The sequence below is a fragment of the Paraburkholderia sp. RL17-347-BIC-D genome (assembly GCF_046027915.1).
GTDB lineage: Bacteria > Pseudomonadota > Gammaproteobacteria > Burkholderiales > Burkholderiaceae > Paraburkholderia.
On sequence record NZ_JARESS010000032.1, the window covers coordinates 1 to 57,671 of the forward strand.

The 57,671-nt window shown below is 58.9% G+C and carries 45 protein-coding genes and 3 pseudogenes (1 of these 48 running past the window's edge); 22 read left to right on the forward strand and 26 right to left on the reverse strand.

The window, feature by feature from the left end; genetic code table 11:
* Together P0D96_RS32195 and P0D96_RS32200 are read right to left on the reverse strand one after the other, a co-directional pair.
* Window positions 1–865 (reverse strand): LssY C-terminal domain-containing protein (locus P0D96_RS32195; protein WP_408317534.1); only part of this gene is annotated, 865 nt, incomplete at its 3' end.
* A gap of 632 nt (window positions 866–1,497) precedes the next feature.
* Window positions 1,498–1,746 (reverse strand): hypothetical protein, encoded by a 249-nt coding sequence (locus tag P0D96_RS32200; protein ID WP_408178719.1) that lies wholly within the window; start codon window positions 1,744–1,746, stop codon window positions 1,498–1,500.
* Here P0D96_RS32200 and P0D96_RS48825 point away from each other — a divergent pair.
* Window positions 1,660–2,232, forward strand: a complete 573-nt coding sequence (locus tag P0D96_RS48825) for a winged helix-turn-helix domain-containing protein (protein ID WP_494478616.1) — start codon at window positions 1,660–1,662, stop codon at window positions 2,230–2,232. The genes P0D96_RS32200 and P0D96_RS48825 overlap by 87 nt on opposite strands.
* A gap of 201 nt (window positions 2,233–2,433) precedes the next feature.
* Here the strand turns inward: P0D96_RS48825 and P0D96_RS32205 are convergent, their stop codons facing one another.
* The 3 genes from P0D96_RS32205 to P0D96_RS32215 all read right to left on the reverse strand — a co-directional run bounded on the left by P0D96_RS32205 (window position 2,434) and on the right by P0D96_RS32215 (window position 6,607).
* Window positions 2,434–3,819, reverse strand: a complete 1,386-nt coding sequence (locus P0D96_RS32205; protein ID WP_408317535.1) for an O-antigen ligase family protein — start codon at window positions 3,817–3,819, stop codon at window positions 2,434–2,436.
* A gap of 665 nt (window positions 3,820–4,484) precedes the next feature.
* Window positions 4,485–4,724: a hypothetical protein gene (locus tag P0D96_RS32210; protein ID WP_408292079.1), complete on the reverse strand. Its 240-nt coding sequence runs from the start codon at window positions 4,722–4,724 to the stop codon at window positions 4,485–4,487.
* 1,415 nt (window positions 4,725–6,139) lie between these two features.
* Window positions 6,140–6,607: a histidine kinase dimerization/phospho-acceptor domain-containing protein gene (locus tag P0D96_RS32215; protein ID WP_408292075.1), complete on the reverse strand. Its 468-nt coding sequence runs from the start codon at window positions 6,605–6,607 to the stop codon at window positions 6,140–6,142.
* Between the two features lie 450 nt (window positions 6,608–7,057).
* On the opposite strand from P0D96_RS32215, the gene P0D96_RS32220 reads away from it, so the two are divergent.
* The gene (locus P0D96_RS32220; RefSeq protein ID WP_408178724.1) at window positions 7,058–7,690 is read left to right on the forward strand and encodes a class I SAM-dependent methyltransferase; all 633 of its coding nucleotides are present in this window, start codon (window positions 7,058–7,060) and stop codon (window positions 7,688–7,690) included.
* Between the two features lie 430 nt (window positions 7,691–8,120).
* Here P0D96_RS32220 and P0D96_RS32225 read toward each other — a convergent pair whose 3' ends face one another.
* From P0D96_RS32225 to P0D96_RS32235, 3 genes are all read right to left on the reverse strand, one after another.
* Window positions 8,121–8,852: a hypothetical protein gene (locus tag P0D96_RS32225; RefSeq protein ID WP_408178725.1), complete on the reverse strand. Its 732-nt coding sequence runs from the start codon at window positions 8,850–8,852 to the stop codon at window positions 8,121–8,123.
* 889 nt (window positions 8,853–9,741) lie between these two features.
* The gene (locus tag P0D96_RS32230) at window positions 9,742–10,152 is read right to left on the reverse strand and encodes a hypothetical protein (RefSeq protein WP_408292071.1); all 411 of its coding nucleotides are present in this window, start codon (window positions 10,150–10,152) and stop codon (window positions 9,742–9,744) included.
* A 904-nt stretch (window positions 10,153–11,056) separates the two neighbouring features.
* The gene (locus P0D96_RS32235) at window positions 11,057–11,980 is read right to left on the reverse strand and encodes a LysR family transcriptional regulator (protein ID WP_408317537.1); all 924 of its coding nucleotides are present in this window, start codon (window positions 11,978–11,980) and stop codon (window positions 11,057–11,059) included.
* A 115-nt stretch (window positions 11,981–12,095) separates the two neighbouring features.
* Here P0D96_RS32235 and P0D96_RS32240 point away from each other — a divergent pair, with 115 nt between their 5' ends.
* On the forward strand, window positions 12,096–13,421 hold the full coding sequence (locus P0D96_RS32240) for an amidase (protein WP_408317539.1): 1,326 nt from the start codon (window positions 12,096–12,098) through the stop codon (window positions 13,419–13,421).
* 122 nt (window positions 13,422–13,543) lie between these two features.
* Window positions 13,544–14,977, forward strand: coding sequence for an MFS transporter (locus tag P0D96_RS32245; RefSeq protein ID WP_408317637.1), 1,434 nt, complete (start codon window positions 13,544–13,546; stop codon window positions 14,975–14,977).
* Window positions 14,978–15,506: 529 nt separating this feature from the next.
* Here the strand turns inward: P0D96_RS32245 and P0D96_RS32250 are convergent.
* From P0D96_RS32250 to P0D96_RS32275, 6 genes and pseudogenes are all read right to left on the reverse strand, one after another.
* Entirely contained in the window at window positions 15,507–15,770 is a 264-nt protein-coding gene (locus P0D96_RS32250; protein WP_408178730.1) for a hypothetical protein, read from the reverse strand.
* Window positions 15,771–15,784: 14 nt separating this feature from the next.
* A pseudogene (locus P0D96_RS32255) lies at window positions 15,785–16,009 on the reverse strand (MgtC/SapB family protein); the annotation flags it as partial.
* A gap of 24 nt (window positions 16,010–16,033) precedes the next feature.
* Entirely contained in the window at window positions 16,034–16,501 is a 468-nt protein-coding gene (locus tag P0D96_RS32260) for an NUDIX hydrolase (protein WP_408317541.1), read from the reverse strand.
* Between the two features lie 463 nt (window positions 16,502–16,964).
* The gene (locus tag P0D96_RS32265; protein WP_408317543.1) at window positions 16,965–17,636 is read right to left on the reverse strand and encodes a CorA family divalent cation transporter; all 672 of its coding nucleotides are present in this window, start codon (window positions 17,634–17,636) and stop codon (window positions 16,965–16,967) included.
* A 100-nt stretch (window positions 17,637–17,736) separates the two neighbouring features.
* Window positions 17,737–18,897 (reverse strand): annotated as a pseudogene (locus P0D96_RS32270) (IS30 family transposase).
* 225 nt (window positions 18,898–19,122) lie between these two features.
* A complete protein-coding gene (locus P0D96_RS32275) occupies window positions 19,123–19,923 on the reverse strand; it encodes a molybdate ABC transporter substrate-binding protein (protein ID WP_408317545.1) in 801 nt (266 codons plus the stop codon).
* Between the two features lie 403 nt (window positions 19,924–20,326).
* Between P0D96_RS32275 and P0D96_RS32280 the strand changes: the two genes are divergently transcribed.
* Window positions 20,327–21,118: an IclR family transcriptional regulator gene (locus P0D96_RS32280; protein ID WP_408292056.1), complete on the forward strand. Its 792-nt coding sequence runs from the start codon at window positions 20,327–20,329 to the stop codon at window positions 21,116–21,118.
* Window positions 21,119–21,136: 18 nt separating this feature from the next.
* Here P0D96_RS32280 and P0D96_RS32285 read toward each other — a convergent pair whose 3' ends face one another.
* Complete coding sequence (locus P0D96_RS32285; RefSeq protein WP_408178738.1) at window positions 21,137–22,471, reverse strand: MFS transporter; 1,335 nt, start codon at window positions 22,469–22,471, stop codon at window positions 21,137–21,139.
* A 249-nt stretch (window positions 22,472–22,720) separates the two neighbouring features.
* On the opposite strand from P0D96_RS32285, the gene P0D96_RS32290 reads away from it, so the two are divergent.
* The 4 genes from P0D96_RS32290 (at window position 22,721) to P0D96_RS32305 (ending at window position 27,382) form a co-directional block, all read left to right on the forward strand.
* A complete protein-coding gene (locus P0D96_RS32290) occupies window positions 22,721–23,503 on the forward strand; it encodes an enoyl-CoA hydratase/isomerase family protein (RefSeq protein ID WP_408292053.1) in 783 nt (260 codons plus the stop codon).
* A 17-nt stretch (window positions 23,504–23,520) separates the two neighbouring features.
* Entirely contained in the window at window positions 23,521–25,632 is a 2,112-nt protein-coding gene (locus P0D96_RS32295) for an acetate--CoA ligase family protein (protein WP_408317547.1), read from the forward strand.
* Complete coding sequence (locus P0D96_RS32300) at window positions 25,625–25,765, forward strand: hypothetical protein (protein ID WP_408178741.1); 141 nt, start codon at window positions 25,625–25,627, stop codon at window positions 25,763–25,765. The genes P0D96_RS32295 and P0D96_RS32300 overlap by 8 nt, the downstream gene beginning before the upstream one ends.
* A 288-nt stretch (window positions 25,766–26,053) precedes the next feature.
* Window positions 26,054–27,382, forward strand: a complete 1,329-nt coding sequence (locus P0D96_RS32305) for an NAD(P)/FAD-dependent oxidoreductase (RefSeq protein ID WP_408317549.1) — start codon at window positions 26,054–26,056, stop codon at window positions 27,380–27,382.
* 144 nt (window positions 27,383–27,526) lie between these two features.
* On the opposite strand, the gene P0D96_RS32310 is transcribed toward P0D96_RS32305, so the two are convergent.
* Entirely contained in the window at window positions 27,527–28,474 is a 948-nt protein-coding gene (locus tag P0D96_RS32310; protein ID WP_408178743.1) for a LysR family transcriptional regulator, read from the reverse strand.
* A 187-nt stretch (window positions 28,475–28,661) separates the two neighbouring features.
* Here P0D96_RS32310 and P0D96_RS32315 point away from each other — a divergent pair, with 187 nt between their 5' ends.
* The 3 genes from P0D96_RS32315 to P0D96_RS32325 all read left to right on the forward strand — a co-directional run bounded on the left by P0D96_RS32315 (window position 28,662) and on the right by P0D96_RS32325 (window position 30,676).
* Window positions 28,662–29,396 carry an SDR family NAD(P)-dependent oxidoreductase gene (locus P0D96_RS32315; protein WP_408178744.1) on the forward strand — a complete coding sequence of 245 codons (735 nt, stop codon included), beginning with the start codon at window positions 28,662–28,664 and terminating at the stop codon, window positions 29,394–29,396.
* A 71-nt stretch (window positions 29,397–29,467) separates the two neighbouring features.
* Window positions 29,468–30,067 (forward strand): NADPH-dependent F420 reductase, encoded by a 600-nt coding sequence (locus P0D96_RS32320; protein ID WP_408317552.1) that lies wholly within the window; start codon window positions 29,468–29,470, stop codon window positions 30,065–30,067.
* Between the two features lie 192 nt (window positions 30,068–30,259).
* Window positions 30,260–30,676, forward strand: a complete 417-nt coding sequence (locus tag P0D96_RS32325) for a nuclear transport factor 2 family protein (protein WP_408178746.1) — start codon at window positions 30,260–30,262, stop codon at window positions 30,674–30,676.
* A gap of 668 nt (window positions 30,677–31,344) precedes the next feature.
* Here the strand turns inward: P0D96_RS32325 and P0D96_RS32330 are convergent.
* Window positions 31,345–32,904: pseudogene (locus tag P0D96_RS32330) on the reverse strand (site-specific integrase); the annotation flags it as partial.
* A 152-nt stretch (window positions 32,905–33,056) separates the two neighbouring features.
* Complete coding sequence (locus P0D96_RS32335; RefSeq protein WP_408317554.1) at window positions 33,057–34,523, reverse strand: ISKra4 family transposase; 1,467 nt, start codon at window positions 34,521–34,523, stop codon at window positions 33,057–33,059.
* 1,036 nt (window positions 34,524–35,559) lie between these two features.
* Here P0D96_RS32335 and P0D96_RS32340 point away from each other — a divergent pair.
* From P0D96_RS32340 to P0D96_RS32375, 8 genes are all read left to right on the forward strand, one after another.
* On the forward strand, window positions 35,560–36,852 hold the full coding sequence (locus P0D96_RS32340; RefSeq protein ID WP_408317556.1) for an MFS transporter: 1,293 nt from the start codon (window positions 35,560–35,562) through the stop codon (window positions 36,850–36,852).
* Between the two features lie 139 nt (window positions 36,853–36,991).
* Window positions 36,992–38,014 (forward strand): zinc-dependent alcohol dehydrogenase family protein, encoded by a 1,023-nt coding sequence (locus tag P0D96_RS32345; protein WP_408317558.1) that lies wholly within the window; start codon window positions 36,992–36,994, stop codon window positions 38,012–38,014.
* Window positions 38,015–38,073: 59 nt separating this feature from the next.
* Entirely contained in the window at window positions 38,074–39,531 is a 1,458-nt protein-coding gene (locus P0D96_RS32350; protein WP_408317560.1) for an NAD-dependent succinate-semialdehyde dehydrogenase, read from the forward strand.
* Window positions 39,532–39,893: 362 nt separating this feature from the next.
* Window positions 39,894–41,276, forward strand: coding sequence for an MmgE/PrpD family protein (locus P0D96_RS32355; RefSeq protein WP_408178996.1), 1,383 nt, complete (start codon window positions 39,894–39,896; stop codon window positions 41,274–41,276).
* A gap of 278 nt (window positions 41,277–41,554) precedes the next feature.
* Window positions 41,555–42,397: a hypothetical protein gene (locus tag P0D96_RS32360; protein WP_408236258.1), complete on the forward strand. Its 843-nt coding sequence runs from the start codon at window positions 41,555–41,557 to the stop codon at window positions 42,395–42,397.
* Window positions 42,398–42,487: 90 nt separating this feature from the next.
* Window positions 42,488–43,147: an aspartate/glutamate racemase family protein gene (locus tag P0D96_RS32365; protein WP_408317562.1), complete on the forward strand. Its 660-nt coding sequence runs from the start codon at window positions 42,488–42,490 to the stop codon at window positions 43,145–43,147.
* A 216-nt stretch (window positions 43,148–43,363) separates the two neighbouring features.
* Complete coding sequence (locus P0D96_RS32370; protein ID WP_408317564.1) at window positions 43,364–44,161, forward strand: HpcH/HpaI aldolase family protein; 798 nt, start codon at window positions 43,364–43,366, stop codon at window positions 44,159–44,161.
* 95 nt (window positions 44,162–44,256) lie between these two features.
* Window positions 44,257–45,222, forward strand: a complete 966-nt coding sequence (locus tag P0D96_RS32375; protein ID WP_408236264.1) for a 2-hydroxyacid dehydrogenase — start codon at window positions 44,257–44,259, stop codon at window positions 45,220–45,222.
* A 115-nt stretch (window positions 45,223–45,337) separates the two neighbouring features.
* Here the strand turns inward: P0D96_RS32375 and P0D96_RS32380 are convergent, their stop codons facing one another.
* On the reverse strand, window positions 45,338–46,276 hold the full coding sequence (locus tag P0D96_RS32380) for a LysR substrate-binding domain-containing protein (protein ID WP_408317566.1): 939 nt from the start codon (window positions 46,274–46,276) through the stop codon (window positions 45,338–45,340).
* A gap of 362 nt (window positions 46,277–46,638) precedes the next feature.
* Between P0D96_RS32380 and P0D96_RS32385 the strand changes: the two genes are divergently transcribed.
* The gene (locus tag P0D96_RS32385; RefSeq protein WP_408317568.1) at window positions 46,639–46,851 is read left to right on the forward strand and encodes a hypothetical protein; all 213 of its coding nucleotides are present in this window, start codon (window positions 46,639–46,641) and stop codon (window positions 46,849–46,851) included.
* A gap of 236 nt (window positions 46,852–47,087) precedes the next feature.
* Window positions 47,088–48,521 (forward strand): aldehyde dehydrogenase family protein, encoded by a 1,434-nt coding sequence (locus P0D96_RS32390; RefSeq protein ID WP_408317570.1) that lies wholly within the window; start codon window positions 47,088–47,090, stop codon window positions 48,519–48,521.
* A 371-nt stretch (window positions 48,522–48,892) separates the two neighbouring features.
* Here P0D96_RS32390 and otnK read toward each other — a convergent pair whose 3' ends face one another.
* From otnK to tnpB, 7 genes are all read right to left on the reverse strand, one after another.
* Complete coding sequence (gene otnK, locus P0D96_RS32395) at window positions 48,893–50,170, reverse strand: 3-oxo-tetronate kinase (protein ID WP_408317572.1); 1,278 nt, start codon at window positions 50,168–50,170, stop codon at window positions 48,893–48,895.
* A gap of 441 nt (window positions 50,171–50,611) precedes the next feature.
* On the reverse strand, window positions 50,612–51,493 hold the full coding sequence (locus tag P0D96_RS32400) for an NAD(P)-dependent oxidoreductase (RefSeq protein ID WP_408317574.1): 882 nt from the start codon (window positions 51,491–51,493) through the stop codon (window positions 50,612–50,614).
* On the reverse strand, window positions 51,490–52,407 hold the full coding sequence (locus P0D96_RS32405; RefSeq protein ID WP_408317576.1) for an NAD(P)-dependent oxidoreductase: 918 nt from the start codon (window positions 52,405–52,407) through the stop codon (window positions 51,490–51,492). Before P0D96_RS32405 ends, P0D96_RS32400 begins: the two co-directional genes overlap by 4 nt.
* 262 nt (window positions 52,408–52,669) lie before the next feature.
* A complete protein-coding gene (locus P0D96_RS32410) occupies window positions 52,670–54,151 on the reverse strand; it encodes an aldehyde dehydrogenase (protein ID WP_408317578.1) in 1,482 nt (493 codons plus the stop codon).
* Between the two features lie 211 nt (window positions 54,152–54,362).
* Entirely contained in the window at window positions 54,363–55,490 is a 1,128-nt protein-coding gene (locus P0D96_RS32415) for a molecular chaperone DnaJ (RefSeq protein ID WP_408317579.1), read from the reverse strand.
* 125 nt (window positions 55,491–55,615) lie between these two features.
* Window positions 55,616–57,280: an IS66 family transposase gene (gene tnpC, locus P0D96_RS32420; protein WP_408317581.1), complete on the reverse strand. Its 1,665-nt coding sequence runs from the start codon at window positions 57,278–57,280 to the stop codon at window positions 55,616–55,618.
* Between the two features lie 104 nt (window positions 57,281–57,384).
* Window positions 57,385–57,671, reverse strand: partial view of an IS66 family insertion sequence element accessory protein TnpB gene (tnpB, locus tag P0D96_RS32425; RefSeq protein ID WP_408317583.1) — the 3' portion only. The gene runs 67 nt beyond the window's last position; only the last 287 of its 354 coding nucleotides appear in the window; the start codon falls outside the window, past its right edge; it ends in the stop codon at window positions 57,385–57,387.

Below are 57,671 nucleotides of genomic sequence, written 5' to 3' on the forward strand. Positions count from 1 at the left end.
GAGCGAGGTCCTGCGCCCGGCCAAACAGATAAAGATCGCTGACAGGTGCGTTGACGTAACGCTCGCCGGAAAGCGCGGAGGTAATCATCTTCATGATTGCGCCGGACCATTTTTGTTCGGTTGGACTCCAGCCTCGTCGGACCAGTGCGGGAAACGCGTCGTCGAGGCCTCCCACTATGACGAGATTGAGTGGATCGCCGTTCTTCGAACCGTCCTCATTGGTCGCGCAACAGGGAAGCGCTTCGAGTGCGACGCGGAAAGCCTCATCGTCCGTGTAGTCGACAATCCTTTCAGGCGGATAGACCTCACGCCGAAAGACTGCGCTGACATGGTAATCGGCGTAGAAGCCGGGCACCACTATGAGGAACGAGAATGTCTTTGCCTGCGCGCTCGCAACGAGGTCCAATTGGACGAGCTTCGCGCCCTCGCTAAGGTTGGTCAGCACATACCCCGATACGGTCTGCCCTGGCAGCACAGGGTTGCGGAAGGCGAGCCCACGGAAGCGACTGTCGATTTCGTCTTTCCCGCCGGGCGGATTGTTGCCGTCAAACGCCTCGGCCGCTTCGGAAGCCGGAAAGAAATTTGGGTCGAGGCCAGGCGACATCAGGAAATAGCTGACCGTTTCGTCGTTCTGAACCTCGATCCATACCGGCTGAATCCCCTTTTTCGCGAGCGGCACGCCGTAAACCGCCGCGCTTTCTTCAGCAGAAAGCACTGAAGCGGAAACCCGGAGCCCTCCTTCGGTGCGAGTCACGGCGCGGCTCTCATAGGTTAGTCCGCCGGCATCCGGTAGCGTAATGACGCAACTGCACAACACGACGGCGATGACAACCGCAGCCAACAGTCGATTCACAATGCGGTCCATTGCGTCACCCCTTTGCCGCGAGCCCGGGCCGCGCTCCTGTTAGTAGGCTAGTCTGAGCTGATCGTTACGGCAATTTCAGGCTGCTTTCCATGTAACTGTCTCCGATATGCGTGTGGAATTATAGTGTGCGGGCTACAGTGCGCCATCGTTAAAAATCGACAAGCGCGGCGCTTCGCGCATGAACGACGTCCTGCCCGGCGTGACACACCGTGAAGTTCTTCCTACCGATGTACCCGTACCACGTGAGCCATGAGATCGAGGGTCTGTGCGTTACGAGTTTCGTAGAAGACATCTGTCTGCTTATCCAGTGGGGGACTGGCGGGAACTGAATTCAAGAACACGCCGCTCAGAATGCTGCTCGTTGTATCAGCTGGTCCTTAGAATGCAGTCGCGCGTGAGACTCTGGACCGGTCACGGACGCACTTCATATAGCGTAGTTGCGTCGTCGCCCTCAGGGCTTGTATCCGAACCATCGAAAGGATGTAGCGGACACTCGTCGGTCTAAGGCAACGCTGAACAAGGCACTGAATTCGCGACGTTCCGACGATTGGTAGTTCGCAAATCGTGCTTGTGCCACTATTTTTTGGCCCTTGCGGGCCTCACGCGCGGGCGCATAGCCCGCTTTTCGCCCGTTATGGGCATACCTCGACCATTAATCGCTTGCGCGACAGGTAAACGTTCGCGAGCGCCGCAAGGGCACGGTTCGCATTCTTGAACGTGCCGCTCTTGAGCTTCCTGCCCCGCTCGCTGGGCGCGTGTGTAAGCGCCTTTACGGCGTTCCGCTCGCCATTGAGGTGGCGGCCGCCCGCGCGGCGATTCTTGGAATAGAAGTCCTCGCCGAAAAAGTCGACGAGTCTATTCGGATATTGGGAGGTGGGCATAGGACGGCCCTGCCACATCATCAAACACTCGAGGCTTCATTTGACTGGAGCTTTAACCTTCTTTCGGAAACCGAACGAAAAGTGCTCAGCCGGCTTGGTGTCCTTCGAGGTGCCTTTACCCTCAAGGATGCTCAAGCTGTCGCTGCATCGGAGGACCTCTCAGTTCACGACGTAACGGAGGCCATCTGCGCGTTGATCGCGAAGTCTCTCGTCGCCGCACATCTCGAACAAGGGCATGTCGAGTACAGTCTGTTGGAGACCACCCGATGCTACGCATTGCAACGCCTCGAGGCCAATGGAGAACGAAACGCGACGGAGTGGAGGCGAGCTCGGTACCTGTTCAAAGTGTTTTGCGCTATTCATGGCAACTGGACTAACGAGGCCCGTTCGCGAGTCCATGGAGAAAATTTGTCTCCTTCTCGACAACGTTTGCTCAGCCCTGGATTGGGCATTCTCCCCCTCAGGCAACACGCAAGCCGGTCGTGAGCTTGCAGCACTTTTTGGCGCGAGCCTCTTTGTAGCTGCCTCACCAATGCCGCTCTCCGTGGCAAAGGCGGAGAAGCCGCAGGCCACCAACCATGACCGAACTGCGGTGGACTTCGAGAGCGGTCGTTGCCATGCCGGCGATTCGAATGACGGCAACGGGTCGAGATGGAAGGACACCGCCCGTTTTTTTCACAAACCGCGTCAGTAGTTTTTCAGTTGGCTGGCACAGTTCGCATTTGTCTGCGCACCCGACAGGCCCATGAGCCAGCCACAACTGCACCAGAACATCAGCATGGTCGATTCCCACATGAAATCATCGGTGAGGTTCTTCGTGATCATGCCGATGATGAGAGCCAAACCTGCACGATAGAGGAGTGGGTGTGTCTTGCGCGCCACGTAAAAACGGTAAGCGAGTGACGCAAAAACAATGATTTCGAGCGCTAGGCCGACAACCCCGACCTGCAGCAGCGTATTCAGAAACAGGTTGTGCGCGTGAGTCCGCACGTTCTCATCCAGTTCGACGAGGGTGGAGGGGATCAGGCTCCCGTAGGCAATTGACGGCAGCGGTTTGCCGAAGCCGATACCTATCCAGGGGTGTTTCAGCACCTGACTGCTATAGAAGCTCCAGATTTGCGGCCGGGTGTCGGCGGTGATGACACGGTCCGCTGCGCGTAGCGCCGGAAACCTGGACATTAGTCCAACGTGATGGTGCGGATCGGCGTCGGCCAGGCGCGCCGCGGGGTCTTCAGTATGCAGCGATGCCAGCGTCATACCGATATAGGGCTTGGCCATCGTCGCGGGCGTAGTCACCGTCTCCGATCGCGTCGCGTTGCTTGCAACCGTGGCGAGACGTAGCTTGTTACTAAAGCCCGCAGCGATCAAGATGGAAACAAAAAGTGCACTGAGTATGCACGCTGCACGCTTGCGGTCATTCGGCGTATGCGGCCATTGCAATATCACCACGACCGCGGCAAGCGCGACCCAGAAGAAGCGGTTCAGTGTGGCACCACCGATGATGACGCAGAAAAGGATGCCAATAAGTCCGCGGATCCGTGTATCGGCATTTGCGGCCATGACGCCGAGTGTGGGTATCGCCATCAGCGCCAGGGTGCTGGTGTGTCCAACGCGGGGATAAAAGTGCAGCAGACCAGATTTCGGCAGGGCCGGATCGAGCAAGTGGAAATACGCGACGCTGATGCCCGCAAGAATCAGGCACGCAAACCATAGGGCCATCTGCAGGCGCCGCACGTGGCGGGGTTGCTGTCCGGTCAGCCAGAACACGTAGAAGCCTGTGAGCGGATAGCCGACTTCGTCGAACCACGCGTGTGCGCTAATGGCGGGGTCGGCTGACCAGCTTGCTGACATTAGTGTCCAGATTGCCCAGAGGCCGAGCGGCAGCAGGAGGGGGCGCGTATGCGAGTCCTTGAGCAACGATCTGCCGGCACACCACGCGCCAAGCACGACCAGCATCCCGAGATCTACATATTTGATGGCCATCACGTGGTCGAACATCGCCACGAAAATCAGTATGGCGCAACCCACGGACAGCGTTTCCCCGATCCGAGACTGAAATCTCAGGTCATTCATCTCATTTTCTATTCAAGATTGGTAAGAAATTAGAGTCGGGCGGATTGTACGCCAAACGTCCTCGGCCGGTCTGCGACCGGAGCACGAGATTGCGCGCTAGTCAAGGGCCAGATGCGAAAGGGCAACGAAGGGAATTAATGCCGGCACTAGCGATGGCGCCGCACTGGTGGCGGGGACGGAGGGCGCCTAACGCCGGGCAGAGATTTCCGCTTCTATTCGACATCAGCGGACTTCGCGGAGAACTTTGTCAAATACGAGATTGGTGGTGGGGCGGCGGCGCCCGTGGACTCACGGATGACCGTTGGTCCTCAGAAGCTACTGTTCCCTTGTGAAGCATTCGATGGCAGAAGTGGGTCGCCTACGGAAGTTCGTCGTGGGACCCGGTCCAGTCACGTTCCGCCACCGGGAAGAACTGGCTTAGCGAATGTTGGCGCGCAGACTACGTTGAGACCGTCGATATGCGCGCCTATCGGCTTTCCGAAAATGCCAGCAACGATCCTTCGGAGGGGCGTCAGTCAGCCCCATTGATAGTGATCGGACTCTCTGGAACACCTTCAATGCCTCGCGCTGGTTCCGACGGGACGCTAACTCGTGGATATAGGCGGTGGCGTTCGCAGTCTTCGCTCAGAAGCGGAAAGGTGGCTCGCCTGGTGAAAGAAATACACCTACGCATGCCCTCTTTCATGCCAATCATCTATCTCGGTTCGAGCCCGATGCTCAAGCGCACTGAGTGCCATCAGTGGGTCGATTTTGGCCCTTGGAATGACCATTTCGATTGCCGGGGGCGTGCCTTTGGCCTTATCCCCGTCGGTACGTTCAATCACGGCATGGCATACCCACTGAACGCCAAGCTCATCCGCCGCAGCATCGGCGGTCACGCGAAAACCACGATGTTCAAAAGCCACAAACCCTCCAGACACAGAACGAAACGCAGGTTCCTCGACAACCTACACGGCGAGGACTGCGGGAAGCCTAGCATGGGGGCTCAACCCTCTGCATTGAAGTGCCGAATTCCATTACACACGGCTGACTCTTGTGCAAAAGTGCGCACCTCGCTGAAAGGGAGCGCAGCAGGCGCAAAGCAGAACCACAACTGATCGAAACCATGGAAAATTAAATGAAGATCCGACTCGACAAATGGCTGAAAGGCGAGTTTGACCCGCCGCCAGCAATTTGCACGACTTGCTGGGTTCAGCGGTAGCGTCCGCCCCGGTAACCGGCCAACCGCTTGTCGAGAACGAACGCTCCTTCCTACGGCGATAGCTGACGTCGGAGCGGGCTCGGTTCTGCGTCAGCTATGTGGCGGATTGCCGCTAACGGCGGTGTCGAGCAGCCGGACGGCAGCTTCCTCGATCAGTGCCCGCACACTCTCGACCCCACTCAGCATCTGTTCATCGATCGTATCGGTCGTTTCAGATATCGAGTCCGCTTATCGCGACACAGCCGTCCAGGTTAACTACCCTGATAGATATCGCACGACAGGCCCACCACGCACGGTTGACCGTCTCGGGTTTTGCCGTAACCATTTCGTCCGCCCGGTTGGGCTCCATCGTTCCACGTACCGTCGCCGTCCATCGGCATCGCCCGCTGTGATGAATTTATTGGCTGCTGACTGGATAAGTGGCTAGCGACGTCTGACGGTTGCATTTCCTGAGAGTCGGCAGCGCCGGCCGCGATGAGCAGGAATAGCACGACGATTACAGCCGAGGGTTGCACTTTCATTTCTTTACCTTTTCGTCATCAACGGGTCGCGTTTAGCGAGACCGAACTTGCGGCCGGGCAAAGAATTCCCACAAACGCGCGGCCGAGACGTCGTTTTATGTGAGCGGTGCCGCGAAGGCTTAACTGACGCGAAGCTGCCGCGGATATTGCATCGGAACGGTAGTTAGTCCGGATGGCAGCTTTTCACTCTGCGTGAGGGCAGCAAGACAGCAAGACAACGAGCATCTGTCTTTATGCCGGCGATGACCAGCGGCATATCGATACGGAGAAAAAGCATCGCGGTCAGTGGCAATGTCTCGCGGTCTTATCCCCTCTCGGGGCCTTGCACAATAGCGATCGACCGCCCGGTGACGTTACTGGCTATCTGGCGGTAGTCGGCCCAACAGGTGACGTTCGCAACGATAGATCGGATGACAGCAATCGATTTTATAAGAGACACTCACCCAACGAGCGGCGTTTGCAAACTCAAAGAGGAGACCGCCTCAGGACGAGCAATGGCGTGGCTATATTCTCCCGATGTACTTGCAGTGTGTCCAGGGTCATCAAGAATCTGCCCAGCAAATTTTCACTGCTTTCTGTTCCAAAGCCGTCACTCTTCTCACGCGCGATGCAGTGAATCTTCCAGGAACTTTATGGTTTCCCGGACGAGCTCGTTGGTGTTGAACGCGGTCGTGTTCAGATCGCCCTTCCTGAGGATTGCCTGAACTCTTTCGATTACCGCTGCCACGCGCTGGCCGGCAGCAACGATCTGGTTAAACGCTGTCTTCGCCTCATCGAGATCGGGCGTCGCGCCATCAAGCCAGCGCAAGCCCGCAGCGGCATTGGCCATCATCGCCGTCAACGGCTGCGTGACTTCGTGAGCAATCGCATTACTAAGCACGGTTTCATCTCCCGGGCAGACCTCGTCACCAAAATACTCGGCGACGGCCTGTGGAATCTCGACCGCCCGAGGGTCAAAGCAGTGGATCACAACTGTCTTCATCGGGATGGACTGGTTCGCGCCCTTGAAGGTATTCATATCGAACCCGGGTTGTTTCCTGTACTCGTAATCGCTGAACTTGCCCATCTTATTGCTCCGTTGGCGTTTAACCACGGTATAGAACATCGCCCTTGCAAGCTACTTTCGAATCCATAACTTGTCGAAAGCATCCGCTAAAAAGACCACTTTCGAAAAGGCTCGAACGGCCGAATTCGCCGAGCACTCTCCGAACTGGCGGGTCAAATGGCCGTTGAACCTCGGAAGCAGCCGTCCGTGGCCGAGGCGACGTTCGTCCGTCAAGGGTCGCGTGCTGCCGCTCGTGGCACGCACGGGTCGATCGCATGACGAGGGGCAAGGTACGGCCCATCTCCAGCCGTTCGCCTGATACCGTGCGCGTTCCTCGGAAACCCAAGAGGAATCAGTTGCGCACACGGAATCGCGTTGTTCATCCTGATCGGCACGCCAACCGACCACGGACCGATGACACCGGAGGTACGACGTAGTCGTGCGGGAAATGCCCCGAGATATACTTCCTGCATGGAACTCGACCCCCGCGACCTCGATAAAATCAGTGCCGTCACGTTGCAGCACTACGATGCGCACGCGGAAGATTTCCGCGACGGCACGTACGACCACGACGTCACGCAGAACATCGCGGCGCTGCTGCACCATATCGAAGTCGAGCCCCCTCTTACGATCCTGGATTTCGGCTGCGGGCCGGGGCGAGATCTCAAGGCCTTCACTACACTCGGCCATTGCGCGATCGGCCTCGATGGCGCCGAGCGCTTCGTTGCAATGGCGCGTGACACGACTGGCTGCGACGTCTGGCAGCAGGATTTCCTGCACCTCGATTTGCCGACTGCGCACTTTGACGGCATTTTCGCCAACGCCGCACTGTTCCATGTCCCGAGTCAGGTGTTGCCGCGCGTGTTGCGGCAATTGCACGCGACACTGAAGCTCGGCGGCGTGCTGTTCAGCTCCAACCCGCGCGGCACGAATCAGGAAGGCTGGAGCAACGGCCGCTACGGCGTCTTCCATGATCTCGACGCATGGCGCCGATATATGGCGGGCGCGGGATTCGTCGAAATTGAGCACTATTACCGGCCCGCCGGCTTGCCGCGTGAGCGGCAGCCGTGGCTAGCCAGCGTGTGGCTCAAGCCGGTCGCCTGAAACGCCAGGTGCTGTCAAGTATGCCCGTGTTGGGCTTGGCAGATGCTTGCGTTCAAGCCGCTTTGATGCAGCGCAAAGCAGCCGATTTGCAGCACTGTCCATCGCACAGAGAAACGGCCAGTCAGGGACATTCAACCTGACCTTCTCGCGGACGTTCGAACATCCGCTGCGCCCCCAAACAACGGTCTTACGCTCGCGATCATGTGATCGACGCTCCGCCAACCTTGGGCAGCCATGATCATGTTGGTGGCGTGGGTGTCCGCCAGCATCAGGGGCGCCGGCGCCCTCCGTATCGCGATAGGTCGGGGAAGTGACCCAATCGTCACGCAGAAGGCGCGGGAATCAAAGGACCGGAAACCTGCGCCCAAGGTCGGGCTCAGCGCCACTCATAGCAAGCGCCTGAGCGAGCGCGAGTCCATCCGGGACTCGACTAACGGAAGCCGTAGACCAGGACCTTTTTCCCTTCAAAACTTTCTTGCACACCTTGCTCGCAATCCGGTGGACACCTTACGTTGCCGTCCCCGCTCACGCCTGACACCGTGACGGCCCTGTAGACAACGGATTCGACGAGCGTCCCGTCGGCAGCGACGACGATGTTCAAATCAGTTTCGACGCCGGCTGGCACGGCTCCGCCGGCGGTATAGACGATTTTCATGGTGCCGGTGCAATCGGAGTTCACCGTGTAGGTGCCCATCTGGTTCGGATTGAAGGTCGTCTGCCCCCCTTTCGGCAACCCGCCAATCATGCCGAAGTCGGTGCGTTGAAAAGTGCCCCTGCCGTCGAACGTCACTAGGGCGACGTCATCGAGGATCGACGGGGCGGCGTACGGATGCAACGTACCATCGGCAGCTTTCAATCCAAGTATCTCTCCGTGACCGATAAACTCAAACGGTCCCTTTAGCGTTGCGTTCGAGCAAAGGCCGCCGTGGTCGCCGTGGTCGCCGCGGTCGCCGGCCTGCGCGGCGGCACTGAGCGAGAGGAGTGCAGCGGCGATTGCGGACAAAATGCTTAAATGCTTGCTTATCATGTTCATCTCCTTGTCATCGACCGCGGCCGCTTCGCTGGCGTGCGCGTGATGTCGAGGCGCGTGCACAGGCACAAAGCGTCGGGCAGAGGCTTTCCAGCGGCGGCGCACCGCGCCGCTCACGTTAACCTGATTCATGGTGGTCAGAAGCGCGAGCCTGTGCCATCGACAGAACATGAAGAAATCGTTAACCGTGCATCGACGGTATGTGGCAAAAGTGACGCGGAACGGGCAGGGCGGCGCACATCGCCCTGGTGGCCTGCGTCAGCCTGCCCGGCCCGCGCGGGAGGCGCGGTGGAAACGATGGAAGGCGCTTCGCCATGTACAACTTCAACTATGTGTTGGCCCTTGACCCGCTGCGCCGCCACGGATAATTCTAGGTGGCCTCTACCCGCCCGTAAGTGCATGGCGCCGCCCCCACCGTCACGGTTATCTGAACGTGGAGAAGCGCAGCCCCCTGTGAAGCGTACCCGGCGCCGGTTGGACCCATCGCCGAGAGCTTGCCGGCGTTTCGCCACACGCGGATGACCGTTTGACCTCGAGACCCGCCCTTCCCGATACGATGCTTCTATGGACCGCCTCGGGTCGAACAGAGCCCTTGCCTGGAATTTTCCGAAGTTCTTTTCGCCTCCGGCGCGAGCATTGGGTGTCGTACTGATTGATCCCTTGCCCAATGTCGATGAGATTTGCGGGCCGCAATGGCGGCGTGGATAGTCGCGAGCGCAGCGTCTTTCGCGGCGCGGTGCGGCTATACATGCCAGGCTTTAAGAACCATGATGATCGTGGTGCCAACCACCTTTGTCTTGCCGAACGGGTGACCTCGGTATCGAACGCAGGTTGACCCTTCGAGGACGTGCTGGCTGCGCGCCTTCGGCGCATTTCGGTGGAGATAAGCGGGGGTGAGCGGGCTGGCCGGACGATGGAGAAACCGATTGTCCGCCAGACACCGATGATGGAGCGGCTACGTGTCAAAGTCGCTCAGATTTTCGCGCGATGCCATTGATCCGGCGTCGCTAGCCCAACGTTATTAGCTGGAACGGCACTCGGGGCTGGAGACCGAGTAACTAGGCATCACCCGCATCAAATCACGCAAATGTTCACCGAGCTCGGTGCGGGAGTACGTCCCGTAGTCGAACTTCGTGCAATAGACAATCTCCCCGTATTTGAGCGGCTTGACCTTTTGAACAATGATCAAGCCGGGTGTGGCAGTGCGGTCGGTTCCGCTGCCGCCAGACACGAAAATGTCGAGCGTATAGTCCTTCCCGAGCGATGCGGTTTCGTTCGAGCCCGAGATACCGTCGGCAATGAGAGCTTTTACTTCGTCGTCGCCGTACCCATTGGCACGGTTGGTCAGATTCCAGGTGAAATGTCCTGCGTTCGCTGTGGCGGCGGCGCTCAAAAGAAGCAGGGCAACAGCAGATTTCGCAGACAGACGCATGATTCTTCCTCTCAGTTCTAGTATTTCGTGACGTGGTTCAAGGCCGGCGCGCGCCACGATGCGCGCGATCCTTCCAGAACGACAGTGAATCGCCGTCCCGATCTTTTTATCGGCGAAAGCAACGAAAGCTTAAGTCCAGTTTTCGAGGCGACTCGAGCCTTTATCACATGCCCGCCGGCGCCGATGAGGAGGCTCTCGTGATGCTCAGCGACATCCTGCCGACGGGCTTTGAATGAACAATGGATGAATACGACCGCCAGTTTGTGGATACAGGCGGCGAAGCAGCATCAGGAAATGGTGTTTGCGGAGACCTTGAAGAAGGGCACCTATGGTGAGAAGGCCGTGGTGCAGGCAGCGAAGACCGCATCTAACAACACGGAGAACGATGGGCTACGCCCTGAGTTGGACGTGCCTAATCATAACTGGCGATACACGGTGAAGCAGGGACTACGGGCCGCGTGCGTGACCAGGGAGACGTCGCTGCTACCCTCATGCTACAGGCGGTAGTTCTCAACAACCAGCAAAGGATCAAGCGCCTTCTATGGGTGGCGATAGCCTTACTCGCATACATTGCCTACAAGCTGAGTTGAGGTGATTACCATTGCTATAGCAGATCTGTAGCGCCCCCGCTTAGACCATCAGCCGACTACTATGCAGTCCTGGTTTGCTTGCGTTCCTCAAACGACAATCGGCCATCAAGGGACGCTCGACAAAGGGGGCGCGAGCGGCCGAAGACCAACTTAGAGCGGTGGTTTTCATCGGGGTAACTAGCTATGGGTGTGTGGAGAGTGGACTCGATGTAGCGCGAGGTGGACCTGAGCCCGTCGACGGAGGCACACGTAAGGCCCAGCTCGGCCGTCCACGATACCGGAGACTCGTTGAGGTCGTCACAACGCCAGATTATTCAACTCGTGTGCTCTTCCTTGGTATCGGTTTGTGGTGTTGGATTTGCAATGGAAAGGATGAATGGTCGTGCGGCGGGATTCGGCTGCGCTTGGCATTCAGTCACCACGATCTTTGCGGTCAATTCTTCGCGCTTGGGCAACTTACGATAGACCAGATTGCCGCCGCGCGCGCTGATAACCGACTCCGGCACGACGCCAAGGCCGACACCTGCTTCGACTAACGTTAGTAACGTCGGCAATACGCTATCCTGGAGAAACGAAGGGACTACGCGGGCAATCGAGAAGGCCGAGTGAATGAGATTCCGGAAGTAGGGCGAGGCATCGGCTCGGTATCCGACGAGTGGATAGCTACCAAGCTCTGCCGGATCGACACTGGATTTTGTCGTCAACGGGTGATCAGATCGCATCGCCACATACATCGGCTCACGATAGATCACTTCGACACGCATGTCTGCGTCCACTGCGGTGGGCCGCATAAGCGCAACGTCGATTGTTCTCAGTCTCAGCGCACTCTGCATCTCGATGGAGTTCAGTTCATGCAGGTCCAGTTCAATTCCTGGGTTCGCCAGCCGGTACTGATGTAGTGCTTCCGCGAGCGGAGAGCACGCTGCCGTAGGTGTCAGCCCGACCGATAGCCTACCCGTTTCTCCGCGCGCAGCTTGCCTGACACGGCGGACCATGCGCTCCATGTCCCTCAGAAGCTCCCGCGCGTGCTCGAGCATCACGACGCCTGCCGGTGTCAGTTGGACCGAACGCGTGGTGCGGGTGAACAACTCCGCATCGACCGTTTCTTCGAGCCGTCTGATCTGGTGGCTCAGCGCCGGCTGGCTCATGAAAAGGCGCTCTGCCGCCCGCGCAAAATGCAATTCCTCGGCCACCACGCAGAATGTCGCGACCAGTTTCGCGTCGACGCTGGCCGCCATTAATTCAGATTTCGATAAATGTCTATTCATTATGAATTGGACTATGAATAATCCGTTATATCCGCTTCGGGACAGCATCACAAGAGGTGGTGCGAGATAACCCAGGAACTGAAAGATGGAAGGTGAAATCCGACAACTAGGCGTGCGCGAGATCGCCGGACAGGTTCGACGAAAAGAGAGACCGAAAGACTACTTTGTTCACCGATCGTTGGCGTCAATCGAAGCGCTGGATTCGCAAATACGTGCGTGGGCTTGCATCGCACCACGTGCGAACACAATTGAAGCAGCAAGTGCAGTAGATACAGCAACACCGCTCGCCGGCGTGCCTATCGGCGTCAAGGACGTGCTACATGTTGCCGGCATGCCAACCGCGTACGGCGCACAGCTTTTCGCGCGTCGCGCCGAGGAGTTTGATGCTGCATGCGTGGGCATGTTGCGTGCCGCAGGAGCAGTGCCGATCGGTAAGACCGTCACGGCCGAATTTGCCTATAAACACCCGGGGCCGACGCGTAATCCCCACGACCTCCGGCGCACGCCGGGTGGCTCGTCTAGCGGCTCGGTTGCAGCGGTTGCTGTCGGCATGGTACCCGTGACTATCGGCACGCAGACAGGCGGTTCCATCATCCGGCCCGCGGCGTTCTGCGGCGTGGCGGGTTTCAAACCTTCGTTCGGTGCTGTACCGCGAGACGGCATGAAGGTGTCGTGCGAATCGCTGGATGTGATCGGATGGTACGGAACGTCGGTCAGCGATATTGGTGCCATTGCTGACGTGCTGCTGTCCGACGAGCGCGTGTTGCAATCGCCGGCGAGACGTCCGCGAGTCGCGGTGATATGCGGCACCTCGCTGCATGCTCTGGATGCAGACGCGAGAGAGATACTCGTGATGGCCGAACGTGCGCTGATAGATCACGGCGCAACCTGTACGCAGATTGCCTGTCCACGGGAATTCACGCTGCCGGTGGAAGCACATCGAACCATCATGCAGTACGAGTTCGCACGCAGCCTGGCGTCAGTCGCGAGGGTAGTACGCAGCGGGCTCAGTGAGGTGTTACTGGCTTGTGTTCGGCAGGGCCGTGCGATCTCACGCAGCCAATATCGTCGGATGAAGGACGTTCAGTCCTCGCTAAGAGATACATGGAACATCCACTTCGGCGACGCCGATCTGATTCTCACTCCTAGCGTGCCGGGTGAAGCGCCGCTGGGACTTGCGGCTACGGGGTCCTCTGCATTCAACGTGGTCTGGTCGGTGCTCGGCTGGCCATGTCTGCATATTCCCTTTGGGCGGTCCCGTCATGGTTTGCCACTCGGTATCCAGTTGGTAGGCAAGTGGAACGGAGATGCTGAACTACTTGGCTGGGGCAGTTGGGTCGAAAGCCTCCGTCGAGATCAAGGCGCAACGATAAGGAGCGAATCGCGCATGGCTTCAAGCGTAATCCGATGAATTTTTAAAGCAAAAGTCGGCTCGACGCGTCGCCGTCTTCGCGAGACTGCAATTACAAAACCAAATCCGGGTGACGATCACCCTATAAGCGGCGCCCTGTCAAAGCGCCAGGAGGAGCATTGATGTATGCAATATCATCTCAGACAGTGACGGAGGCGCAGGTGAGGCCTGGTCACACGTCCGAATCTGCTTCGGGGATCAACCAACGTCTCGATCAGCTTCCCGCCACGCGGCCCGTGTGGATGCTGGTGCTGCTGGTATCGATCGGAGGTTGGTTCGAGTTTTACGACCTTTTCATGACTGCATACGTCGGCCCGGGTCTGGTCAAGAGCGGAATGTATTCGGTGACTACAGCGTCGTTTTTCGGTTTCAGCGGGCTGGGCGCGTTCGTGGCGGCATCATTTGCAGGTTTGTTCATCGGCACATTTCTGTTGACCGGTCTTGCCGATCGGTTCGGGCGCAGGACTGTATTTACAGCTTCGTTGCTATGGTATTCGGTGGCGACGCTTGTCATGGCGTTTCAGGATTCCGCCCAGGCGATCAATCTCTGGCGACTCATCGCGGGAATCGGGGTTGGTGTGGAGCTCGTCGTGATCGATACCTATGTAAGTGAGCTGGTCCCGGCGCACTTTCGTGGAAGGGCATTTGCGTTCGTCCACCTCGTGCAGTACACGGCAGTTCCCTCGGTCGCGTTTTTCGCGTGGTGGTTCGACCAGCATCCTGTCGGCGGCATCGCGAGCTGGCGTTTGACCGCTGCACTCGGTGCGTTGGGCGCGATAGCCGTCTGGGCGATTCGTCGTCGGGTTCCGGAAAGTCCTCGTTGGCTCGCGCAGCACGGGAGGCTTGCGGAGGCCGGACAGATTCTCGACGCGCTCGAAGCGAAAATTGGCGTACCGGTGAAGGACAATGGAAATGAGTCTGGCGCCCACATCGAATCCGTGCAGAAACCGGCGCGTTTCAGCGAGATCTGGCAGCCGCCATACCGTAGGAGAACGCTTGTCCTGCTGACGTTTCACCTGATCCAGTCGATCGGCTTCTATGGCTTCGCTTCGTGGGTGCCGACATTGCTAGTGGCCAAAGGCATCACGGTAACCCATAGTCTCCTGTACTCGTTCATCATTGCATTCGCCAATCCTGTCGGGCCGCTGATTGGACTCGCCATTGCGGACCGGATAGAACGCAAGACCTTGATTGTATTGTCGGCAGCGGGCGTTGCACTGTTCGGCGGGATGTGTGCGGTCGTGCAGTCCGGTGTTTTTCTGATCGCGCTCGGCGTGCTGCTGACGCTCTGCAATACGCTGCTGTCGGCGGGCTATCACGCGTATCAGGCCGAACTCTATCCCACCCGTATCAGAGCTCGTGCAGTAGGCTTCGTCTATTCCCTGTCGAGGTTGTCCGCGATGTTCTCCGGCTTTTTCATCGCTTTCACGCTTCGCAGTTTCGGCACGTCCGGCGTCTTCGCCCTGATCACGGCCGTCATGATTATCGTGATGATTGCCATCGGCGTGTTTGGTCCGAAGACCAATTTACGAAGCCTCGACCTGGTGTCTCGCTGAAGTGACAAGATAGATAGCCCCCGCTTTCAACGAAAGCAGGGGACAACCAACATTCATTCGGGTACTTCACGCTTTTAGCCAGAAATCCACAGATAACGAATTTCGCTCCCATCGCAGTCCCGCGATAGGATCGGGTTCCGCTGAACGATATGTGGCTAGACCCCGGCTAGGGGCCGCCCACCATCGTTGAAAAGTTCCCCGAGTGCAAGGATGGAGCGGTGTCGAATCCGCTAAATCGAGTTGCGTCCGCCCCCGTCCGATTGACTCAGACCGACTGCTTTCCCTCACAGTTGTGACATTCGCGAACACCAGTTGAAGGACCGGAACGGGTCGACCTGAGCCCGACGCCGAGCGACCTCCGGTGGATCGATTATCCATTCAGCATCGCACCGGGTTCGGGCCACGAGGAGACAGTCGTCCGGCGCTACCGAATGGCCGGTCATGGCGGCATGGCAGCCATTTAGAGCCTCGGAGAATCGGATGGATGACTGCCAGGTTTGCTGCGCGGCATGGGCATCAGGGCACAGGGTTACGAATTGAACAAGTCATCGACAATACGTCGTCCCGCACTATAGCCGCCCATCAGCGCATCGGCCTCACTGAGAAATGGCTTGCCTTGGGATTCGCCAAAACGCAGCGGGGAGAAGACAGCGACAGATGCACCGGCCTTGCTGATCCTCACGACCGCCACAAATCCGATGCTGGTTGTCCCCTTGGGTCCCGCCTTCCAACTGAAGTCAGTCTCAACGGCCACTTCAATATCGAATCCGTGATAGTGATAGGTGCGGCTCATGGGCTTACCCCGTCCACCCGGGCTGCGATCCGGGAAGGATCGAGCGTGACGTTCCTCTCACCCAACACATCGCCAAATCCGAACGCTGATACCAGCATGGCCAACGACGAGCCGACGCACACGAGCATGTGAGTGCGCAAACCTGCCGCCCAGTTCAATCTTTCGCGCTCAAAGCCGATGACGCTCCCAAGTAGAGCCGCCAGGACGAGGCGCGACAAAAGCTCGATATTCCCTATCACACGTTGCCTTTCGATAGTTCTGTTTTAGGCCTGCCGGGAAGCCGTGTCGGCGACATCGGCATACAGTTGGGCCGCCCAGTTAACGCGCCCATCCGGTTTTTCGATGACCGCCGGCAGCGCCTCGGCGCGATTTTCGTGCGCGCGAAAAAGATTGACGATTTCCCGGGTCGGTATGCTCGCGACGAGCGTTGAAATTTTGCCCGGATTGAACCACCGGCAACGCGAAATTTCGTTGCGAGCTTCGGGGGACGCGTCGCGAGGAATATCGGCGCGGAAAACGTGATGGCGTTTGCTGAGACCGCCAAACTGGAACAGGGACGTAAGCTCCATTCGAACGAGTGAAGTCTCTTCTTCCAGCTCGCGCTGGGCGGCCTCCAGGGGCGACTCGAGGTGCTTTCTGGTGCCACCAGGTAGCGACCACCGTGATCGTTCTCGCGCGACCAGAAGAATCTTGCCTTCCCGGCAGCAAATGATGGTCGACCTGTCTTTCATGCTCTCTCCTACAGGACACGTGACTGCTTTAAAGGGCAGATTATGGATGATGCGCGGCCGCCCGTTTCGCTGGAGCGTAGAAAACCCGATCGCAAGTTTAGGTATGCCTCCGCATGGTCGTTCGTGTCCGTGGGGCCTCAGGTGGCGCGCGGCGCACGTCAACCGGCCGGCAAAATTGAGATCATGAACTCGGCCCTTTGCTCCTTGCGCATTGGAGTAAGCTGAACGTTAGTAACGGTCGACGGGGAGAACAAACAATGAGAACACGTTCGGCACTTGAGATCTGCCTGCCGCTTGCCCTGTTCGTCGCGGCCTGCGCCTTGTCGCTTCCAACCCTGGTGATTGCCTTTGTCTGGATGACGATTGGCGTTGTCTCGCTTGGGCATCGCACCCTTGACAGCTTCCCGACAGACGGAGTCCCCCGGGAGTGGCATAAGGGGTACCGCGGAGCGTGCCTGTGGTTTTACCACCTCACCTGGTGGCCCTGGTATATGCGATCCCCCCTTCGAGACATCGCTGATCGAATTGGCAGGTCGCTGTCGAGAAGGAGGAATCCGTCGGACAACGTGTTGACCGACGAACATATGGACGGCAGTGTGGGTGAGGCACCTTCGAAAAAGCGCGATTGAACGGGTCGTAATCCTCCCAGTTGTCGAAGTATCTGAGGTTGAGGGTCTTGCCACGATGTCGGCAGGACTTCAGCTAAAACGACAGATCCGGCGTCGACCGTCACGGTCACACTCTTTGAATTCTCTTCAACACGGGAACGAATGGCGGCGTAGCTTGACGACGCACCGTGCCGGACCGTGACAAGAAAGTTCTTTCCGGCGAACATGTGGGTCTCGCCATACTGCACTGTCCCATCCATTAGTTGTGCGGTCTTCACCACGATGAAGAGCGATTCCCCGTACACCTCGATCTTGGGCCGCTGATGCGCCTTTAGCGCGTCCTCTATTGCAAGATCATGCAGACTGAACTCCTCCTGAATTTTTCGCAGAAACGCCTCGTCGGGTTGCCATACCCCCAGCCAGACAAATGTGTCAGGCTCTTTCACGACTTCACTGATGTCGTCGATAGTCACATCGCTCAAGCGCTTACCAGCCTGGTAAGCAACACTGTTGACAACCATGTCCATCCCGTTCTCCTTCTCGAATTTCGAACATTTTTTAAGTAACTGCCTCGGTTCTGACCGGTGCGAGCCGAGTATCAGATCTGTCGGGAAGTGATCGGCGGATTCAACCGGTGGATGCAATAGTCTGCTGGAATCGTTCGGCGGGCGTTTCGTAGTCCAGCGTCTTTCTCGGACGCTCGTTCAGTCGTCTTGCCACAGCGTTGAGTTTGGCCTGCGAATACACTGACAGGTCGGTCCCTTTGGGAAAGTACTGCCGCAACAGCCCATTCGTATTTTCGTTCGAGCCGCGTTGCCAAGGATGCTGGGGATCGCAGAAGTAGACCTGAATATCAGTAGCCACGGTGAAGCGTTTGTGCCCAGCCATCTCCGTTCCCCGATCCCATGTCAGCGACTGATAAAGTTCCTGGGGCAATTTGCTGGCATGCCTGATGAGTGCATTGACGACCGTCTCGCTGTCCTTGCTGGCTATCTTAACCAGCATGACGTAACGTGTCTGGCGCTCGACGAGTGTTGCAATCTGGCTGCTGCCACTACCGCACAGCAGATCGCCTTCCCAGTGGCCCGGCACCGCCCGGTCTTCAACGGTCGCGGGGCGTTCGCTGATCGATACGTGTCGCGAATCCTGCCGTGATCGTCCGTCTTCTGCGTATGGTGGCGCGAACGGCGCATGGCCCGGGTGCGCCGCAAGTGTTCCAGCAATTCTTTCTTCAGGGCGCCGCGGGCCTGTATGAAGAGACTGCGATAGATGGTCTCGTGGGACACGTGGTAGTCCTCGTTCTCTGGGTACGCACGCCTGAGCCATCCGGCAATCTGCTGCGGTGACCACTGCAACTGGAGCTTGCCTGCCACGATGTGCGCCAGCGTTCGGTGCTCAACCAGTTTACAGGCTTTAGGACGCCGCGCCCGATCCCATGCAAGCTGATCGGCGTGGCTCGCCCGGTAGCCGCCCGGTCCGCTGTTACGCTTGATCTCACGGCAGATGGTGGAGGGAGCTCGTGAAAGTTGCATGGCGAGCGACTGGATTGAATCGCCAGCAACGAGCCCCCGTGATATCTCCTCGCGCTCAGCCAGCGTCAACGCCAATCTCGATCGATGCCTTTGTGGTGGCTGGATTCCGCCGGTCTCAGCCAGAATCCCTTGTACCGACGAGTGGTTCCGATCAAAAAAGCTGGGCGATCTTCTGCAGAGATTCGCCCTTTCGCCAACGTTCCCACATCAGCGCTTTCTGCTTTTCGCTGTAATAAATCCGGCGTCGCTGTTTCATCTGCAACACTCCCACTGCTCACGCAGCTTCTAGTGTGTTGCATCCACCGGTTGAATCCGCCGCGAGCGAGCCGTCGCTAGAAGTGACTGGGTCAAGCTAAGCACCATGGCTATCTTGCTCAAAGGTCATGCCCCGTTCACCCTCGACGGGGCTAACAACGAGAGGAATGAGTGTCTCGGCGGCCTATCTTCCGTGGGTACCACGACGGGAGGACACCAATGCGATTTATTTCTCGGGCTCGATTGGATCAAGCCCCGTCCTTTCGAATACTGCCGACGCTGTCGGCGTTCTCAGATAAGAAATGAGGGCTGCGGCGTCTTCGCGCTCCTGCGCGTTTGTTGATAAGGCAGCGGAAATGACGCTTACCTTCTGGACTTCTTGCGGGAGCGGGCCGACGTACTGGATCCCCTGAATGGCGCGAAGTTCACTGATCTGTTGCAATCCAAGTTCGGCGTCGCCGCGCTCAATGGCCGTTCCGACCAGTTCCTTGCCTTTGATCTGAACACTCCTGGCTTTCGTTTGATCTGAGATGCCAAGCTTGGGGAACAATCTCTCAGTAATATAAGTGCCGCTAGCTCCTTCCGAGAAAGCTACAGATTTCGCTGCGAGCAGTGCATTACGTAGTGTTTCCACAGTACTGACATCCGGCTTCGGCATGCCGACCTGGACCGCGACGCCAATTCGGGACGCAACGAGATCTGTGCGAGTGTCCGGGAGAAACTTACCCTGTCTGATCTGTTCGTCTTGCGCAGGGCGGATCATGAAGCAGACGTCCATTGCTTCGCCATTCTTGATGCGCGTGGGCAACGCGTCAGCGGACGCACCGTATGAAGGCCCCCACGATATGACGAGGTGATTCCCGGTCTGCTGTTCATACCCTGGTCCGAGCTCCCTAAACGCTGCTGACAGCGCTCCGGTTGCCAGGACATGAACGTCAGCGGCATGAACCGCAGTTGACAATAGTGACGCGGTGCAGAGTGCGGCAGACACGGTCGCGCGTCGGAGCTTTGTATTGTTGATGGCCATCGGATTGTCCTTTTTAGTAAGGCTACGGTTTGTTCAGGTGTCGAATCTCGCCGCATGTACTGACATGCGGTGGCTACAGGGAAGATGTGGCCGGCAGGAAGCGCAAAATTGCGCATGCTCCAGCAATTGGCGCGACCGGTTTGGAGCCCGGCCGGATCGAAGATGCGCAAAACCATCCAGCTCCTGGAAGGGAAGCCCGCAACTGCACAGAGAGTCTGCGAATATCCACACGAAATCCAGGAGGGGTACCATCTGCTGCGCCGATAAAACGTCGCCCCCTACAGGTTGCCGTTCCGGCCGCCAATCGCGAGATGATCCGCGGACCAGGCCGCGGCGCTACGATGCGGTCTGATTCGGCAGGATAATCGACCTTTCCACGTTAAGCACGGCAAACCCACTGTCTATGGCGAACCGCACAAATCAACAACCGGAATCGAACGCTACACCATCGAATCGATCGCTCGAACGCGGGCTCGAACTGCTGCGCGCGTTCGGCCCCGGTGCGGCACTTCTCGGCAACGGAGAACTCGCGGAACGCACCGGCCTGCCGAAGGCAACGGTGAGCCGACTTACGCGAACTCTCGTCGAGGCGGGTTATCTCGAGCACGATGCGGCACGCAGGGCGTACAGACTGGGCCTGCCCGTGCTCAGTCTGGCGCAGGCGTTGCGCAGCGGATCCACAGTACTCAATGCTGCAGGACCGCTAATCCGCGATATTGCCCAGGCAAAGCACATCAATGTCGGAATCGCGGGCGCCGACCGGGAAGAGATGGTCTACCTTGAGTCCATTCGTTATAACCAGCGAGCCTCATTACGCACGATCGTCTCGGGACAACGCGTGCCGATGGAACTGACGTCGCTCGGGCGCGCGTATCTCGCAGCACTGCCGCTGGCGGAATTCACCGCCCTGATGGACGCGTTCAACCGGCGCAAACGGAGCGGCTGGGAGCGTCTTGCGCTGGAAATCACTGAAGCTGTAGACGATGTGCGCCGAAGTGGCTTCTGCGTTGCAAGCTGGCAGCCGGAAGTGATTGCACTCGCGACGCCCCTCGCCATTCCCGGACATCGTTTGCTGGTCCTGAACTTTAGCGTCCGCACGGCGGCGTCAAACGACAGCGTTGTAAGCGAACTCGCGGCGCCCCTGCTGCGTCTGCGCGACGAGATTACAGCCGCATGCGCGCGCCTGGAAGGCTGAAGACTGCAAGCCTCTCTTTCATTCCCGGCGTTCACTGATCGCGCGCGCTGGAATACCCAGCACCACTGCAAGACCGCCGAGAATGGAGACGAACGCAACCGCATAGAGCCCCACGGCGCTGCTGCCGAAGTGCGTCGATGCATAGCCGATGACCGAAGGTGCCGAAATCCCGCCAAACTGGCCGAGGCTGCTAATGAGGCCGATGCCGCTTGCTGCGGCGGTGCTCGACAGGTACGCGGGTGGGATCGTCCAGAACAGCGACAGCATGCCCAGATAACCAGCCGTCGCGATGCAAAGCAGTGCTACCAGAATGCCCGCGTGATTCGCCGCCGCCGGCAGAAGCGCGACGCCCAGGGCGGCCATCAATGCGCTTGCCATGAAATGCCACCGCCTCTCCAGCATACGATCCGAGTTCCGGCCGAGCAGATACATCGCGACTGCGCCGACCACATACGGAATCGCGGAAAGAAGCCCAATGTGCCAGTAGTTCGATACGCCGCTTTTCTGGATCACGCTCGGTGCCCAGATGTGCACGACGATGCTCGCCCACGGCACGCTGAAATAGGCGAACGTCAGGAAATAGAACTTTGGCTCCTTCAATGCGGCCCAGATCGAACCATGAGCGCGTGCGGCCTTCGTTTGCGCGTCCCGGTTAAGCTCCGCAAGCAGGAGGGCCTTCTCGTCGTCCGAGAGCCAGGTCGCCTGCTCGGGACGGTCGGTCAGATAGACATAGGCAAAGACACCGGCGATCACTGACGGAAATCCTTCGAGAAGGAACAGCCATTGCCAGCCGTTGTAGCCAAGTAAGCCCGACATGCTATTGAGAATCCATCCCGACACGGGCCCACTGATAATGCCGGATACGCAGATCGCCGTCATGAAGATTGACGTGACTCGGGCCCGCCGCGCGGCCGGAAACCAGTAGGTGAAATAGAGAATCACGCCCGGGAAGAATCCTGCTTCCGCTGCGCCCAGCAATACGCGTGCGATGTAGAACTGCGTCGGCGTCTGCACGAATGCGGTGCTCGCCGAAACGATGCCCCATAGCGTCATGATCCGCATGAGCGTTTTTCTCACGCCGACTCGCGCGAGCCACAGGTTGCTCGGCACCTCGAAGAGCATGTAACCCACGTAGAAGAGTCCCACGCCCAGACCGAATGCGGCGTCAGAAAGACCAATGTCACGCGAGAACTGCAGGTGCGCAAAGCCGATATTGGCGCGATCCAGATACGCGAAGACGTAACAAATAAAGAGGAACGGCAGCAGCCGCCAGGTGACTTTCCGGTAGACGGCCTCTGTTTGCGGTTGCGCAACGGCGCTGACGTCGATTGGACTGGAACGGGCTGCGTGCATCATGTCTCCGGGCTTGTATTGGGCCGCAGGATCGTCGTGGCAAGTGTCCTGCGTTGGAATCCATTATCGGCACCTACCGCTCGATGACAATCCGCCAATTCCATCCAGTGGAATTTCTCGGGCCCTCTGATGAAACGCGCTCCGTTCCACAGGGTGGAATTAACGGGGTGTCATGGGTGGCAGGTGGGGCTAAGCTGCATTGGCAGATTGACCTTGTCAGTCGACTCCAATTCAACCATCGAGACACGCATGAGCCCATCCACTATTCAAGTCACTATCGACTCGCAGGTCGCCACGATCGCGCTGAATCGTCCTGAAAAACGTAACGCCATCACCAACGAAATGCGTGCCGAACTGATCGGGGCGCTGGACACCGTTTCGCGCGATCGGGATGTGCGCGCCGTGGTGTTGACTGGCAACGGCAAGGGGTTCTGCGCTGGCGGCGACGTCAGCGGTATGGCGCAGCGCATTGAAGCACCCGCCGGCGAGATTGCGTTCAATGGCTGGTCCCGCCAGCAACTCGTGCATCACACGGTCAATCTGCTCTACTCGATGCCCAAACCGACCATCGCTGCCGTCAACGGCGCAGCGGCGGGTCTCGGTGCCGATATGGCGCTCTCCTGCGACTTTATCCTCGCGTCACAGGAAGCGAGCTTCACGTGGAGCTACATCAAACGCGGGCTGATCCCCGACGGCGGCGGGATGTACTTTTTGCCGCGACGGGTCGGCCTCGCGCGGGCGAAGGAACTGATCTTCAGCGGGCGCAAGGTGGATGCAAAGGAAGCGCTTGAAATCGGCATCGCGGATCGCCTAAGCGAGCCGGATTTGCTCATCGCCGACGCCCACGCGTGGGCCGCCGAATTGAGCCAGGGTTCGGCCACAGCGCTCGCGCTGGGCAAGAGCATTCTCAACCAGAGCTACGAACTGTCCGCGCATCAAGTGTTTGCACAAGGCAGCCAGGCACAGGCCGTCTGCTACACAAGCCGTGAACATCGTGACTCGGTGCTCGCATTCCTGAACAAAACCAAGTGAGCACGAAGGAGATCGGCATGAACGTAATTTCAAAATTGATGCGCCCGGCGAGCGTAGCGGTAATCGGAGCTTCGGCGGACGCAGCCAAGACTTCAGGCCGCCCGGTGGCTTACCTCAGGAAGCACGGCTTCGTCGGCGACATCTACCCTGTCAACCCGCGTTACGACTCGATCGATGGCCTGCCCTGCTATCCCGATGTAGCGTCGTTGCCGCATGCGCCCGATGTCGGTATCGTGCTGCTCGGGGCCGAGCGCGCCCACGTTGCAGTGCGGGATCTGGCGAGCCGCGGGACGAGCGCTGCAATCGTGCTGGCGAGTGGCTATGCAGAGATCGGCGAGGAAGGCGCCAGACGTCAGGCGCAATTGATAGAGGCAGCAGGGTCCATGCGCCTGCTCGGCCCGAATACGATCGGGCTCGTCAACCTGACTGACCGCATCACGCTGTCGGCAAGCGGAGCGCTGGAGACTGACACTTTCACAGTCGGTGGCATCGGCGTGGTATCACAAAGCGGGGGGATTCTTGGCTCGCTGTTGTCGCGGGCGGCAGCACGCGGTATTGGCCTGTCAAAGCTGGTGTCGACGAGCAATGAAGCAGATCTCGACATGGCAGACTTCGTCGATTATCTGGTTGACGATGATTCGACTTCCGTTATCGCGCTCTACATGGAAGGGCTACGTCATCCGGACCGGTTTCGCCGCGCCGCGCTAAGGGCGGCCGCCGCGGGCAAGCCGGTCGTCGTGTTCAAGATCGGGCGCTCGGAATCAGGCGCGCGATCGGCGGTCTCGCATACGGGCGCGCTGGCCGGCTCGGACCGCATGTATGACGCGCTCTTCAGCCAGGTCGGCGTCATTCGTGCCCAGACGTTTTCCGATTTGCTCGACATTCCTCATGCGCTCGCTACTCGTCGCAAGCTCTCCGGGCGACGGGTGGCGATTCTGACCTCGACCGGCGGTGCCGGCACGCTCGTCACCGATAGCCTTGGCATGGCGAACTTTGAGTCACCACCTCCTGACGAGGCAACAGCTGCCAGGCTGCGGGCGCTCCAGACCGGCGACCATGCAGTTCTCGACCGCAATCCGATTGACGTGACGCTTGCGGGTTTGCAGCCGGCTCTCCTGCGTGCTGCGATCGGCACGCTACTCGACAGTCCGACATACGACGCAGTCGTGGTTATCGTTGGATCGTCTGGCCTTGCGATGCCTGACCTGATGGCTGACGCGATCCGCGATTCGCTGCCAGGCAGTGACAAGCCCGTGATGGCGTTTGTGAGCCCGCACGCACCGGAGATCACGAAGTTGCTTAATGGGCAGGGAGTGCCGGCCTTCCCTTCGCCCGAAAGCGTGACGAGTGCGCTGGCTGCGATGTGGCAACACGGCGAGTCCATGCAACGCGCCGTGAGTTTGAACGAACAACACGCTGAAGCTGAAGTCAACGTGAGCGATCTACCAGCCGGATCACTAAACGAGGCGCAGGCGAAAGAGCTTTTTGCCCGCTTTGGTGTGACAGCGGTGCGCGAGCGTGTCGTCACGAACGCGAATGAAGCCGAGAGCGCCGCTCGCGAGCTGGGTGACAAGGTCGTACTCAAACTGCTGTCGAACACGATCACCCACAAGAGCGATGTCGGCGGCGTAGCGGTTGGGGTCACTGCTGACTGCATCGGGGCTCGCCTGAACCGTATGCGGGACGACGTTGAAACCGCAACTGGCGTATCCGCGAATGCGTTTCTCGTTCAGGAAATGGTGGCCGGTGGAACGGAACTGATTCTCGGCCTTCATCGAGACCCGTTGGGCACAGCATTGCTGCTCGGCATGGGCGGCGTCACAGCGGAACTGTTCAAGGACACGACGATGCGACTCCTTTCCGCCGAAGCGCCGCTGTCGCGCGCAGACGCGTTCGCGATGATCCACGAACTGAAAACGTGGCCCCTGCTAGACGGGTATCGTGGACGGCCGCGCGCTGATATTGACGCCCTCGTGACCGCAATCGTCGCCTTTGCACGAATGGCGGTGCGGCTTGGCGGGCGTATTGTCGAAGCAGAAATCAATCCGATCTTCGTGCTGCCTGCGGGCCAAGGCGTACGGGCGGCTGACGGCGTTGCCGTACTCGAATCGGAGGCTCACGATGGATGACGATGCTCTGGTCACACTCGACGAAACATCCCCGCTCGCCTATTTTGCGCGTGCCGAGAGTGAGGTGGCAAATCCCACCCACATCGACCTCTCGATTGCAAGTGTCGTAGAGTCGATCGCCGTGATCGGGTAGGTGCGCGCGCCTACCGGTAACCAGGAAGCAAGAGCGTGAGAATGTGGCTAAGCAGAAGCCTGGTCTCGGCAACTGTCTGCAAGATTGCAATTCAAGATTTGCCTCAGTGCTTGGTGGATCGTCGTTGTATCCCTTTCGGATACAACAGGATCGTCCTATCAGCAAAGCGGTGGAACATACCAAAATCCTAGCCACTATCTGCGGATGGCGAAATCGCGCTTCAGCTGCGCATTTCCGAAGGTCTTGACTGCAGTAACCTACCGAGAAGCGGCAACCAACGGCTATGAAATGCTAAGGATCGACGAAGTCACGAATAGCGAAGATTTCGCCGAGCGATGCGATGTCGCGATAGTAGGCGGCGGCATTGTTGGCGTCAGCACCGCGTATGAACTGGCGCGCCGCGGCCTCCAGGTCGCTCTGCTCGAAAAGGGCGTCATCGGCTGCGAGCAGTCGGGGCGCAATTGGGGCTGGGTGCGGCAGCAGAACCGCGACCTCCATGAGTTGCCGCTCGCGATGCAGAGCCTCAAGCGCTGGAGCGAACTAAGCGAAGAACTGGGCGAGGATATTGGGTTTCGTAAGGCGGGCATTCTGTACGGCACGGAGCATGAATCTGACATCGCGCAATGGGAGTCGTGGCTTGCCCGCGCCCGGGAAGTCGGCTTTAACAGCGAGATCCTCAGTGCGCGCGAACTGGCAGCGCGCATTCCGTCCGGACGTGCGAAGTGGGCTGGAGGTCTGTGGTCTGTCTCTGACGGGCGCGCCGAGCCGTCGAAAGCCGCGCCTGCGATTGCTCGCGGCGCGCAAGGTCTCGGCGCGATGGTGTATCAGAACTGCGCGGTACGAAGTCTCGACATGAGTGCGGGGCGTGTCTCTGGCGTCTGGACGGAGCGCGGCCGGCTCGCAGCCGACACCGTCGTTCTCGCGGGAGGCGCCTGGAGCGCGTTGTTCTGCCAGCATCACGGCATCGATCTGCCATCCATCAACGTGATGGGAACGGCGTTGCGAACCGCTGAGGCGCCGGGGGTTATCGAAGGCTGTTTCTCCGGGCCTAACTTCGCGCTGAGGCGACGGTTGGACGGCGGCTATACGATCGCGGTTCCCGGCCACGGACGCGTGGAGCTCGCGCCACAAAACCTGCGGCATTCGGTGAAGTTCCGCACCATGTTCCGCAGCAAGCTGAAGAAAAAACTGAAGATTCGCGTCGGTGCCAGCTTCTTCCACGGACCGGAGGCAAGCGCGACCTGGCGCGACGATGACGTCTCGCCGTTCGAAGAAACACGGGTGCTGAATCCCCGGCCTGATACCGAATGGCTCGAACGTGCCCTGCAAAACGTGGCCAGCGTGTTTCCCGAACTGTCGGGGTTGCGGATCGCTCACGCATGGGCGGGCGCGATCGACACGACGCCGGACCTCGTTCCCGTCATCTCGAAGGTTAATGCGAAACCCGGTCTCGTGATCGCGTCCGGCTTCAGCGGACACGGCTTTGGATTAGGGCCAGGCGCAGGGGTGCTCGTGAGCCGGTTGGTAATGGACGAGGCGCCGCAGTTCGACATTAGTCCCTACAGACTCGCCCGCTTTTCCGACGGAACGAAACTGAGCAGCCCCGAAATGATGTGAGTCGAGGCCGCGGGCGAGCTTTCGCGGCAGAACACTTCGGGAGGTTGAACCTCCAGTTCGATTCAACTGTATCGATTCACGGCCGTTGCAATTCGAAAAGCGGCCGGAGATCTTGATCGACCTCGTATCACGCGTGGCGGGCCTTCACGCTTTTTTGCCTTTGCGTGAGACGGAGCGCTTGCTGGCACCCTTTGAAAAGCGATGACGATTGCCAAGGAGCTCGACCAGCCGTGTCTCGCATTCGGAAAACGAGTACCCGCGCCGCTGCGAGATCATGAACGTGAGGGCGCGCATGTGCCATGCGCGCCGTTGGAGTTCGACAAGTGTTCCGTTCGCGAGGTCTTCCGCAACCACATGATGCGGCATGTGCCCCCAGCATAAGCTGCCCCTTAGCAAATCGTGCTTCGCGCCGAGGTCATTCACCAGCCACTGGCGTTCACCGGCGACCCCGTGTTGTGTCTTTTCCGCATCGGGCTGATTGTCGGTTACGACGAGCTGGATGTGCCGGCCAAATTCCTCCCGCGGGATCGGCCCCGCGATTGCGGCCAGCGGATGCGATGGCGCACAGACGGTCACCATTTGCGCTTCACATAAATGCTGCCTTTCTATGGTACCCGGGCTCAGCTCCGGCACGTCGGTGATCGTCACCGCCAATGCGCACGTTCCTTCGAGAACCAGGCGCTCGCCGCCTTGCATGGTCGTCATGCGCAGATTGATTGCAACGGTTGGAAAGTCCGACTGCAGCCTGCGCAGGCATTCAATCAGGTGCGCGCGCGGAAAATAGGTATCCACGGCAATCGAGACCTGTGGCACCCCGGCTTCAGCAATCGCAACCGCGCGCATCTTCATTTCCTCGGTGCGTGAGATCACCCCACGAGCATCAGGCAGGAGGCTACGGCCCGCTGCTGTAAGCGTGGCTTTGCGGGCGTTGCGTTCGAACAGCAACACATCGAAGGCACTCTCGAGCGCGTTGATCGCGTGACTGATCGCTGACTGTGCACGCCTTAGCTCCCGTGCAGCCCCGGAAAAGCTTCCCTGGTCACACACGGCAACGAAGGCCCGAAGTTGATTGATGGTGACGTTATCGAGCATACATATCCAAAGAGTAGATGGCACCCATAGATATTTAGTCAATTGGCTTCATGAATCAAGACGTCCAGAATCGTGTTTGTCGCTTTTGCTTTGGCACTCACAGTCAAAGGGTTCGGGTTCTATGTGTTCATGTGGTCCACGAATACAGATCCCTGCTTCCGAACAACTTCAACGAAGGATGCATGACATGAACAGACTGAATGGAAAGACCGCCGTGATCACCGGTGGCGCTACCGGCATCGGCCGCGCCGCTGCAAAGCGCTTCATCGAGGAGGGCGCCTTCGTCTTCATCTACGGCCGCCGACAAGAAGCGCTCGACGCCGCTGTGGCCGAGCTCGGGCCCAATGCCCGCGCGGTAAAGGGCTCGGTCTCGGATGAGGCCGACCTCGACCGACTCTACGCGGCGGTAAAGGCCGAGCGCGGAACCCTCGACATCGTCTTCGCCAATGCCGGGGCGGGAAGCCAGCTTGCGCTCGGCAAGATCACCGCCGAGCACATTGACGAAACCTTCGACACCAATGTGAAGGGGACGATCTTCACGGTCCAGAAGGCGCTGCCGCTGATGGGCAAGGGCGGTTCGATAATCCTGACCGGATCAAGCGCCGGCACCACGGGCGCCCCGGCAATGAGCGCCTACAGCGCGAGCAAGGCGGCAGTGCGCAACCTCGCGCGGACCTGGGCGGAGGACCTGAAGGGCACCGGCATCCGGGTGAACGTGCTGTCGCCCGGGGCGACGGCGACCGAACTCGCGAAGGAAGCGCTAGGCGAGGAGGGCCAGAAGGTCTTCGCCTCGATGACTCCGCTCCAGCGCATGGCCGATCCGGCAGAGATCGCAGCGGTGGCCGCCTTTCTCGCGTCGCCGGACAGCAGCTTCATGACCGCCAGCGAGGTTGCCGTTGACGGCGGCCTTGCGCAACTCTGACAGGCTACGCCCGCCGGTCACTCCATTCGATATTCGGAGCCCGTCGGGCGTCGCACACCGAAGGAAAATATATGAGCTACGCAATTATTGGCTTCGGCAAGATCGGCCAGGCGCTTGCCAGGGCGTTTGCCCGAAGCGGCATCGAAGTATCCGTTGCAACCACGCGCGACCCGGAAAGCTTTGCATCCACTGCGGCCGCGATCGGACCCACGATCATTCCCAAAAAACTGGCGGAAGCGGTCAAGGCGGACATCGTCTTTTTGGCTGTCCGTTTCGAGGCGCACCGGGATGTCGCGAAGGCGCTGCCCAGCTGGCGGGGCAAGACCATCGTCGATGTGACCAATGCCTACGGCGTGCTCCCTGAGGATCTGGGTGGACAACCTTCTTCCAGGGCCGTCGCGCAGGCCTTCACTGGTGGAAGACTGGTTAAGGGCTTCAATCATTTGGGCGCTGCCGTCCTGGACCAGGATCCGGCCGTACATGGTGGCAAGAGAGTCGTGTTCCTGGCGAGCGACGATGACGGCGCCGCAACGGAGATCGGTGCGCTTGCGGAAAATCTCGGTTTCTCGCCGATCAAACTTGGTGCGCTTTCGGCAGGTGGACTGCTTGTGCACGCGCGTGGAAATAGCTGGGGGCAACTGATCTTTAAGGATTTGGTCAAGTTCGACTGATGAATCGTGATCGCAAATTTCGATGCGATCCTGCCTCGTGGACAAAGGGCCAACCACAGTTTGATTGAAGCGAGGGCGACGCCGGCAGTAAGCCGCGCGCCAGATCATCCGACGCCCCGTCCTCACCGGCAGATCCACAAGGTAGCCGATTAGATCGGACACGATCCGATAAAAGGAAAATGGAGAGATTCAATGAGCATCGAAGAGAATATTCAGATCGTGAAGGATTTCTTTGCAGCGATAGGCAGCGGCGATAAGCAAGGTGTGCTGGCGTTGGTTGCTGAAGATATCGAGTGGATCATTCCGGGCGAGGATTGGCCGCTGGCCGGCACGCACCGCGGGCACGCGGGATTGGCGGAAGTGCTTCAGAAGGCTTCCGACGAGGTGGAAATGACATACCCAGAGCCCCCCGAATTCGTGGCGCAGGGAGACCGGGTTCTCGTCGTCGGCGTCGCTACGGGGGAAATCAAAGCTACGAATAGGACGTTCAGGGACGACTGGGTCTTCGTCACTACCGTTCGAAATGGCAAACTGACGAAAATCCGGGAGTATATCGACACGCAAGCACTGGCGCGGGCCTCCGAGACGGACGCGAGCCCCAAGCCCTGACCCATCGAGATCGATAGCACACAAAGTCGAATTCGCCGCCCGAATGTCGCAATAAGACCGAAGGCTAATGTCTTTTGTTTGCCGAGAATACTCACTCGTCAATAGGGAAGGCTGACACGCGCCGGTACCTAGTCGCGAATGTCGACAAAGCGACCTGGAACGGCCGCGCGCTCTTGATCGGCCACCGTCCGCAATGGCCGAGTTTCCGACTTTCGGCGCTGTGAACATATCCTGCGTTGCTCCGATCGACGAATTGCCGCTCGGTCAGACATGCAGCTTAGTACGTCGACGAATTTGCATCCCCCAAGAAAGAAGGCGCCGAACGTCAAAGGGTGCACCGTCAGAAATGCGCGACGATTTTGCTTCCAGACATTACCCACTTCGAGCGGTGCCCCTCGATTAACAACGCAACTAACCGTCAAGGCAACTGCCCCCGCTACGACGAGCCAACAACCGTCCTGCATGGGGGCAGGGGAAATTCTGGGGCGTTGCGTTGGGTCTGATCGGTCTTGTTGCCGTGGCGGGGCCATTAATACGCCCATTGCGAATCGTTTATAGCCTGCGGTGGGCGGCCAGCACGTGCAACGCCGCAGGCGAGCGTCCGGCAAGTCCATCGACTTTCTGCTCCCGAACATCCTCACGGTCATTTCATACCGAATGACACCTGCTCAAGTGCGCCTGCCAAAAGCCACATCGAGCTGACGGGCGCGTTTCACTTCGTCGCCCTGCAGATAGATCGAGGTCGTGGCAACCGACGCGTGACGCAGATTGTCGCGAACAATCGTGAGCTCCGCGCCGCGCGCAAGCGCATGCATGGCATGCGTGTGCCGCATCCAGTGCGGGCTCGCACGGCGCAACTTTTCTGCAAGGGGTGGGTGATCGGCCTGGATCAATCCAGCCGCCTGGTGGAAAAACCGGTGCATCACGTGCCATAGCCGGGCAGGAGTGATACCGGCCGCGCTGTCTGTTTCGTCGCCCAGTCTGGCCAGCAACGGAATCTTCGGCTGCCAGCGCGCGGGCGTCACCGGCAAGCCGCGCTGCAGCAGCGACTGTTCTAGCGAGTGTCGCGCGAGCGGCGGCAGCGCAACCTTGCCCGGCCGGCTACCTTTGCCGATCAGCCGCAGCCAGTGATCTCCATTCGCATCGGTCACAACGTCGCCCAGTGTCGCGCTGACCAGTTCGCCCGCGCGCAGCCCGGTCGCGTAGGCGAAATCGAGTACGAAGCGCAGTCGTTGCGCGGCGGCGGCCTCCCAGCCGTAAGACCATTCGAGACCATCGGCGATCGAATGCACGATCTGCCATTCGCTGTCGGTAAAGCCGCGGGACGTGTCGAGCGGCGCCACCCGTGTGCGTCCACGAACCTTGACGCCTGCAGAGGGATTGGCGAGCACGTAGCGCTGCTCGATCAGCCAGCGGAACAGTGCGCCGAGTACCGATAGCGCGTAGGCCGCCGACCGCGACGAAAGGCTGCGGGCAAAAGGACGCCAGTCAGGTGCGTGACGCGGCCTGGGTGCCCCCACCCAGCGCCCGCGCGGCGACGGGGCCAGGAGAAAGGCGCGATAGGCAATTGCGTCTTCGGTGGTCGACGACGACAGCGCGCGGCCGCGCTCGACGATGGCCCAGAGAATCAGCCGCTCTGCCTCCTTGCGGTAGGCGCGCCGTGTCGTCGGCGCCTCATGCAGCGAGAGCCACGCGTGCACCGCCTCGTAGTCGTTGTTCGCGTCGAGTGTGCAGGCGCTGCGCGGCGCGCGAAAGGTCCCGTCGGTGCCATCGACAGCGGGCGGCACGTGAATACGCTCCCACGGCGCGAGGACATCGTGGGCCGCGCCATCTCGCGCGTGCACGGCGGGCAGCTGACTGACGACCAGCGCACGGGCCCGCTCCGTGAGAATGGGATAGGCGGCGAAGAATGCTTCTATCTGCATTGCGGTGGCTGCACCAAGCCCCTCAATGGCACGCCACCATTGACGGCGACGCGGCACGCGCACGGTGAGGTCTGCGAGCGTCAGGACGCCGTGGGCGCGCAGTACCCGCACGGCGCGCGGACGTAGCCACTGACCAATGTCGTCGGTGATCTGCGGTTGCGCATCTGCGAGACCGGGCAGCAGGGTGATCGCGTTCAGCACGGCGGTGCTTCGTTCGGTACGTTCGCTGGCCGGGTGGCTGAATAGTGCGACCAGGTCGGGCCTGTGACGCTCATGCGCAAAGGCGGCGAGTCGCTGGCGGATCCCGTAAACCGAAATAACTTTATCAATTCGAAATCTCTGCAAGTCCTGGCCGGTTGGGACTGCTCGGAGTCGGATTGACATTTATATTTGCAGTCCGAACGAAATAAAGTCGTCAGTTCGCATTAATCGAGAGTGAACCAAACCGTGGGAGGTCAATTAACGCACGCTCGGTGCGCACTCAGCGAGTTTGAAGCTGCAGAAGTCGTGGTCAACGCAACAAGCTTCTCAACCGAAAATTCTTCGTTGAGGACAGCGACTCTGACCTGTGCCAGGCAGTGCGCTCCCTCATCCGTCCATCGCATCTGTTGCTTCTTCGCCATGCGGTGACTGACCACTAGGTTCACTGCAGACTCGGCGATGCTGCTACTGATAGGTAGCCCCTTGTGATAACGCATGCCATAGTTCACGAGCGTACCGGCGTTGTTCTCGATGTAGAAGTACAAGCGGCGCAGGTTCCAGTACAACGTCGAGTACTCGTAGCCAGCCTTCGCCAACAGCGTGGCATCCAGAGCCTTGATGCGAGACACCGATCGCCGGCCCTTTCCATGCCAAACCAGCCACCTCGCGTGATCGATCTCAGTCTCTATTGCGATTTGTTCGTCAGGCTCTATCGTCTGGCTTCCAAACACCGAGTTCCTGGCAGCTTTGAACTTCATCGCAATGTGAAACCAGTCAAGGATCCTTCCCCTGGCGATCTGGCTGCCGTCCACCGCCTTGCCGAATTCGCCAGCGTCATCGCTGATCACGGTGACTCGCTCGTCTGGAGCGACGCCGCTTGCAAAGAGAAATTGGTCCAGGCGCGCGGGCGCCGATGGCACCAGCTTATGCACGTATGCGTAAAGACGCGGGGTACGATCCAAGAGGGTTGCACGGCCTGCAACTATGTTGACATGCCGATCCCGCGGCAGCTTCTGCGCCCAGGGCGATTTCAGTTCTGCAAGGTCGCGAGCCGCCTTGCGGCTCTTGGGGCTACTGCTGAAGCTCAACCACGCCGAGTCGACGCCCACGCAGCCGACGGTGGTTGATTCGCGAACCTGCTCTCCGGTGACCGGTGTTGGTCCTGACGCGATATCCCGGTTGATCTGCGCGTCGAGCGCCCTGCCGACGGCGAGGATTCGACGGCGAGTACTCCCGAAGGAAATCCCCTTGTCCAGCGGAAGGACCTCTCGAAGCAGCTCAGTAGCCTGACGGTACGGTAGATGAGCGGCCCACTTGGCCTGCAGGTATTCCAATTCGGGCGTCACCCGCTGGCGAAGGGCCTTGCACAGCGGGCTCAAAGAGCGGCGCGGTTGCCCTTGTTCTTCCGCACAGCTGCATGCCCAGAGCCTCGGACTCGGCACGTCGACCTTGCCAAACACGGTTCGTAGCACGATCGATCGGGCGTCCTTGTGCGCCAGCATCGAGCCACAACGGTGGCAAGCCATTTGGCTCTTCATCCACCCGGTCGTCTGCTCCGGCACAAGAAGCGATTGAACCTGGGCGAGCAAGGCACGACCTTCGGCAAGTGTGAGTCCTAGGTCGGCAAGGCTACGGTCGTCTCGTTCCACCACGGCAACAATCGTTGCGTCAGTCGCACGCGCTTCGTCATCCTCTACACGGGCCTCAATGATCAGTCGCATAGCACCTCCGATCGGTTGTCAACGTCGCCAGCGTAGCTGAAACGGCGAGCGTACCGGGTGGCCTCGCTGAACTCGTTTTGCCGGGATCTCGCGGATTCCAGCGTCATATCCGATCGGGTGGGACGCCGTCATGCCGTCCATGACGATGGTCAAGTCGGCGGCAATTGCCTCCCACGGTTTGGTTCACTCTCTCGTAGCTGACGATGACCCCGCGCTCGATCAGCAGCTCTTCGATATCACGCAAACGAGCTGAACCCTGAATATCAGCGCACCGCGCGGCTGGTGACCCTCCGTCGCCGAAAAGCGATGGCCGTGGTAAAGGGATTTTTGCATTCTTCATCGCTCGATCTTACTCGACCATCTCAGTAACCTGACAGTGCCGTCGCGCCCGGTAGAACAGGTCAGGTCCTTCAGCGTCAGTCAGACCTCCTTTTGATTTCGTGAACACCGCCGCTGCGCCGAGGTTAGCGCAGCTTACCTACAAAGAAGAATAATCGACTGTACTCGGGGGCATCGACGTTGCAAACTTGGCTGAAGATGGCGATTAGCCGAATAAGTACGGAGACGACCTACCATTAACCAGTCCGCCGCAACCTTTCGCAATGCTGCAGGGTGTGCGGCTCCGCGCTGCCACACGCAGACCGCACTGCGAAGACGATCTGGGCCGCCAATCTGATTGCTTCCCGCTTAGCGGAGTATCAAATACGGCCCAGCGTATTTAGCCAATCTGCGCGGGACGGGGCTAAGTCTTCATCGCCATCAGTTGGCGAGATCCTGCTTATTCCTCATGTGAGCATCGACCTCTGCGTTCGCAGCTGTATAGGCTTTTCATTTCGTTGATGTGCATCCCCCGTCTTGCAAAAGGAAGTTGCTATCGCGACTCCGGAACAGGATCTCGATGATCGCTGATGCAAGCATAGGGTGATGGTTCTTCAGGGGACTTCGGATGAGTAACAGGGTAAATGCCGGCGCTCGACTCGATCGCCTCCCAGTCGGCCCTTTCCATACGCGGGTGCTATGGCTAGTCGGATTGGGCATGTTTTTCGATTCCTTCGACAATACGTTATCAAGCTCCGTTCTTGCGACGATGCTTCATAGCGGCTGGTCGACGTTGCAACTTAATTCGATCTTCATGTCGGCCACCTTCGTTGGACTAACGATCGGCGCAGGGCTCGCGGGTTGGCTGAGCGACCGCTTCGGTCGGCGGTTTGCCTATCAGTTCAATCTGGCAATCTTCGGTGGGATGGCGCTCGTCTCCGCCTTCGCTCCATCTATGCCCTGGCTCATCGCCTTTCGCTTCGTGATGGGTTTGGGGATGGGTGCCGAATACGTGATGGGCTACGGCCTGATCATCGAATTCGTGCCGCCAACGCATCGCGGGCGCTACCTGGGGCTGCTCGCGCTAATCGGAGGCTCTGGCGTGTTCGTCACGTCGGTGGTTGCAGCGCTCATCATTCCTTTGCTGGGCTGGCGACCGATGTTTGTGATCGGGGGCATCGGCACGCTCTGGGTCTGGTGGATGCGCCGTCATCTGCCGGAATCGCCGCGCTGGTTGGAGCGCGTCGGGCGAACTGCGGAGGCGGAGCAAGTTGTCCAGGCCATCGAAAAAGAGGCTGGCGTCACCGAGCCGCTTCCTTCCGGTCAGCAACCGCCCGCCAGGGAGCCTCATTGGGTCCCATTCTCGACGCTTTTTTCCCGTCCAGTAATCCGGCGTACCTTGCTCGCCATCGTGATCAACGTGATCTGTCTGTTCGGTTCATACAGCCTCACGGGGTGGATGCCAACGTTTTTCGTAAGGCAGGGGATGAGCGTGACTCACTCGCTCGGCTTTAACGCCGCGATGATGGGCGGCTGGATCGCAGGCCCGTTGTTCCTCTCATATATCTCTGATCAACTCGGACGTCGCGCGGCAATCATGTTGTTCGCTGCCGCGTGCGCATGTTTGGGTGCAATTTACCCTTTCCTCACCTCTTCGATCGCAATCGTTCTGTGTGGTTTCCTGCTCGTGTCTGCGGTCGCCATCTTCCTGACGCTCGGCCTGGGAATGACGCCAGAACTGTTCCCGACCGAGTATCGGTTCCGTGGGGCTGGGGTTGCCCAGATGTTTGGGCGGCTGGGTCTGATTGGGTCGCCCTTCGTCGTGCTCGGGCTCTTTAACCGGTTCGGCATTGCGGGCGTAGTTGGTGCGATCTCGGGCGCGTATGTCTTTATCGCAGTTCTCATCATGGTGGCCGGAATCGAGACCAATCAGCAATCGCTGGAAGCCCTTGAACCTGAGGAGAACCCGGAGCCATCCGAGGCGTTCGCTCAAACCGCGACTCGACGATAGGTGGTGAACGATATGTAGCTGCGGTGGGCGATGGCCTTGGTGAGCGCCCGTTGAGACGCTCCTACCTGTTGACGAAGTGCGCACCAGATCGACGGCTGCATTGCGTATCTCGCAGATCAACTCAGAAAGGAAATCAAGCATGCGCGGCATTGTCTTTCGTGGTGACTGCACGCTGGAACTCGCGAGTGTCCCCGACCCAACGCCGGGGGTCGGTGAAGTTGTTGTGGAGATCAAGGCTTCTGGCATGTGCGGAAGCGATCTACATTTTTATCGTCGACCGGGTAGCTCACCGCCGCCGTCGGTTATTGCTGGTCACGAGCCGTGCGGTGTCGTCGTTGCCGTGGGTCCGGGCGCGATTGGCCCTCACGCCCGCATTGGCGCGCGCGTGATGGTCCATCACTACAGCGGCTGTATGGGATGTCCGGACTGCCGTTCGGGCTGGCCCCAAATGTGCAGAACATCGCCTGTCACGGTCTACGGCACGGACGCCCACGGCGCCCATGCACCGTATATGAAAGTTGCGGCCGACACGCTCGTCCCGCTCGACGAAAGGCTGAGCTTCGAGGCGGGCGCCGCGATCTCCTGCGGAACAGGAACCGCCTGGGGTGCATTCGAGCGGATCGGTCTAACGGGTCGAGACACCGTCGCGGTATTCGGTCAGGGACCGGTAGGCCTTTCCGCCACGCTTCTGGCGAAGGCACAAGGAGCGCGTGTCATTGCGCTCGATATTGACGAAAGCCGACGCAACACTGCGAAAGCGTTTGGTGCAGATGCAGTTATCGATCCTCGCGACGGCCGCAGTGCTGAAGCCATTCGTGAATTCACGCGCGGGAAAGGTGCCAGCGTCGCGCTAGAGACGTCGGGTGCCGCAGCCGCCAGCCGGGATGCTCTGGATTCCGTCAGCCCGTGGGCCACTGTCTGCCTGGTCGGGATCGGCTCGGAATTCAGTTTCTCGCTGGCCAAGTATCTGCGGACTCAACTGCGCATCCTGACATCGTGGACCATGTCGATCCAGGGGCAACGAGCTTGTGCGGACTTCGTTGTGGAACAGGGAATTAACCTAGACGCGCTGTTCACAGACCGCTGGCGATTAGACCAGGCAGAAGAGGCCTACCAGGCCTTTAACCGGCAAAGCGGCGGCAAAGGTGTGTTCATGATGTAGTGCGTGACTGCTTGCGAACCGAAAAGTCGTTGCTGAAAGAACAGGATAGAAGGAAACACATGAGTACGACGCGTGCAGAAGCGGCCAGACGCTATCCGAAGTTGGGCCAGCTTATCGCAGGTAAGATGAAATACGACGGGGGTCGCTCGACTATGGAGGTCATCGATCCGACGACCGGGACGCCTCTCGGCCTGGTCTCCATGGCGACTGAAGCCGACGCCGATGAGGCGCTCACGGCGGCGAGCGCAGGCTTCAACATCTGGCGTCGGACTTCGGCTTTCGAACGGAGCGCGCTGTTGCGCAGAGTTGCCGGGCGCATGCGCGAAAAAGCTCAGGCACTTGCTGAACTGTTGGTGCTCGAGCTGGGCAAACCGTGGAACGAGGCGCTTGGCGAAGTCGAGGTGGCCGCCGGGATGTGGGAATGGGCCGCCGAGGAGGGTAGGCGTGCGTACGGAAGAGTCATTCCGTCGAGAGATAACGACGCACGTCAACTGGTGTTAATCGAGCCAGTAGGCCCGGTCGCAGCGTTCGTCACGTGGAACGGGCCGCTGGTTACCCCGTCGAGAAAGATGTCAGGCGCTCTCGGCGCGGGCTGCTCGATTGTTCTTCGCGCTTCCGAAGAGGTGCCAGCGTGCGCGTTCGCACTGGGACAGATTGTCTACGAATGCGGTTTGCCTGCGGGCGTCCTGTCGGTCCTGTCCGGTGACCCGGTGATGCTTTCGACCAGGTTACTCGAAAGCCCCGTCACGCGCGCTGTGACGTTCACCGGTTCGACCAATGTCGGGAAGCTGTTGTCGCAACAAGCGGTCGCGCACATGAAGCGTCCGATCATGGAGCTGGGCGGTCATGCACCGGTGCTGGCATTCGACGGCATCGACGTACCGGTATTCGCGAAGCGGGCTGTGGCCGCGAAGTTCGCCAACTCCGGACAAGTGTGTTTCGCGCCGACCCGGTTCTACGTCCAGCGGTCGATCTACGCTGATGTCATTGAAGCGATGACGGCTGAGACCAAAGAAATCGTCTTGGGTTGTGGCTTCGACCCCAGGACGCAGATGGGACCTCTGAAGAGCGAAAGGCGCCTCAGGGCAGTGGGACAGATGGTCGACGACGCAAGACAATTCGGGCTTCGCGTCACAACCGGTGGGGCCGTCCTTGATCGGCCTGGGTTTTTTTATCAACCCACGATTGTTGCGGATGTAACCACTCACGCCAAGCTCTCTAACGTTGAGCCGTTCGGCCCCATCGCCGCCCTGACGCCATTCGATACATACGAAGAAGCGGTAGCTCTCGCTAACCGGTTGCCATACGGCCTCAGTGCTTTTGTTCACGCCCGTGACTTCGAGACCCTTCACCGAGCAACGAACGATCTGGAAGCGGGCAACGTAATCTGCAACGGGTGGAGAGTGACCTACCCCGAAACCCCTTTCGGCGGTCACAAAGAAAGCGGAATGTTTTGCGAGGGCGGAATCGAAGGGCTACGCGCTTTCCAGAATGTCAAGTACGCGTCGTTTTCCTGATGGCATCGCCTGCCTCTGCCTCGGGCCAATTGTGAACTGCCGCGATACTTTGGTCGAACCAACGCCTAGTTACGCCGGCTCCGATTTGGACGAGCGGGTTTGCCCGATAGTGAGCTATCGCACGTTAGCGAAACTTACCATGCTGTCGAGGAAAACGAACTGTACTTAAGCCGACCTCGCGCGCAAAATTGACAACATGGTAAAGATGCAGGCGAAGGAATGCTGTGCAGCAAGTCGGCGAACAGCACTCGCTTTCGGTCCTGCTGCTGGCTCCCTCTAGCTGCGGGCGATACCGTAACTGACGGCTGCAAAGCGGTTTCAAAATACCTCCGCTGCATCGAATATTCCTGGGCAATTTTTCTATGAACGACGACGTCGACCTCTGCCATCACTTCGCCAGGTTTGTAGCCAATGCCCGCTACGAAGATTTGCCGGCAGAAGCTATCGACGGCGCAAAAAAGACGATTCTCGATACCTTGGGCGTGACATTGGCTGCAAGTGGCATGGAGCCGGCAGTACGAGCGTTGGTGGAGTTGTTGCAGGAAAGTGGTGGAAGCGAAGAGAGCACGGTTCTGGGTTTCGGCGGCAAGCTGCCGGCGATCTCAGCAGCTTTCGCCAATGGCTCCATGGCTCACTGCCTTGACTTTGACGATCAGACTCCGTGGGGCGCGCATGCAGCTAGTTCAATTATCCCGTCCGTCTTCGCAATCGCCGAGCGCATGGGCGGGGTGTCGGGGCGCAGGCTTATTACCGCGGTAGCCATCGGCCAGGACCTCTTTGCGCGGCTGCGTTGCAATGTTGGCTGGAACCAGAACTGGAATCTGTCGTCGATGGTCGGCGCATTTTCCGCAACGGCATCTGCGGCGTACATCCTTGAGTTGTCTGCCGAGCAGACTTCACACGCACTTGGTATCGCCAGCCAGCAGTCGTGTGGAACGATGGAAGTCATCTTCGCCACGGGCAGTGACCTGCGTGGGATGTACGCTGGTTTCACTGCGAAGGGTGCGGTGATAGCGGCTCTGCTGGCGCAAAAGGGCATCACAGGCATCAGCACGCTTTTCGAAGGAAAGGCTGGGATCTTTAACGTCTATTTCGGCGGAAAGTACGACCGCGAGAAGATGCTTGATGGTTTGGGTGAGCGGTTCCTGGGAGGCACTACGCTGTATAAGGCGTGGCCGGCCGTCGGAAATTCGCACACCTATATCCACGCGACTATCGAGCTGATGAAGGAAAAAGGCCTTGGGGCGAAGGACATCGAGACGATCCGGACCTTCGTTGGTGATTTCACCTACACCATGTGCACGCCGCTCGAAGTCCGTCGCGCGCCAGGCACACTCGTGGATGCCAAGATGAGCTTGCCATTCATCGTTGGCATCGCCGCGAGCAAGGGAAAGATGGGCATCGCGGATTTCAGTGAAACGGCCCTGAAGGATCCCGAGGTGCTGGCGATGGCCGCGAAGGTTGTGCCAGTACAAGACCCGAATCAGAACTGGACGTACAAGCTGCCTGACGGTCGAATCGAGATCGTTACACGCGACGGACGAGTGTTTGAACGGCTTGGCGACAAGGTCCCCGGTAGCCAGGAGGCTCCGCTGACCTGGGAACAGATCTCCGAGAAGTTCGTGAGCTGCGCTTCCGTTGCGCAAATTCCGCCGTCAGAGGCAAGCATCAGGACAGCTCAGGAGTTGGTGCGGCAACTAGAGAATGTCGGCGATGCGACGGAAGTACTTCGAGCACTCAGGTAGCAGCTTTTGACGTTTTGCCCGCAGGACCGACTGCATGTAGGCCAAAGATCCGAGCGAAGCTGAGGTGAGATGTGATACATCGTTGTGAAAAGCGTTCGTCGAGTGAGCTGATCTGATCTGATCGATTGAATACTAGTCTCGGCTAACCGAATCGCAACATATCTTCTCCGGACGTATAGGACAGCGAACCACGTTCGCCTATAGATTGTTTTATATATAGCGCCAGTAGGCGCATCCCGCATTGAAAGCGGATGAATAGTGATTCTTAGGAGGATCAAATGCGCGTTTCAGAGGCTTCGTCGACGGATTTTGGCAGAATTGGCAGTAACATGCGAGAAGGTGTTCTCGAACAAAAATTTCTTCTGCAGGGTAAGCCCGGTTCTCCGAATAATTACCTCATAAACGTCGGGCGCACGGGTGCGGGCGGATGGACGGCGCCGAGTCACCGCCACAATTTCGATCAGGTTCGTTACGTGATCAAAGGCAGCTTCCCCTACGGGGAAGGAAAGAGCATGCCTGAAGGTTGGGTGGGCTATTTCCCCGAAAGCGTCTACTACGGACCGCAGGACCGGCCCGAAGGGCTGGAGATGATGGTCTGCCAGTTTGGCGGTGCGTCCGGCTACGGCTTTGCAAGTGTCGAAGAGCGCGAGGCGGCAAACCAGGCACTGAAGAGCAAAGGCGAATTCAAGGATGGCATCTTCACCTGGTACGATGAGTCGGGAAAAAAACACAATCAGGACGGCTTCGAGGCTTGTTTCGAAAAGGTGATGGGGCGCAAGCTGGAATACGCGAAGCCTCGCTACGAGGATCTCGTGCTCATGAACCCGGCCAGCTACGCCTGGATTCCTGAAGAATCGCCAGGAGTTTTTTCCAAGTGGCTTGGCTCTTTCACCGAACGGAATACACGGATCGGTTTCGTGAAGATAGAAGCCGGCGCGACTTTTCCGGCCGGAATGCAGTCGTCGATCGAACTCCTTTTCCTGAGCAAAGGGACGGTCAGCCTCGAAGGTAAGACTTACGGCCTGCACAGTGCGTTTGAATTCGAGGCGAAGGAAGGTCCAGTGCCGATCAAAGCGGTAGAGGAGACCGAGTTCTTCTGTCTGGTGCTTCCGAAGTTCTAAGCAGATCGGAAGTGCGCGGCTTTGGCCGCCTGCACGACGGAAACTAATGTTGCCGCCAACATCGTCCTCGATACCTGGAGTTGAAAGATTATGACTACGATTGCCGTGATTCATACTGGACCGGTCACCATCCAGCCCATCAAGGAGCAAATCAGCGAGCAGATCCCCGATGCGCGCGTTATCAACATCATGGACGATAGCCTGCTCAACGATGTCCGCGCAGCGGGGCATCTGACGCCCGAGGTTGCGAGCAGGATCCATTCGTACATGGCCAACGCGCAGGCGATGCAGGTTGACATCATTCTTAACGCCTGCTCCTCGGTAGGGGAGGCTGTTGACTCGGTCCAGAACTTCGTCAGCACGCCCATCGTCAAAATCGATGAAGCGATGGCGGAAGAGGCCAGTTCCATTGGTCGTCGCGTGGGTGTCGTTGCAACTGTCTCGACTACCCTCGAGCCCACTGTTCGGCTGATTAAACGAAAGGCCGTAGAGCTCGGTCGCACGATCGAGGTGACCGAGCGGATCGCGGAGGGCGCCTTCGAAGCTTTGCTCAGCGGAAACGCGACGCAACACGATGAGATCCTCAAGAGCACTATCTCGAACCTGGCAGAGCAGGTCGATGTAGTCGTTCTAGCTCAGGTTTCGATGGCGCGACTCGTTCCGCTGTTGAAGGGCGTGCAAGTTCCAGTGCTGGCCAGCCCACGCAGTGGCGTTGCAGCTCTGAAACGGGCGCTCGGTAACGCACGTTGACCATAGGCAGCGGGAGATACATGAAGTATTCGACTGGTATCTGTTTAGAGCCAGCCTTATGTTTCAAATGGTTTGAGTTCTGCGTGAACGCAGTTGCTGTTCTCGGGCGCATTGGAATGTGACGGCGGATAACACGCGTTTGGTGCAGTCCTCCGCTTTGTTCGGTCCGGACCGGTTCTGCAGTCGTTCTTTTGCGTCAGAGAAACAGGAGACAACATGAAAGTAGAAGCGCGGAATTTGGTTCGCAACGTCGTTAAGGAAAAACTGGCGCGCGACGAAGTAGCTCTCTCCATGACCGTTAGATTGATTAGAACGGCGGAGATAGTGACAATTGCAAAGACTGCAGGGTTCGATACGTTCTACATCGACCTGGAACACAGTTCGCTGTCAATCGAGACTGCCAGCCAGATCTGCATGACGGCTATGAATTCGGGCGTCGCACCGTTTGTCCGGTTGCCGAATCTCGCTTCGGACGTCATTGCGCGGATTCTGGACGGCGGCGCGCTCGGCGTGATCGCGCCGCATGTTGAGTCAGCTGAGCAGGCTAAGCAGGTCGTCCGCGCGGCGAAATTCCCGCCCCTGGGCGAACGCTCACATGGTGGCGTGCTGCCGCATATGGGCTTCCGGTCGTTCCCGACTTCTGAGGTCGGCGAAGCCGTGAACGCGGCGACTATGGTGGTCATCATGATCGAGACGAAGGAGGCACTGGCCGCAATCGACGAGATCGCTGCCATTGACGGCGTCGACCTGCTCTTCATAGGGACCAGTGATTTGTGCGCATCGCTGGGCATCCCCGGTCAGTTTGAGCATGAGATGGTCCGCGACGCGTACGCGAAAGGTATGACTGCCTGCCGTAAGTATGGCAAACATCTCGGCGTCGGTGGTCTCAACGCACACCCGAAACTCGTGGCCCAGTTCGTCGAAATGGGTGCTCGGTACGTATCGACCGGGACGGACATTTCGTTCCTGGTGAGTGGGGCGAGCGCCAAGGCAGCGGTGATGCGCAACCTCTAAGTGCCTGTGCTGACCGCCGCGAGACAGGCGAGCCACAGCCGCGTGTTCATTGGCGGGACATCCCGCCGGGCTGCCACACCTTAAGGATATTGGAAATGAAGAAGATCGTAGTTTATAAGCCGCTCCCTGAGGAAACGATTGCGTACCTGCGCTCACATGCAGAAGTTATGATCGTCGATCCGAAGCAGCCGGGCGCATTGATTGAAGCACTCCAGGACGCTGATGGGGCCATCGGAACCGGCGTAAAGATGAATGCGGAGACCCTCGAGGGTGCCCGCCGTCTCAAGGTGCTCTCGACCGTCTCGGTCGGCTTTGATGCATTTGACGTCAACTATCTGAACGGGCGTGGGATCCTCCTGACCAATACCCCGGACGTGCTCACAGAATCCACGGCAGACACCGCATTCTCGCTCGTTCTTCTTACGGCGCGGCGTCTTGCCGAACTCGCAGCCTATGTGAAGGCCGGCAAGTGGACGAAGAAGATCGGTGAGGACCTGTTTGGGGTGGACGTCCACCATAAGACGCTCGGCATTGTCGGCCTCGGCCGTATCGGAGCGTCGGTGGCTCGACGCGCTTCGCTGGGTTTTCAGATGAATGTGCTGTACGTCGACCAGGGTGTAAACGAGCGCGCTGAGCGAGAGTACGGAGCGAGGAAGGTCGACCTGGACGAACTTCTCAGATCGTCCGACTTCGTTTTACTGCAGGCCCCATTGACCAAAGAGACGCGCAATCTGATCAGCACCCCTCAACTGAAGGCGATGAAACGCAGCGCATTCCTCATCAATGCGTCGCGCGGACCGATTGTTGACGAAGCGGCGCTGGTTGAGGCGCTGAAAGATGGCACGATCGCGGGCGCTGGGCTCGATGTGTACGTTGACGAGCCACTGTCGATCGATTCGCCTCTGCTGAAGATGGATAACGTCGTGACGTTGCCTCACATTGGTTCGGCGACTCACGAAACTCGTCTTGCGATGAACAAGAACGCAGCGGAGAATCTTATCGGCGCGCTGGACGGCACCTTGACGGTGAACATCGTGAACCCCGAAGCGTTGAAGCGCTGACGCACAGAAAATCCGCCGGGTTTTGGCACGCGTCACGCCCGACGCGTCAACATCGCCGCGCAACGACCCCAAGTGCCACCTGTGAGGCTTCATGCGGCGCTCAGTTTTGCGCTGGTTACTTCGACAGGTTCTTTACAATATCTATCATCTTGTCGAGGATAGGGTCGTTCTGCCTGCTTATCCACCCGAAGATGAACCTCGTCGAATAGTTGAGATTGGTGAGCGGAATAATCGTTAAGTCGCTCGGGTATGCAAAGTTCTTGCCCATGACTGCGAGCCCGATCCCTATGCCAACCGAAATGAGGTTCAGTTGGGACGCGATGGTGCTAACTTCCTGAACGATGTTCGGCTCGAATCCCGCGGCTTGGCAGAAGGAGTAGAGCTGTCCGTAGCTAAGGCTGCTGCTGGACCTCGGAACCACTACAAACCACTCGCTGGCGAGGTCCTCGAGCGTGAGTGATTTCCTGCGCGCCAACCGGTGGTCGTGTGGAACAACGACACCCAGGCTGCCCGTCTGAATGCAAACCGAATCCAGAACAATGCCCTCGCGCTCCATGTTGATCTCGGTACGCCGCTTTCCCGGATGCGGACTGGGCCCCAGATGCATGAAGCCGGCGTCGATCTTTCCCTCTGCCAAAGCCTTCGGCTGGAGCGAAGTAGACATTTCGACGAGTGAGAGGCTGATCTCAGGATAACTCTCGCGGAATTGCTTGACTGCCGCGCGGAAAATCGAGTGCATTAGCGTAAGAGACCCGTAGCCGATCCGCAGCGTCCCCGTCATACCCTGTCCGACACGTTTTGTGAGGACTATCGCTTCATTCAGGTCGTCCATCACACGTACGAGCTGGGGTAATAGCGTGCGCCCGGCGGCCGTGAGCTTAACCGTATGTGCAAGCCGCTCGAACAGCGGTGTCCCGAGCTCTCCCTCGAGGTCGGCGATGATCTGCGAAACGGCGGGCCTCGTGATGTGTAGCCGCACCGCGGCGCGCCCGAAGTGTTCTTCCTCCGCAGCTGCAATGAAGTAGCGAAGATGTCGAAGTTCCATCTTTCTCATGTCCCCTTTCAACAGTCGACGGCCCACAACGCAATGTCGGCTGGCGGCGGCGTACAACTTATCTGGACGCCAAATGACGAGCATGTCGCTGTCGGTTAGCGCCGCTTACCACTGCACCATAATAGCTGACTTGACCCCGCGTCGGTGCGATTCCAAACTCTCATCATCGTCACTGAGGCTGGGACGTGAATCCTGTCCTTCAAACAACCGAAAACGCTCTCTGTTCGCTTCCCGGCCGGCTTCGTTCAACAGATCGCGGCGTCGGGACGGGTACTTATGATTCCCCGCCGAATAGAGCGGCGCCTATCAAGCGGTTGTAACTCGTAAAGCGGGAGACATCTGTGAGCCTTTCGGGAAGATCATTGCGCACCCTTGTCGAGAAATGGATTGGAAGGACGGACGGCGTACGGGTTACGCACTTTAGCCATGGTCGCGACGAGCAATACCGGTTTGTGCGTGTCGAAGGGGCGCCGGATGCGGCTTTCATCGCCCTCATTTTCTTCCGCCACAATGACGGTAGCTGGTGTGTCTTTCCGCCCGAGCGCAAGCGGCCTGCGATGAACCTCGGCCTTTGAGCGCGAGTAGCGCGTCCAATTATTTGGAAGGGTCCCTAAAGGCACTCCGCACTGACCGTGCGTGGCGCGGACACAGGAAGCCGTGCCGATCAAGGGCGCTGGAACGTGACAAACCAGTCGATACCCGTGAGAAACACGCCGAACGCGCGGTCCGCCCGGATGCGAACACATTTTGTTTTCGGTTCGATAGACGCGCTGAGCGAAATATTGACCGATTGAATTAACAGGAGACTGATATGCGATCGTACGAGAAGTGTTACATAAACGGTGAATGGGTTTCTCCTCTTAGTCGCAAGGATTGGACGCTGGTCAACCCAGCTACCGAGGAGCCGTTCGCGACCGTTGCGCTGGCAGGAGCCGGAGACGTCGACCTGGCTGTGAAGGCTGCACGGGCTGCTTTCAAGTCTTTCGGCAAAACGTCCAAGGCCGAGCGCATTGATTTTCTGGAACGGATTATCGTCCGCTTCGTTAGCCGCGAGAAAGAACTGGCAGAAATCGTGACGCTCGAACTAGGCACACCGATCTCGCAGAAGCTTCATGCCCCCGCAGCGCTCGGATCCTTCAAGCAAGCGCTGGCGACTCTCAGGGATTATGAGTTCGAGTATCGCCTTGGGACTAATACGGTTCGTCGTGAGCCGATTGGTGTTTGCGGACTCATCACGGCGTGGAACTGGCCACTTCAGCTTCTTGCAACGAAGCTCGCGTATGCATTGGCAGTAGGTTGCACGGTGGTCTTGAAGCCAAGCGAATTCACCCCCCTCAGTGCAATTCATCTCACTGAGGTGCTTCATGACGCGGGCGTGCCCAAGGGTGTCTTCAACCTGGTGCTAGGTGACGGTCCAATTGTAGGTAACGCGATCAGCAAGCATATGGACATCGATATGGTCTCGTTCACTGGTTCGACGAGAGCGGGTGTGATGATCGCCGAGGCGGCAGCTCCTTCAGTCAAGCGTGTTGCTCAGGAGTTGGGCGGCAAGTCCGCGAACGTTATTCTCGACGATGCTGACCTCAAGGCCGCAGCGAAATGGAACGTGGCCCGCGCTTTCTCGAACAGCGGTCAATCTTGCCACGCGCCGACGCGAATCCTGGTACATGAGAGCCAGATGGAAGAAGTGTTGGAACTGCTCGAGCAGGAGGCGAAGGCGGTCAAAGTGGGGAATCCGCTTGACGCGCAGGTGACCATGGGCCCGGTGGTGAACAAGCTGCAGTTCGACCGGGTGCAGGAATACATTGAGATCGGCATTCGAGAGGGCGCCGCCGTCCGGGTGGGTGGCGCCGGTCGACCGCAGGGACTGGAGCGAGGCTACTTCGTCAAACCAACCATTTTCTCCAACGTCACGCCGAACATGCGCATCGCACAAGAGGAGATTTTCGGTCCGGTGCTCGCCGTTATTCCCTATCGCACCGAAGAAGAAGCCATCGAGATTGCAAATGGAACGCCTTATGGCCTGGGCGCATATGTCTTTTCGTCGAACCGGGAACGAGGCACGTCTGTAGGTCGCCAGCTTCAGGCGGGCCGTGTCTTTTTGAACGGTGCTGTGAGCAACACCGAGGCCCCGATGGGAGGCTATAAGCGCTCCGGAAACGGACGCGAAATGGGTGTCTTCGGGCTGGAAGAGTATCTCGAGACGAAGGCGATGATCGGATTTGACGCAGAAATAGCAGGTTGATTCTGGCTATGGGGGGCGCGTCGATCTCGACGCGTTCATAGTGCCCCACGTTCCGCCGTTGAAGGGTAGGTAAGTGAGGCTGATCTTTTTGCCGCCCGCCCGCCCGCCGGTCCAGGTCGATCTGGGGATGCCGATGAGTTATAGAGCCGAGTGATGGCGAGTACAATATGGGGCGGGCATTGCGGTGACGTGTCTTTCACGTAGGTGACATCCACTCCTTAGGCGCGGAGGACCATGCTAAAGCCAGCAGCGAATGTGCTTGGCGATGGGGGGCCTTCCGATTGGAACTGGTCGCCACGCACGCGGTCGCCGCGTCTCCAGGCGAGTTGTTTTAGCTGCGTGTTAGTCCGCGGGCTTCGAATAGCATGTTCCTAGCCGCTGAGCGCGTTCAGCGCTTTGTCAAAGAAATCGACTGCTCCGAAATTGCCGGACTTCAGAACGAGTGCAAGCGGTGCCTCACCGTTAGCACCAACAGATTGCGTTACTGGTACCCCAGGGTCGATTTGCGTTCCGATGCGCAACAAGCGCACACCAAGCGCCTGCACGACCGCGCCGGACGTCTCACCGCCCGCGACCACGAACTTCCGCACGCCGGCATCGCGCAGCTTGAGCGCGATAGAGGCGAGTGCATTTTCGACCAGATGTCCGGCTTTTTCGACGCCCAGTTTCCTCTGCACCGCTTTCACTTCGTCTGGCGATGACGTCGCGTAGATCAGCACGGTTTCGTTCTCGTGGCTCCGCGCGAACTGAACGGCGTTTTCGACCACGGGTTCGCCGCGAGACAGCGTCATTGGGTCGATACGGAAACTGGGCCTTGAGGCGCGCCACTCCGCCACCTGTGCGTTGGTGGCCATGGATGCGCTGCCTGCCAGCAAGACCGCTTTGCCGTCGATTTTTGGCAGATCATCGGCGTGCCCAGCGTACACGAGCAGATCGGCCGAGTGAAAGTTCTGCGGCAGACCAAGCGCGATGCCCGAGCCGCCTGTAACGAGCGTGAGATCGCGGCACGCTTTGCCGAGCGTGAACAGATCCGACTCGGACATGGCATCGGCAATGGCAAGCCGTACGCCGTCTTCCTTCAATTCCTCGATGCGCGCGCGGATTGCCTCGGTGCCCTTCATGACGGTGTCGTAGCGGATCAGGCCAACTCGCGATTTCGTCTGCCGCTGCAACACGCGCACGAGGTCAGGATCGGTCATCGGTGTGAGCGGATGATTCTCCATGCCGGATTCGTTCAGCAGCTTGTCGCCGACGAAGAGATTGCCGCGAAAGATCGTGCGCCCGTTCTCGGGAAAGGCGGGGCAGGCGATGGTGAAGTCATCCTTCAATGCGTCCAGCAAAGCATCCGCGACCGGTCCAATGTTGCCCTTATCGGTGGAGTCAAAGGTCGAGCAATACTTAAAGAAGAACTGGCGGCAACCCTGCGCGCGCAGCCATTCGAGCGCGTTCAGCGACTGACGAACGGCGTCATCTGCGGGAATTGTGCGTGACTTCAGCGCGACGACGAGCGCATCCGCTTCGACTTGTACGCCTGCGGCCGGTAAGCCGATGGTTTGGACCGTACGCATGCCACCGCGCACGAGCATGCTGGCGAGGTCGGTCGCGCCGGTGAAATCGTCGGCAATGCAGCCGAGCAGTGCCTGCGCCATTTAATTCGCTCCTTTCGGGACTTCGCTGCCCGCAAAAGTTCGTTGACTGCACAACCGCGCTCGCCGCCGTGCCCGACGGTGCGCTTCTCTCATGGACTGCTGATGCGCCGTGCCGACACTCGCACAATGGCTCGCGACTGCTGAATCACCTCAAGCACGAGCGCAGTACTTTGCTTGAGAGGACGTGCCGGCTTCGTGCACGAACGCGGACACCGATCGCACGCAGTGTTGACCCGCATCAGCGTCGGTGTTCGTGAACAGACTTCGCTGCAGTCCCAGCACCGATTGTCTTTTCTTGTGACGTGGTCAACCGCAGGCGGACGGACCCAGCAGAAGCTCTCGTCGCAAACAAACGTGGTAGACAGTTTGGCGCGACTGCGCAAATATTAGGTCCTGCATGCCGTCGCTCTCCTTTCATCGCCTTGCGGTAGGTCTGTGCGACTAACCCGCACCCGGTGCCGGGAGCCCGGAGTCAAGTTCCCAAATCTGCGCGAGTCGATCGACGCTGACCGACTCGCCAAGCCTGTTTGAAGCAGCATCCAGCGTGGAGCGGGCCATTGTCGCGATGAGCATCGGTGCTCCGTAACGCATACCTACGGCCGATGCCTTTCTCAGGTCGTTTGCCCAACTGCCCAGCGTGACATTGGCGGTTTGCCTGTTCGCTGTGAGCGCCGGAAGAACCCGTGCCGACGCGCTGTTATAGCCGGAACTCTTGTTCAGCACGACGGCCATGTCGGCGATCGTGAGTCCGTTACTGGCACCCATCGCAGCGCATTCATAGGTAATGAGACGATTGCACGCCGCGATTGCCGCGACGACCAGGCGCATGGCGTGACCGCTGCCTGCACCGCCGCAGTGAATGACTTTCGGACAGACCGCTTCAAGAACGCTTCGCACCGACTGGAGGACGGTTTCTGATCCTCCGAAGAAGATGGCCGTTGCCTCCGGAGCTTCTTCGGTGTTTTCCGTGTGTAGAGGCGCATCGACGAAAGTAATTCCGAGTTCGCTCAAGTCTTTGGCAAGCGACCTCGTATCGTCGGGATCGCCTTGGCTCATGTCGATCAGGACTCTATTTTTTGCGGAGCCTGCCTTCAGCCAATCCGGGCTTCGTAGCAATGCTTCTCTCACCTCGTCTGAGTCGATGCAGAGGACGACGAGGTCCGCGTCTTTGGCCAGATCAGTAGCGTTGTCTACGCGTTCTGCACCGTCGCAATGCAGAGAGCCGTTGTTCGTGTCCAGAACGCGAACAGTGTGCGACTTTGTCAACTGGCGAGCTACAAACGAGGCAAGCTCACCGCTTCCTGCCAGTCCAATCGTAGTCATTTTGCCTCCAGGGACTTTACGTTTGTCGCCGCGTCGACAAACTTTGTGTCTGCCATCGACTCGATGACGCCAATCATTTGCTCGAGTTCTGCGTCCTTACCCAGCGAATTGAGGCCGATCTGCAGGATCGAGCGTGCTGCGCCCCCGATCGGCATGGGGACGCGCTGCTCCGCGGCCAATCCGATTGCCTGGTGGATGTCCTTGACCTGAAGGGCGAGCCAGAACTTGGTGGACTTGCGACCTTGGGCAATGGCGGGCAACATTCCTTGGGACGTGTAGTTTCGTGCCGTCGTGGCGTTGATCGCCTCCGTCATAACTTCGAGCGGCAGGCCGAATTTACGCCCCATCGCGACAACTTCCAGTGTTGCGAGTCGGCAGCTGACATTCATCATGTTGTTCACGGTCTTCATCGTCTGCCCGTTACCAACCCGTTCTCCGCAATGGAAGACGTTGGGACTGATCGACTGCAAGATCGGTAAAACCGTCTGAAAAGATTTGTGCGGACCGGATGCAATAATGGAGATGGTTCCCGCAATTGCCGTCGCCATCGCTCCGGAGACCGGAGCGTCAAACAGCGGAACACCCACCTCCTCAAGCTGTCGGGCGAATTCTCGCGTCTGTGCTGGTACACCGCTAGTTTGGTCCACAACGATCTTGCCGGACGAAAGCCCTTGCGCCACACCGTCCGCGCCGAAGAGCACCGCTTCAACATCCGAGCTTCTGGGCAGACAAAGCAACACTACCTCGCTGTTACGCGCGAGTTCTGCAGGTGTCGCCGCCGCTGTCGCACCGAGTTCGACGAAGGCATCCACAGCCTTTCGATTCAGGTCGAACACGCTCAATGGAAACTTGCCGATCAGATGATGGGCAAGCGCGCCACCCATGGCGCCCAACCCGATATACCCGACTCGCATGTATCTCCTCCTTGCTTTTACTGCCGACGCTGTCCTCGGCGGACTGTCGCATCAAAAAGCGACGTTACGCTATCGTGCGCTTTGCAGCGGAGCACGTCGAGTCGCATTTTCTTCGCAGGTCGGTAAGCCGCACTTACCGGGCCGCGGCAGGTCGCAGACGACTGCCGCACAGAGGCAGAAAAAAAGTCCCCAGGATGAACTGCGGGCCAACATGGAGATGCGAAGGTTCGTTGAAGCTGTTCAGCTCCTAGAAATGCGCTTGCTAACGATGGAGGAATGGATTGACTGGGGGCTTGTCGGAGGTGGACAGAAACACACTTTTCGTTTCGAGAAATTCGTGGACGGCTTCTATCCCGTTCTCCCGGCCGAGGCCCGACATCTTCATCCCGCCGAATGGCATCATGAAACTATACGCACGGTACGTGTTGACCCAGACGGTCCCGGCTTTGAGCGCCTTCGTCATGCGCATCGCCCGACCGATGTTTCCGGTCCAGACGCCAGCTACCAGGCCGTATATGACGCTGTTACCCAACTGGACAGCGTGTTGTTCGTCGTCAAAGCCTATGACAGAGAGTACGGGGCCAAAGACTTCCTCCTGCGCAATGCGCATGTCGTTGGTCACTCCAGTGAAGATGGTGGGCTCAACGAACTGGCCGCCCGTAAGGCCCGGCCCCTCAGCTGGTTTACCACCCAGGATGCAACGAGCGCCGTCGCGCCGCGCGACCTCAATGTAGTCCAGCACCTTCGCGTATTGCGCGGGCGTAGTGATTGGACCAACATCTGTCGTCGGCTGCATCGGGTCGCCTAGCCGCACGCCTCGTGCAAGGGCAACCAGTTGCTCAGTGAAACTTTCCTTGATCGAGTTCTGCACGAGGAGCCGCGATCCGGCAATGCACATCTGGCCCGCAGCCCCAAAGATGCCTGACACGACGCCGACTGCCGCAGCTTCAAGATCAGCATCCCCGAAGACGATATTCGGCGACTTGCCGCCTAATTCCATTGCGACGCGCTTCATCCCTCGCGCGGCAGTTTCATAAATTCGCGCGCCAGTAACGTCTGATCCGGTGAAGGTGATTTTGGCAATGTCTTTGTGCTCGACCAGAGCAGCGCCGACCTCGTTGCCGAAGCCCGTGACGATGTTCAAAACCCCGTCGGGCAGTCCCGCTTCTTTGGTAAGAGCGGCAAACTCCAGCGAGCTCGCTGACGCGAACTCTGAAGGTTTGACAACGACCGCGCATCCGGCTGCAAGAGCGGGAGCACACTTCATGGACAGAAATTGAAGTGGGGAATTCCACGCCGTCAGCGCAGCCACGACGCCCACCGGCTCATGCGTGGTGAAAGCGAAGACGTCCGCTTTTTCTACCGGCATGATCGCGCCTTCAATTTTGTCGGCCAGTCCGCCGTAGTAGTACCAATACTCAGGGATAGTCTTTAGTTGACCCTGCATTTCCGTGAGGACTTTGCCGTTGTCCCGGGTCTCTATCTCGGCAAGGCTTCCGGCGTGCTGAACGACGAGGTCGCCGATGCGTCGCATCACCTTGCCGCGCTCGGTAGCCGTCATCTTGCCCCAAGGGCCAACATCCATTGCGCGCCTGGCAGCCTCTACGGCGCGTGCCGAATCTTCAGCGGTGCCACGAGGGATCTGTGCCCACGGCTCGCCGGAGTATGGATTGAATGTGTCGATCCACTCGCCTCTTGCAGGGTTTTCGGCCTTTCCGTCGATCCAGAGCTGATACTTCTTCATCCGTCTATCTCCATGGGCGAGCCATCGCACCAGACGTTGCGCCGCCTGCTCACAGCGCGGACGGAACTATTTGCGCCAGCCAGCATGCGGTGAATGGTCGTGCTATTAAGATTGTGTACAGGAGTGGCGCAAGCGTCGAGTCGGATTTGCTTCTCTAAGGTAAGCGGTGTTTTCTCCACACTACGGAAGAAGCATGAGGAGCGGCGCTCCCCTAGAACGGCATATCGTCGAAACGCGGCGTGGCTAATGACCGTTTCACGAACTTTAGCCAGCCCTTAAGTTGCTTGACGTCGTCGAATACGAGCAGGTCACGTTCAAGGGCGTGGAGGCTCTCCTGCAGCGAGAAGATATCGGCGGCTAGATTGCGCATGATGGAGCTGGGCGACACATCGATGAAGGGCGGAATTCCGTAGCTGTGCTTGAATCCGTTCTCGACATGCAGGATTTCGTGGTCGAGTTCACCGACCTGTTCCTTCAGAATCTTGTTGTAATGTTTCAACCGGTCTTCGCCGATGTTGTTGATGGCGCTTTGGTCGATATGTTCCAGCTCCAACTGCAACTCAAGTAATTGCAACAGGCTGTTTTTGCTATATGCCTGGTTGGCCCTTTGCATCAGAGCGGTCTTCCGATCACGCTCCTGCGGATCGGTTTCGCGGTCGGGATGCAAGGCGCTGGCCAGTTTGCGATAGACCTCGCGGATGGATAAGCTCAGTTCGGCCTGCTCAACTTGTTCTCGTGCCTCTGCTGCGAGTTGCCTGGGTGTCTTTTTTCGTTTGGCGCGGCGCGCTTCCCGAGCCTGGTTTTCGAGTGCATCTTGTGCCTGCAGCTGTTCCATTTGCGCATGGGCGCGCTGCAGTACATCCTCGGGAGAACTCATATCAACGTCGTCGCCCAGCTCGACCCCGAGCATGGCCTCGAGCGCCGATTTCATGTCGTCCAACTCGGCGGCGGCTTCACTGTCAAAGTCAGATTCGCTATATCGGTTGTAAATCGTTTTAAGCTCCAGATCATCACTCTGCGCAACCAGCTCACCTGCCAGGTCGCTGATCAGGTCTGCAATCGTGCGCCGCTCGGATTTGGTCAGCCCCTTCTGACCGTACGCCTGGTCCAGGCGATGCACGAGCTTGGCGCGCAAGTCGATGGAAGTTTGCTCAAGGGGAGCGAACTCGCTTAGATATTTCCGATGGAAGGCAGGCATTGCAGCCTCCCAGGCACTCAGCCGGGCGCGCCGCTTTTCGATCTGCTTGATCAGCGTGTTGAACGCCTTTTGCCCCTTCGACAGATGAGACTTGTTATGGTCGGGAGCAAGGCTGATGGACCTGAGATTTGTCCTGGTCATGGGATGATTTCCGCTGGTTGATGCGAGAGCGAGCACCCCGCTATTTTAGCCGAGGTCGCGGTTGCAACGCGCTGGCGCCCGCGGTGCGATAGCGAACACGCGCACGTTGCCGACCGATGATCGACCTATGCCGGAGCTCGTGGAGAACGCGGACTGGACCCCAGATCGGGGTGCTTCAGGGGGGTTGTAGCGAGCTGCACTCGTTTGGCGAAGTTAAACGGCAGCAGGTCGCTGATGTCAGCGTCCGATGCCCGTTGTGGCATTTCGGTCAGCACATGATGCAGATACGCATAGGGCTCGACATTGCAGGCCCGGCACGTCAGCACGAGGCTGTAGACCATGGCACTCGCCTTCGCGCCCGCAACTGTGTCAGAGAAGAGCCACGAATGTCTCGCTGTTGCAAATGGCCTGATGTCTCTTTCCAGAATGTTGTTATCCACGGGCGCACGCCCATCGATCACGTAGCGGCTTAGATATTCCCATTGGTTTCTCGTGTAACTGATCGCCTTGCCCAACAGGCTCTCAGGCAGAACCTGGGGCGCCTGCGTATCCAGCCATGTCTTGAGCGCTTCTAGCAACGGCACGCTATGTTGCTGCCGCAGCCGGTAGGTGTAGTCGGCTCGCGCCTCGCCATTGGGCAGTCCCGTGCGAGCAAGCGTCTCGACCTGATAGAGCGCCTTGAAGTACTCAAGCGCTTGCAGCGCGCGACCACCCGTTTTCTTCTTCTGTCCCTTGTGCGCGTCGACGAACATGCGCCGTGAATGGGCGATACAGCCGAAGTGAGTGACGCCTTCGAGCGTTCGCCAGGCACTGTATCCATCGGTCATCAGCATGCCTTCGTAGCCAGCGAGAAACGCTTGCGGATATTGCTGCCCACGCCCGGGTTGGTAGTCGAACAGCACCACCGGCTGCTCGCTGTCCCCGGCACTTCTGTACGTCCACATATAACTCGTGCTTTGCGGCGTCTTGCCTTCTTCCTTGAGAACCTGCACCGTCGTCTCGTCGCCGTGAATCAGCGGCTGCGACAACAGTGTTTGGTGCATCGCTTCGTACAGCCGGCTGTAGTGCATCTCGGCAGGCCTGATGATCCAGTTCACCAGCGTGCCGCGGCTCACCGCAATGCCCGCGCGGGCCAACGCGTGTTCCATCCGGTACAGCGGCGTGCCGTCAACATATTTGCCGGTTGTCACCGTCGCAATCATCGCCGCGCTCGCGCTGCTACCCGGCAACGGCTGCACGGGCATCGACGCGATTACCATCGGCGTGCGTTCGGCGTTGCGCTCGCAGTGGCGGCACGCGTATTTGAAGCGCACATGTTGCAGCACCAACGCCTTGATCTCGATGTGCAACTGCTCGCTCGTCTGTTCGCCCATGCGGTGCAACGCATTTTGACAGCACGCACAGGTCTTCTGCTCATCGGGCAGATCGTACTCGATACGCCGGCGCGGCAGCTCGGCCGGCAGCGGCTTGCGTCCCCGCTTACCGTGCTCGGATTTGCCAACCTCCGGCAGTCCCGTATCGGGCAGCGCGAATGCATCATCCAAATCATCGTCACCGGGTTCGGCCGCGGCGATCTGCTCGGCTTCGTCGAACACGCGATCCCTGAGTTTCTCGCTGCTCGGCGCGAAGCGCTTGAGCTGCGCCAGACGGAACAACTCCTCGAGTTGCCCAATGCGTTGCGCCAGTTGCTGGTTATGGGACTGAAGCTCGAGAATGCGCTCGATCAGCGCCTCGGGGGAGAGCTGTTTGAGATCGTCCTCAGCGGACGGGGAGCGCGCGTCGGTATTCATGTGCTCCACGATAGCGAAGCTGCACAACGAATGGGTTTACGTCAAAGTGTAACAATCGCGCCGGGCGTCGCGCGCACCACGCCCGGCGCGCGGCTACTGAACGTTCAACTCACGTGTCGGTACTGCCTCGAAGGGTGACGACGCACCGCGTCGATGTCGATGCCTTCGAGTAACCAGTGAAGTTGCTCGCTCGTAAGTTCCATCACCGCCTGCTGTCGACGTGGCCAGACGAAACGGTCAACCTCTAACCGTTTCATCATCAGCCAGAAACCCGAGCGCTCATAAAACAGCAGCTTGATACGGTTCGCACGCTTGTTACGGAAGGCGAAGACCGCACGGGCAAATGGGTCAAGCTGCATGGACTGCTCGACCAGGATAACGAGACCGTTAA

Excerpts from the sequence above, each read along its gene's own strand:
- P0D96_RS32200 (WP_408178719.1), bottom strand. The coding sequence starts at position 1,746 with ATGCCCACCTCCCAATATCCGAATAGACTCGTCGACTTTTTCGGCGAG.
- P0D96_RS32205 (WP_408317535.1), bottom strand. The coding sequence starts at position 3,819 with ATGAATGACCTGAGATTTCAGTCTCGGATCGGGGAAACGCTGTCCGTG.
- P0D96_RS32215 (WP_408292075.1), bottom strand. The coding sequence starts at position 6,607 with ATGGGCAAGTTCAGCGATTACGAGTACAGGAAACAACCCGGGTTCGAT.
- P0D96_RS32220 (WP_408178724.1), top strand. The coding sequence starts at position 7,058 with ATGGAACTCGACCCCCGCGACCTCGATAAAATCAGTGCCGTCACGTTG.
- P0D96_RS32225 (WP_408178725.1), bottom strand. The coding sequence starts at position 8,852 with ATGAATCAGGTTAACGTGAGCGGCGCGGTGCGCCGCCGCTGGAAAGCC.
- P0D96_RS32230 (WP_408292071.1), bottom strand. The coding sequence starts at position 10,152 with ATGCGTCTGTCTGCGAAATCTGCTGTTGCCCTGCTTCTTTTGAGCGCC.
- P0D96_RS32235 (WP_408317537.1), bottom strand. The coding sequence starts at position 11,980 with ATGGCGGCCAGCGTCGACGCGAAACTGGTCGCGACATTCTGCGTGGTG.
- P0D96_RS32240 (WP_408317539.1), top strand. The coding sequence starts at position 12,096 with ATGGAAGGTGAAATCCGACAACTAGGCGTGCGCGAGATCGCCGGACAG.
- P0D96_RS32245 (WP_408317637.1), top strand. The coding sequence starts at position 13,544 with ATGTATGCAATATCATCTCAGACAGTGACGGAGGCGCAGGTGAGGCCT.
- P0D96_RS32250 (WP_408178730.1), bottom strand. The coding sequence starts at position 15,770 with ATGAGCCGCACCTATCACTATCACGGATTCGATATTGAAGTGGCCGTT.
- P0D96_RS32260 (WP_408317541.1), bottom strand. The coding sequence starts at position 16,501 with ATGAAAGACAGGTCGACCATCATTTGCTGCCGGGAAGGCAAGATTCTT.
- P0D96_RS32265 (WP_408317543.1), bottom strand. The coding sequence starts at position 17,636 with ATGGACATGGTTGTCAACAGTGTTGCTTACCAGGCTGGTAAGCGCTTG.
- P0D96_RS32275 (WP_408317545.1), bottom strand. The coding sequence starts at position 19,923 with ATGGCCATCAACAATACAAAGCTCCGACGCGCGACCGTGTCTGCCGCA.
- P0D96_RS32280 (WP_408292056.1), top strand. The coding sequence starts at position 20,327 with ATGGCGAACCGCACAAATCAACAACCGGAATCGAACGCTACACCATCG.
- P0D96_RS32285 (WP_408178738.1), bottom strand. The coding sequence starts at position 22,471 with ATGCACGCAGCCCGTTCCAGTCCAATCGACGTCAGCGCCGTTGCGCAA.
- P0D96_RS32290 (WP_408292053.1), top strand. The coding sequence starts at position 22,721 with ATGAGCCCATCCACTATTCAAGTCACTATCGACTCGCAGGTCGCCACG.
- P0D96_RS32295 (WP_408317547.1), top strand. The coding sequence starts at position 23,521 with ATGAACGTAATTTCAAAATTGATGCGCCCGGCGAGCGTAGCGGTAATC.
- P0D96_RS32300 (WP_408178741.1), top strand. The coding sequence starts at position 25,625 with ATGGATGACGATGCTCTGGTCACACTCGACGAAACATCCCCGCTCGCC.
- P0D96_RS32305 (WP_408317549.1), top strand. The coding sequence starts at position 26,054 with ATGCTAAGGATCGACGAAGTCACGAATAGCGAAGATTTCGCCGAGCGA.
- P0D96_RS32310 (WP_408178743.1), bottom strand. The coding sequence starts at position 28,474 with ATGCTCGATAACGTCACCATCAATCAACTTCGGGCCTTCGTTGCCGTG.
- P0D96_RS32315 (WP_408178744.1), top strand. The coding sequence starts at position 28,662 with ATGAACAGACTGAATGGAAAGACCGCCGTGATCACCGGTGGCGCTACC.
- P0D96_RS32320 (WP_408317552.1), top strand. The coding sequence starts at position 29,468 with ATGAGCTACGCAATTATTGGCTTCGGCAAGATCGGCCAGGCGCTTGCC.
- P0D96_RS32325 (WP_408178746.1), top strand. The coding sequence starts at position 30,260 with ATGAGCATCGAAGAGAATATTCAGATCGTGAAGGATTTCTTTGCAGCG.
- P0D96_RS32335 (WP_408317554.1), bottom strand. The coding sequence starts at position 34,523 with ATGCGACTGATCATTGAGGCCCGTGTAGAGGATGACGAAGCGCGTGCG.
- P0D96_RS32340 (WP_408317556.1), top strand. The coding sequence starts at position 35,560 with ATGTTTTTCGATTCCTTCGACAATACGTTATCAAGCTCCGTTCTTGCG.
- P0D96_RS32345 (WP_408317558.1), top strand. The coding sequence starts at position 36,992 with ATGCGCGGCATTGTCTTTCGTGGTGACTGCACGCTGGAACTCGCGAGT.
- P0D96_RS32350 (WP_408317560.1), top strand. The coding sequence starts at position 38,074 with ATGAGTACGACGCGTGCAGAAGCGGCCAGACGCTATCCGAAGTTGGGC.
- P0D96_RS32355 (WP_408178996.1), top strand. The coding sequence starts at position 39,894 with ATGAACGACGACGTCGACCTCTGCCATCACTTCGCCAGGTTTGTAGCC.
- P0D96_RS32360 (WP_408236258.1), top strand. The coding sequence starts at position 41,555 with ATGCGCGTTTCAGAGGCTTCGTCGACGGATTTTGGCAGAATTGGCAGT.
- P0D96_RS32365 (WP_408317562.1), top strand. The coding sequence starts at position 42,488 with ATGACTACGATTGCCGTGATTCATACTGGACCGGTCACCATCCAGCCC.
- P0D96_RS32370 (WP_408317564.1), top strand. The coding sequence starts at position 43,364 with ATGAAAGTAGAAGCGCGGAATTTGGTTCGCAACGTCGTTAAGGAAAAA.
- P0D96_RS32375 (WP_408236264.1), top strand. The coding sequence starts at position 44,257 with ATGAAGAAGATCGTAGTTTATAAGCCGCTCCCTGAGGAAACGATTGCG.
- P0D96_RS32380 (WP_408317566.1), bottom strand. The coding sequence starts at position 46,276 with ATGAGAAAGATGGAACTTCGACATCTTCGCTACTTCATTGCAGCTGCG.
- P0D96_RS32390 (WP_408317570.1), top strand. The coding sequence starts at position 47,088 with ATGCGATCGTACGAGAAGTGTTACATAAACGGTGAATGGGTTTCTCCT.
- otnK (WP_408317572.1), bottom strand. The coding sequence starts at position 50,170 with ATGGCGCAGGCACTGCTCGGCTGCATTGCCGACGATTTCACCGGCGCG.
- P0D96_RS32400 (WP_408317574.1), bottom strand. The coding sequence starts at position 51,493 with ATGACTACGATTGGACTGGCAGGAAGCGGTGAGCTTGCCTCGTTTGTA.
- P0D96_RS32405 (WP_408317576.1), bottom strand. The coding sequence starts at position 52,407 with ATGCGAGTCGGGTATATCGGGTTGGGCGCCATGGGTGGCGCGCTTGCC.
- P0D96_RS32410 (WP_408317578.1), bottom strand. The coding sequence starts at position 54,151 with ATGAAGAAGTATCAGCTCTGGATCGACGGAAAGGCCGAAAACCCTGCA.
- P0D96_RS32415 (WP_408317579.1), bottom strand. The coding sequence starts at position 55,490 with ATGACCAGGACAAATCTCAGGTCCATCAGCCTTGCTCCCGACCATAAC.
- tnpC (WP_408317581.1), bottom strand. The coding sequence starts at position 57,280 with ATGAATACCGACGCGCGCTCCCCGTCCGCTGAGGACGATCTCAAACAG.